Annotated in this window: 65 protein-coding genes (1 of these 65 running past the window's edge); 31 read left to right on the forward strand and 34 right to left on the reverse strand. The window is 59.0% G+C overall.

The genetic code is table 11. The features are described 5' to 3' along the window. Positions 1–220 precede the first annotated feature (220 nt). The 4 genes from EOW68_RS03570 to EOW68_RS03585 all read left to right on the forward strand — a co-directional run bounded on the left by EOW68_RS03570 (position 221) and on the right by EOW68_RS03585 (position 2,961). Positions 221–778, forward strand: coding sequence for a hypothetical protein (locus EOW68_RS03570; RefSeq protein ID WP_128223814.1), 558 nt, complete (start codon positions 221–223; stop codon positions 776–778). After that, a complete protein-coding gene (locus tag EOW68_RS03575; protein WP_128223815.1) occupies positions 775–1,524 on the forward strand; it encodes a hypothetical protein in 750 nt (249 codons plus the stop codon). The genes EOW68_RS03570 and EOW68_RS03575 overlap by 4 nt, the downstream gene beginning before the upstream one ends. Before the next feature lie 152 nt (positions 1,525–1,676). Then, complete coding sequence (locus tag EOW68_RS03580; protein WP_128223816.1) at positions 1,677–2,489, forward strand: HNH endonuclease signature motif containing protein; 813 nt, start codon at positions 1,677–1,679, stop codon at positions 2,487–2,489. Between the two features lie 79 nt (positions 2,490–2,568). After that, complete coding sequence (locus EOW68_RS03585; protein WP_128223817.1) at positions 2,569–2,961, forward strand: hypothetical protein; 393 nt, start codon at positions 2,569–2,571, stop codon at positions 2,959–2,961. A gap of 69 nt (positions 2,962–3,030) precedes the next feature. On the opposite strand, the gene EOW68_RS03590 is transcribed toward EOW68_RS03585, so the two are convergent. Then, a complete protein-coding gene (locus tag EOW68_RS03590; protein ID WP_128223818.1) occupies positions 3,031–3,426 on the reverse strand; it encodes a zinc-ribbon domain-containing protein in 396 nt (131 codons plus the stop codon). Between the two features lie 196 nt (positions 3,427–3,622). Beyond that, a complete protein-coding gene (locus tag EOW68_RS03595; protein WP_128223819.1) occupies positions 3,623–3,817 on the reverse strand; it encodes a DUF7964 domain-containing protein in 195 nt (64 codons plus the stop codon). Positions 3,818–3,982: 165 nt separating this feature from the next. On the opposite strand from EOW68_RS03595, the gene EOW68_RS03600 reads away from it, so the two are divergent. Next, positions 3,983–4,243 carry a glutaredoxin family protein gene (locus EOW68_RS03600; protein ID WP_128223820.1) on the forward strand — a complete coding sequence of 87 codons (261 nt, stop codon included), beginning with the start codon at positions 3,983–3,985 and terminating at the stop codon, positions 4,241–4,243. A 111-nt stretch (positions 4,244–4,354) separates the two neighbouring features. Continuing rightward, on the forward strand, positions 4,355–4,771 hold the full coding sequence (locus EOW68_RS03605) for a universal stress protein (RefSeq protein ID WP_128223821.1): 417 nt from the start codon (positions 4,355–4,357) through the stop codon (positions 4,769–4,771). Positions 4,772–4,864: 93 nt separating this feature from the next. Here EOW68_RS03605 and EOW68_RS03610 read toward each other — a convergent pair whose 3' ends face one another. The 7 genes from EOW68_RS03610 to EOW68_RS03640 all read right to left on the reverse strand — a co-directional run bounded on the left by EOW68_RS03610 (position 4,865) and on the right by EOW68_RS03640 (position 13,596). Further along, complete coding sequence (locus EOW68_RS03610) at positions 4,865–5,641, reverse strand: bacteriorhodopsin (protein WP_128223822.1); 777 nt, start codon at positions 5,639–5,641, stop codon at positions 4,865–4,867. A gap of 767 nt (positions 5,642–6,408) precedes the next feature. After that, positions 6,409–7,263, reverse strand: a complete 855-nt coding sequence (locus EOW68_RS03615; protein WP_128223823.1) for an NAD-dependent epimerase/dehydratase family protein — start codon at positions 7,261–7,263, stop codon at positions 6,409–6,411. Between the two features lie 38 nt (positions 7,264–7,301). Beyond that, positions 7,302–8,372 carry an ABC transporter permease gene (locus tag EOW68_RS03620; protein WP_128223824.1) on the reverse strand — a complete coding sequence of 357 codons (1,071 nt, stop codon included), beginning with the start codon at positions 8,370–8,372 and terminating at the stop codon, positions 7,302–7,304. Further along, complete coding sequence (locus tag EOW68_RS03625; RefSeq protein WP_128223825.1) at positions 8,372–9,562, reverse strand: ABC transporter permease; 1,191 nt, start codon at positions 9,560–9,562, stop codon at positions 8,372–8,374. Before EOW68_RS03625 ends, EOW68_RS03620 begins: the two co-directional genes overlap by 1 nt. Then, complete coding sequence (locus EOW68_RS03630) at positions 9,559–11,109, reverse strand: ABC transporter ATP-binding protein (protein ID WP_128223826.1); 1,551 nt, start codon at positions 11,107–11,109, stop codon at positions 9,559–9,561. Before EOW68_RS03630 ends, EOW68_RS03625 begins: the two co-directional genes overlap by 4 nt. A gap of 78 nt (positions 11,110–11,187) precedes the next feature. After that, positions 11,188–12,240: a BMP family lipoprotein gene (locus EOW68_RS03635; RefSeq protein ID WP_128223827.1), complete on the reverse strand. Its 1,053-nt coding sequence runs from the start codon at positions 12,238–12,240 to the stop codon at positions 11,188–11,190. 111 nt (positions 12,241–12,351) lie between these two features. Further along, positions 12,352–13,596, reverse strand: coding sequence for an adenosylhomocysteinase (locus tag EOW68_RS03640; protein ID WP_128223828.1), 1,245 nt, complete (start codon positions 13,594–13,596; stop codon positions 12,352–12,354). A gap of 112 nt (positions 13,597–13,708) precedes the next feature. On the opposite strand from EOW68_RS03640, the gene EOW68_RS03645 reads away from it, so the two are divergent. Together EOW68_RS03645 and fba are read left to right on the forward strand one after the other, a co-directional pair. Further along, positions 13,709–14,671, forward strand: a complete 963-nt coding sequence (locus EOW68_RS03645; RefSeq protein WP_128223829.1) for a nucleoside hydrolase — start codon at positions 13,709–13,711, stop codon at positions 14,669–14,671. Positions 14,672–14,767: 96 nt separating this feature from the next. After that, positions 14,768–15,760 carry a class II fructose-bisphosphate aldolase gene (gene fba / locus EOW68_RS03650; protein ID WP_128223830.1) on the forward strand — a complete coding sequence of 331 codons (993 nt, stop codon included), beginning with the start codon at positions 14,768–14,770 and terminating at the stop codon, positions 15,758–15,760. Here fba and EOW68_RS03655 read toward each other — a convergent pair. Beyond that, on the reverse strand, positions 15,757–16,602 hold the full coding sequence (locus tag EOW68_RS03655) for a class 1 fructose-bisphosphatase (protein WP_128223831.1): 846 nt from the start codon (positions 16,600–16,602) through the stop codon (positions 15,757–15,759). The genes fba and EOW68_RS03655 overlap by 4 nt on opposite strands. A gap of 155 nt (positions 16,603–16,757) precedes the next feature. On the opposite strand from EOW68_RS03655, the gene EOW68_RS03660 reads away from it, so the two are divergent. Further along, the gene (locus EOW68_RS03660) at positions 16,758–16,937 is read left to right on the forward strand and encodes a DUF8014 family protein (protein ID WP_128223832.1); all 180 of its coding nucleotides are present in this window, start codon (positions 16,758–16,760) and stop codon (positions 16,935–16,937) included. 12 nt (positions 16,938–16,949) lie between these two features. Here EOW68_RS03660 and EOW68_RS03665 read toward each other — a convergent pair whose 3' ends face one another. Both EOW68_RS03665 and EOW68_RS03670 read right to left on the reverse strand, forming a co-directional pair. Next, positions 16,950–18,080 carry a DUF373 family protein gene (locus tag EOW68_RS03665; protein WP_128223833.1) on the reverse strand — a complete coding sequence of 377 codons (1,131 nt, stop codon included), beginning with the start codon at positions 18,078–18,080 and terminating at the stop codon, positions 16,950–16,952. A 63-nt stretch (positions 18,081–18,143) separates the two neighbouring features. Then, positions 18,144–18,362: a hypothetical protein gene (locus tag EOW68_RS03670; RefSeq protein ID WP_128223834.1), complete on the reverse strand. Its 219-nt coding sequence runs from the start codon at positions 18,360–18,362 to the stop codon at positions 18,144–18,146. Between the two features lie 94 nt (positions 18,363–18,456). On the opposite strand from EOW68_RS03670, the gene EOW68_RS03675 reads away from it, so the two are divergent. Together EOW68_RS03675 and EOW68_RS03680 are read left to right on the forward strand one after the other, a co-directional pair. After that, a complete protein-coding gene (locus EOW68_RS03675) occupies positions 18,457–20,022 on the forward strand; it encodes a TraB/GumN family protein (RefSeq protein WP_128223835.1) in 1,566 nt (521 codons plus the stop codon). Between the two features lie 3 nt (positions 20,023–20,025). Next, positions 20,026–20,652, forward strand: coding sequence for a zinc metalloprotease (locus tag EOW68_RS03680; RefSeq protein WP_128223836.1), 627 nt, complete (start codon positions 20,026–20,028; stop codon positions 20,650–20,652). On the opposite strand, the gene EOW68_RS03685 is transcribed toward EOW68_RS03680, so the two are convergent. Continuing rightward, entirely contained in the window at positions 20,649–21,092 is a 444-nt protein-coding gene (locus EOW68_RS03685) for an acyl-CoA thioesterase (protein ID WP_128223837.1), read from the reverse strand. The two genes, EOW68_RS03680 and EOW68_RS03685, sit on opposite strands and share 4 nt — an antisense overlap. Before the next feature lie 152 nt (positions 21,093–21,244). Between EOW68_RS03685 and EOW68_RS03690 the strand changes: the two genes are divergently transcribed. From EOW68_RS03690 to EOW68_RS03705, 4 genes are all read left to right on the forward strand, one after another. Beyond that, positions 21,245–21,487, forward strand: coding sequence for a DUF7533 family protein (locus EOW68_RS03690; protein ID WP_128223838.1), 243 nt, complete (start codon positions 21,245–21,247; stop codon positions 21,485–21,487). 78 nt (positions 21,488–21,565) lie between these two features. Continuing rightward, positions 21,566–22,552 (forward strand): phosphoribosylformylglycinamidine cyclo-ligase, encoded by a 987-nt coding sequence (gene purM, locus EOW68_RS03695; protein ID WP_128223839.1) that lies wholly within the window; start codon positions 21,566–21,568, stop codon positions 22,550–22,552. 61 nt (positions 22,553–22,613) lie between these two features. Further along, on the forward strand, positions 22,614–23,702 hold the full coding sequence (locus EOW68_RS03700) for an FtsZ/tubulin family protein (protein ID WP_128223840.1): 1,089 nt from the start codon (positions 22,614–22,616) through the stop codon (positions 23,700–23,702). An 87-nt stretch (positions 23,703–23,789) separates the two neighbouring features. Beyond that, the gene (locus tag EOW68_RS03705) at positions 23,790–24,710 is read left to right on the forward strand and encodes a metallophosphoesterase family protein (protein ID WP_128223841.1); all 921 of its coding nucleotides are present in this window, start codon (positions 23,790–23,792) and stop codon (positions 24,708–24,710) included. A gap of 13 nt (positions 24,711–24,723) precedes the next feature. Here the strand turns inward: EOW68_RS03705 and EOW68_RS03710 are convergent, their stop codons facing one another. Together EOW68_RS03710 and EOW68_RS03715 are read right to left on the reverse strand one after the other, a co-directional pair. Then, positions 24,724–25,266, reverse strand: coding sequence for a CBS domain-containing protein (locus tag EOW68_RS03710; RefSeq protein WP_128223842.1), 543 nt, complete (start codon positions 25,264–25,266; stop codon positions 24,724–24,726). Between the two features lie 75 nt (positions 25,267–25,341). Continuing rightward, the gene (locus EOW68_RS03715; RefSeq protein ID WP_128223843.1) at positions 25,342–25,704 is read right to left on the reverse strand and encodes a DUF555 domain-containing protein; all 363 of its coding nucleotides are present in this window, start codon (positions 25,702–25,704) and stop codon (positions 25,342–25,344) included. A 275-nt stretch (positions 25,705–25,979) separates the two neighbouring features. On the opposite strand from EOW68_RS03715, the gene EOW68_RS18430 reads away from it, so the two are divergent. Together EOW68_RS18430 and psmB are read left to right on the forward strand one after the other, a co-directional pair. Further along, complete coding sequence (locus EOW68_RS18430) at positions 25,980–26,150, forward strand: hypothetical protein (RefSeq protein ID WP_431358727.1); 171 nt, start codon at positions 25,980–25,982, stop codon at positions 26,148–26,150. Between the two features lie 95 nt (positions 26,151–26,245). Then, positions 26,246–26,965 (forward strand): archaeal proteasome endopeptidase complex subunit beta, encoded by a 720-nt coding sequence (gene psmB / locus EOW68_RS03720; RefSeq protein WP_128223844.1) that lies wholly within the window; start codon positions 26,246–26,248, stop codon positions 26,963–26,965. 7 nt (positions 26,966–26,972) lie between these two features. On the opposite strand, the gene EOW68_RS03725 is transcribed toward psmB, so the two are convergent. Both EOW68_RS03725 and EOW68_RS03730 read right to left on the reverse strand, forming a co-directional pair. After that, positions 26,973–27,176 carry a hypothetical protein gene (locus EOW68_RS03725; protein ID WP_128223845.1) on the reverse strand — a complete coding sequence of 68 codons (204 nt, stop codon included), beginning with the start codon at positions 27,174–27,176 and terminating at the stop codon, positions 26,973–26,975. Next, the gene (locus tag EOW68_RS03730; protein ID WP_128223846.1) at positions 27,166–27,414 is read right to left on the reverse strand and encodes a hypothetical protein; all 249 of its coding nucleotides are present in this window, start codon (positions 27,412–27,414) and stop codon (positions 27,166–27,168) included. Before EOW68_RS03730 ends, EOW68_RS03725 begins: the two co-directional genes overlap by 11 nt. Before the next feature lie 111 nt (positions 27,415–27,525). Here EOW68_RS03730 and EOW68_RS03735 point away from each other — a divergent pair, with 111 nt between their 5' ends. Then, positions 27,526–27,795 (forward strand): ribbon-helix-helix protein, CopG family, encoded by a 270-nt coding sequence (locus EOW68_RS03735; protein ID WP_128223847.1) that lies wholly within the window; start codon positions 27,526–27,528, stop codon positions 27,793–27,795. 12 nt (positions 27,796–27,807) lie between these two features. Here the strand turns inward: EOW68_RS03735 and EOW68_RS03740 are convergent, their stop codons facing one another. Next, a complete protein-coding gene (locus EOW68_RS03740; RefSeq protein ID WP_128223848.1) occupies positions 27,808–28,110 on the reverse strand; it encodes a cupin domain-containing protein in 303 nt (100 codons plus the stop codon). Between the two features lie 164 nt (positions 28,111–28,274). Here EOW68_RS03740 and EOW68_RS03745 point away from each other — a divergent pair, with 164 nt between their 5' ends. Further along, a complete protein-coding gene (locus EOW68_RS03745) occupies positions 28,275–28,748 on the forward strand; it encodes a redoxin domain-containing protein (RefSeq protein WP_128223849.1) in 474 nt (157 codons plus the stop codon). Between the two features lie 60 nt (positions 28,749–28,808). Continuing rightward, the gene (locus EOW68_RS03750) at positions 28,809–30,164 is read left to right on the forward strand and encodes a phosphohexomutase domain-containing protein (RefSeq protein ID WP_128223850.1); all 1,356 of its coding nucleotides are present in this window, start codon (positions 28,809–28,811) and stop codon (positions 30,162–30,164) included. Between the two features lie 57 nt (positions 30,165–30,221). Here the strand turns inward: EOW68_RS03750 and EOW68_RS03755 are convergent, their stop codons facing one another. The 4 genes from EOW68_RS03755 to EOW68_RS03770 form a co-directional block, all read right to left on the reverse strand. Continuing rightward, a complete protein-coding gene (locus EOW68_RS03755) occupies positions 30,222–31,769 on the reverse strand; it encodes an ATP-binding protein (RefSeq protein ID WP_128223851.1) in 1,548 nt (515 codons plus the stop codon). 184 nt (positions 31,770–31,953) lie between these two features. After that, positions 31,954–32,856, reverse strand: coding sequence for an acetamidase/formamidase family protein (locus tag EOW68_RS03760; RefSeq protein ID WP_431358728.1), 903 nt, complete (start codon positions 32,854–32,856; stop codon positions 31,954–31,956). Between the two features lie 420 nt (positions 32,857–33,276). After that, positions 33,277–34,143: an SDR family oxidoreductase gene (locus EOW68_RS03765; RefSeq protein ID WP_128223853.1), complete on the reverse strand. Its 867-nt coding sequence runs from the start codon at positions 34,141–34,143 to the stop codon at positions 33,277–33,279. A 63-nt stretch (positions 34,144–34,206) separates the two neighbouring features. Next, positions 34,207–34,995, reverse strand: coding sequence for an enoyl-CoA hydratase/isomerase family protein (locus tag EOW68_RS03770; RefSeq protein WP_128223854.1), 789 nt, complete (start codon positions 34,993–34,995; stop codon positions 34,207–34,209). Between the two features lie 84 nt (positions 34,996–35,079). Between EOW68_RS03770 and EOW68_RS03775 the strand changes: the two genes are divergently transcribed. The 4 genes from EOW68_RS03775 to EOW68_RS03790 all read left to right on the forward strand — a co-directional run bounded on the left by EOW68_RS03775 (position 35,080) and on the right by EOW68_RS03790 (position 37,903). Further along, positions 35,080–35,766, forward strand: coding sequence for a VOC family protein (locus tag EOW68_RS03775; RefSeq protein WP_128223855.1), 687 nt, complete (start codon positions 35,080–35,082; stop codon positions 35,764–35,766). Positions 35,767–35,816: 50 nt separating this feature from the next. Continuing rightward, positions 35,817–36,755 carry a methenyltetrahydromethanopterin cyclohydrolase gene (mch, locus tag EOW68_RS03780; protein WP_128223856.1) on the forward strand — a complete coding sequence of 313 codons (939 nt, stop codon included), beginning with the start codon at positions 35,817–35,819 and terminating at the stop codon, positions 36,753–36,755. Positions 36,756–36,838: 83 nt separating this feature from the next. Further along, complete coding sequence (locus tag EOW68_RS03785; protein ID WP_128223857.1) at positions 36,839–37,510, forward strand: helix-turn-helix domain-containing protein; 672 nt, start codon at positions 36,839–36,841, stop codon at positions 37,508–37,510. A 60-nt stretch (positions 37,511–37,570) separates the two neighbouring features. After that, positions 37,571–37,903, forward strand: coding sequence for a HalOD1 output domain-containing protein (locus EOW68_RS03790; protein WP_431358729.1), 333 nt, complete (start codon positions 37,571–37,573; stop codon positions 37,901–37,903). Positions 37,904–37,919: 16 nt separating this feature from the next. On the opposite strand, the gene EOW68_RS03795 is transcribed toward EOW68_RS03790, so the two are convergent. Together EOW68_RS03795 and EOW68_RS03800 are read right to left on the reverse strand one after the other, a co-directional pair. After that, on the reverse strand, positions 37,920–39,011 hold the full coding sequence (locus tag EOW68_RS03795) for a DNA topoisomerase IV subunit A (RefSeq protein WP_128223858.1): 1,092 nt from the start codon (positions 39,009–39,011) through the stop codon (positions 37,920–37,922). Then, positions 39,008–41,395: a DNA topoisomerase VI subunit B gene (locus tag EOW68_RS03800; protein ID WP_128223859.1), complete on the reverse strand. Its 2,388-nt coding sequence runs from the start codon at positions 41,393–41,395 to the stop codon at positions 39,008–39,010. The genes EOW68_RS03795 and EOW68_RS03800 overlap by 4 nt, the downstream gene beginning before the upstream one ends. Positions 41,396–41,692: 297 nt before the next feature. Between EOW68_RS03800 and EOW68_RS03805 the strand changes: the two genes are divergently transcribed. The 4 genes from EOW68_RS03805 (at position 41,693) to EOW68_RS03820 (ending at position 47,301) form a co-directional block, all read left to right on the forward strand. After that, entirely contained in the window at positions 41,693–42,346 is a 654-nt protein-coding gene (locus EOW68_RS03805) for a 2-phosphosulfolactate phosphatase (RefSeq protein WP_431358730.1), read from the forward strand. 172 nt (positions 42,347–42,518) lie between these two features. After that, complete coding sequence (gyrB, locus tag EOW68_RS03810) at positions 42,519–44,456, forward strand: DNA topoisomerase (ATP-hydrolyzing) subunit B (protein ID WP_128223861.1); 1,938 nt, start codon at positions 42,519–42,521, stop codon at positions 44,454–44,456. After that, a complete protein-coding gene (gene gyrA, locus EOW68_RS03815; RefSeq protein WP_128223862.1) occupies positions 44,453–46,978 on the forward strand; it encodes a DNA gyrase subunit A in 2,526 nt (841 codons plus the stop codon). Before gyrB ends, gyrA begins: the two co-directional genes overlap by 4 nt. A 65-nt stretch (positions 46,979–47,043) precedes the next feature. Beyond that, on the forward strand, positions 47,044–47,301 hold the full coding sequence (locus EOW68_RS03820; protein WP_128223863.1) for a hypothetical protein: 258 nt from the start codon (positions 47,044–47,046) through the stop codon (positions 47,299–47,301). 10 nt (positions 47,302–47,311) lie between these two features. Here EOW68_RS03820 and EOW68_RS03825 read toward each other — a convergent pair whose 3' ends face one another. The 6 genes from EOW68_RS03825 to EOW68_RS18435 form a co-directional block, all read right to left on the reverse strand. Beyond that, entirely contained in the window at positions 47,312–47,866 is a 555-nt protein-coding gene (locus EOW68_RS03825) for an NUDIX hydrolase (RefSeq protein ID WP_128223864.1), read from the reverse strand. After that, positions 47,863–48,294, reverse strand: a complete 432-nt coding sequence (locus tag EOW68_RS03830; RefSeq protein WP_128223865.1) for a DUF5809 family protein — start codon at positions 48,292–48,294, stop codon at positions 47,863–47,865. Before EOW68_RS03830 ends, EOW68_RS03825 begins: the two co-directional genes overlap by 4 nt. 24 nt (positions 48,295–48,318) lie before the next feature. Next, complete coding sequence (locus EOW68_RS03835) at positions 48,319–48,777, reverse strand: DUF5810 domain-containing protein (protein WP_128223866.1); 459 nt, start codon at positions 48,775–48,777, stop codon at positions 48,319–48,321. A gap of 139 nt (positions 48,778–48,916) precedes the next feature. Continuing rightward, complete coding sequence (locus tag EOW68_RS03840) at positions 48,917–49,702, reverse strand: MOSC domain-containing protein (protein WP_128223867.1); 786 nt, start codon at positions 49,700–49,702, stop codon at positions 48,917–48,919. 3 nt (positions 49,703–49,705) lie between these two features. Next, positions 49,706–50,149: an Hsp20/alpha crystallin family protein gene (locus EOW68_RS03845; protein ID WP_128223868.1), complete on the reverse strand. Its 444-nt coding sequence runs from the start codon at positions 50,147–50,149 to the stop codon at positions 49,706–49,708. Next, a complete protein-coding gene (locus EOW68_RS18435; RefSeq protein WP_431358731.1) occupies positions 50,146–50,304 on the reverse strand; it encodes a DUF7559 family protein in 159 nt (52 codons plus the stop codon). The genes EOW68_RS03845 and EOW68_RS18435 overlap by 4 nt, the downstream gene beginning before the upstream one ends. Before the next feature lie 97 nt (positions 50,305–50,401). Here EOW68_RS18435 and EOW68_RS03850 point away from each other — a divergent pair, with 97 nt between their 5' ends. Beyond that, a complete protein-coding gene (locus EOW68_RS03850; protein WP_128223869.1) occupies positions 50,402–50,641 on the forward strand; it encodes a PRC-barrel domain-containing protein in 240 nt (79 codons plus the stop codon). Positions 50,642–50,646: 5 nt separating this feature from the next. Then, positions 50,647–51,105: an NOB1 family endonuclease gene (locus tag EOW68_RS03855; protein WP_128223870.1), complete on the forward strand. Its 459-nt coding sequence runs from the start codon at positions 50,647–50,649 to the stop codon at positions 51,103–51,105. Positions 51,106–51,150: 45 nt separating this feature from the next. Here the strand turns inward: EOW68_RS03855 and EOW68_RS03860 are convergent, their stop codons facing one another. From EOW68_RS03860 to EOW68_RS03870, 3 genes are all read right to left on the reverse strand, one after another. After that, complete coding sequence (locus EOW68_RS03860; RefSeq protein WP_128223871.1) at positions 51,151–51,300, reverse strand: CopG family transcriptional regulator; 150 nt, start codon at positions 51,298–51,300, stop codon at positions 51,151–51,153. A 104-nt stretch (positions 51,301–51,404) separates the two neighbouring features. After that, positions 51,405–52,178, reverse strand: coding sequence for a CPBP family intramembrane glutamic endopeptidase (locus tag EOW68_RS03865; RefSeq protein WP_128223872.1), 774 nt, complete (start codon positions 52,176–52,178; stop codon positions 51,405–51,407). A 60-nt stretch (positions 52,179–52,238) separates the two neighbouring features. Further along, entirely contained in the window at positions 52,239–53,534 is a 1,296-nt protein-coding gene (locus EOW68_RS03870) for a glucose-6-phosphate isomerase (protein WP_128223873.1), read from the reverse strand. An 87-nt stretch (positions 53,535–53,621) separates the two neighbouring features. Here EOW68_RS03870 and EOW68_RS03875 point away from each other — a divergent pair, with 87 nt between their 5' ends. Continuing rightward, positions 53,622–54,257: a DUF5812 family protein gene (locus tag EOW68_RS03875; RefSeq protein WP_128223874.1), complete on the forward strand. Its 636-nt coding sequence runs from the start codon at positions 53,622–53,624 to the stop codon at positions 54,255–54,257. Here the strand turns inward: EOW68_RS03875 and EOW68_RS03880 are convergent, their stop codons facing one another. After that, positions 54,258–54,260: the end of a DUF7968 family protein gene (locus EOW68_RS03880; protein WP_128223875.1), read on the reverse strand. Its footprint extends 303 nt past the window's final position; only the last 3 of its 306 coding nucleotides appear in the window; its start codon lies beyond the right edge, outside the window; the stop codon is at positions 54,258–54,260.

Genomic DNA, 54,260 nt, shown 5'->3' on the forward strand with positions numbered 1-54,260 from the left:
AGCGGTGAATTGGACTTGTCTCAATCTACGCCGCGGCAGCAACCGAGACTGACCGCCAAATCATACAGAAAGTGACTGTTTCGTGGCGCTCAGGCAGCACTCTCTCGCCTCGTTCGGGAAGTAACGAACTCTCTTTTTGATTTTTGAGTATTAGTATCCCAACTCATAACAGCCAGGGAAACATGTAAATCAGATTCCGATAAATCAAGATACACAATAAATGAGTTATAACATCGGCCCCTACGATATTATGCGGCTTCAGAGTCAGCTTTCGGATTTCTTTGATCCATATGTTAATAAAGTAAATATAAATAACAGTTTACTTACGCAGATTGAAAAGACAGGTGAAGCAATTGATAGATTCTTCAGGGATGGAGTTATCGATTATACATATCCTGTGATGAATGTAGTGATCATTGGTAAAGCAATTAATTCAATCGAAGATTTGACAGTTGTCAAACCTGATGGCAGTCAGTGGGAGAAATCCATTGAAGAGATATATGCGAAGAAATTATTAACAGAAGAGAATCCGTGGAAAACGATTTACGAGATCGAAGTTGCCCAATCTTGTTACTCTGCGGGCCTGAATACGAAGTTGGTACACGAAGGCCAGGAAGCCGGACCTGATGTTCTGGTCTATTGTGGTGATAAGCGTGTAGATATCGAATGTAAAAGAAGGGACACATACGATACTAAGAAGAATTATGATTATAAACCGATTCGAGAAGAGATACTTTCTAATTTAGATATAGGAGACGATAGTTTTTTATTGAATTGACCGCAGATGGTCCATTAGAAGAACAAGCTGTTGAGTCCGTTATTGACCTTGCCGTCCAAGTTATCGAAAATAGAGAACCTGAAGCAACATGCGAAATCAATAAGATTGAATACAAAGTCAAATTAAAAGATTATTATCAGGGTCAAAAAATACTAGATATTTCTAAACAAGATATCGAAAGATGGTTCAATAATGAAATATTTAGCCCCGACGCTATCCAGGCGCTTTTATCAGCTTTCGATGAGGAGAAAATCAGTCCGGGATCACAGGTGGAAACTTCTATTAAATTTATAGAAGAAGGAGAAGTAATGACAAAGGGCGGAGCAGTTTTTGATTTCAACTTCCCCACTATAGATGAAAAGTATTACGATAGAATTATCAACACAACATTACGGTCCGGCCGCGAAGACTTGAAGGGACGATCGCCTTCAGTTCTCTTCCTCCATTTACCTGCGTACGAAACTGAAGATATGAGAAGATATTGTGTGCAAGAAGGCCAGTATGATCCTACTCCACAAATTCAGAGATTAGAGCAAAGGATTGAAGGCGAATTGAATCATTCGACGTCCGTCAATGCTGTCGTATTGAATATGACCTATTTTGCAACAAGAGAAAATTATTGTCAGATTGAACGTGCCTACAAGGTGTCTGAAAATCAATCACCCGATCGTCAACTACCGCAGGATTTTCGAAAATATCTTTCTGGAGACCTATTCAATTCAGAGCACATACGGGAGTTGAAATGATATACTAATTAATGTAGATATTCGGTCACCCAGATGCCGGAATTATTTTCATAGATTTTGCTAATCTCCAGATTATACCATTTAATTCTCCCCGAAGTAATTGTTATCCGGAGGAATAGTATAACCCACGTGACTGTGAATGTATCAGTAGTATGCCTGAATCGTTATTCAAGATCGGGGAAACCTATCACCGAGTGAACGATATTCACGAAAAGTACGGAGGCAACAGATACAGTGGGATCGCGCCCTGCTCGGACTATCCCTATGTTTTCATCTTTTTTGGAGAATCTGGTGAGTGGCATGGATATGATGATGAACTCACAGACAGTGGCATATTCTATTACACGGGTGAAGGTCGAGATGGCGATATGACCATGGATGGGAGAAACGCAGCGATTAGAAACCACAAGCAGAATCGTGACGAACTACACGTCTTCGAGAGCGAGGATGGAGCATGGCAAGTGACCTACGTTGGTGAGTACGAATACAGAGACCATCACCATCCCAGGTTGCCCGACAGAAACGATAAGATGCGAGATGCAATTCGCTTCGAGCTGGTGCCGGTTGGTGGACTTGAGATGGATGTCGGAACGAGAGATCTCGACGAGATCTCGACTGAAGAACTTCGCGAGAAAGCCGAGGACAGTGTAACGGGCGGGTCAAAAACAACGACAGAATCGACTTCGAGAACAACGTATCCTCGTTCAGAAGTCGTGAAACAGTATGCACTCCGGGTAGCAGATGGTGTTTGCCAGGGCTGTGGAGATGACGCACCGTTTTTAGATGAAGATGGAGATCCATTTCTAGAGGTGCATCACCTGCACCGACGGAGTGACGGCGGCGCAGATCACCCTAATAATGTAATTGCTTTGTGCCCGAACTGCCACCGCCGAGTCCACCACGGAAAAAATGGGGAAAAGTTCAATGAGGAACTCATTCAAAAATCTGAAGAGTGGTTAAGATAATATTATTGATGATTATAGTTTATAGTATGATAGATTCATCTACTCTCAGATTTATATAGAGCCATATTTTATTGTAATCATGGTCTCCGAACTGCTAAATTACATATCAACACAATTACCATCTATTTTTACTGGGCTCACGATGTCTATTTTTGGCATAGGTATTTACAAAATGGGTGATGGGTGGGTGTTCGCTTTTGGAAAGTTCCGAGGTAAATATACTGCTCTTGCTCTACTACTCTGTTCCTTGACAGCAGTGTCGTTGTTAACTCCATTTATTAACTCGATATGGGCATCGATTCTGCCAGATTTAGCTGAGTTCCAGATTGTTGGAGGACTCCTCGTATTCGGGATGATTGCTGTTAATGAAATCACAGGGTGGAATCATTTTGAACTAAAGTCGGGGATCGCGTATGCTGTTGGTATGTTACTAATATTTAGACCAGATCTCCCCTATATTTTGTTTCAGTAGATACGTCCGCTTCTCCACCAACTCCCGGTCATCTACAAGAATTTAATTAAACCACTTGTGGTAGTACAGTCATTGAATCCCACGAATATCCTCTGTTTCCGATGGCGTGTCTAAGTCTGTTTCTTCTGGCTCGGCCTGCATTGCTTCTGTGTATTCCTCGTAAGTTTCTTTATATTCTTGTTCCGTGATTTCTCCTGACCTGTATTGTTTTGTTGTCTCAACCATTCCTTTGGCTTCCGATATTTGCTCAGTCTCGATCTCCACAGCTGCACCACAAATGTCACACGCCAACCAATAGTCAGCCCTACCAATCGGGAGGATAGGTATCCAAAAAAGAGTTGCCCATCGCCGGGTTTTCATTAGATACCAGAGATTTTGATTTTGACAGTGGTCACAATATCCGGGTGAATTTATTCCGATGGTTTTCTGACGCTTAGGCCACCCGAAAATAATGAATCCAACCATAAAATAAGTACATGAACTGATATTGTATATAACTTGGTACAAGTATACTAACAAATTGTGTCCGCTTCTACACCAACTCCCGGACACTCGCGCTCGAAATTACCCTTCTTTTCGCCGCGACCGGGCCGAGTACCCCCACGATTCAGTGATTCATTTCCGGGTTACGAGTAGACCAGCCTGTATGAATCTCGAAAAACTAGTGTTCGTGCTTGTGCCAGCCGTTCTCCGGGGTGAAATGGAGCATATACTCGGAGCTGTCCATCTCGATAACGAGCGTCTCTATTCGTCCAGATTCGCCGGTATGAACGTGGTCGAAGGTATCGCTATTCTGTAACTCTTCGAACTCGTCGGCTGTAAGCGGTCGGTCGGGAAGAACATCGCTCAGGCTCATGGTTCACATCCTTGCGTGATCGGATTTAATTTTTCCTGTAGCTGATGCCGTCCGGGAATCCACCAACCCACTCGCGGCGATCACCTGCGTTGCAGACCGAAACCCTTCACGGAAGTGATAGCAGACACGAGAATCCATATTACGCTGGCGTGTCTACTGGAGCACATGGCACTCACACTGTACCAGCTGGATGGCTGTCCGTACTGCGAACGCGTTGCCGACAGACTCGACGAACTCGACGTCGAATACGAGAGTGAATGGGTCGAAGCGCTGCACTCCAAGCGCGACGAGGTCAAACGAGTGAGCGGCCAGCGCGGCGTACCGGTCCTGATCGACGAGACCCACGGCGTGACGATGGTGGAGTCCGAGCGGATTCTGGAGTATATCGACAAGACAGTTGCGAAGGCGGACTCGGCAAACGCATAGCTGCAGCGAACTGGTAGCCGAGCAGTGAAAATACACCCTCGCGTCAGAGAAAGAGCGCTCCCCCGGATCGATGTGATGGGTATTTATCCACTCGCCGGACACAGTGCAACCATGGCAATCCTCGTTGCGTACGACGGTTCGGAGCCCGCCCAGAAAGCAGTCGATCACGCTATTGCCGACCACGCGGACAAGGATATCATACTGCTCCGTGTCGTCGAGATCGCCGGCGGTGCGACCAGTGCAGGGTTCAATCTCATCAAAGAGAAACTCAAACAATCACGCGGAGAGGGGCCTGTCGAGATCCCCTCGCGAATCAAAGACAAGCTAGACGACGCCGATATCGAATTCGAGGTAGAGACGGCGTACGGAGAGCCAGCGAAGCAGATCGTCGAGTTCGCCGAAGAGAACGACGTCGAACAGATTCTCATCGGGAACCACGGCCGGTCCGGTGTCTCGCGGGTACTGCTCGGTAGCGTCGCCGAAAAGGTCGTCCGCCGGGCCTCGATGCCAGTCACTGTCGTCAGATAGAGCACTGTCGGTGGCGACCGCCGTTGCTACCCGTCGAATCCACAAAAAAGGCTACAACCGAATCCCGACTGTACTGGGATCAGTGTCGACCGCTTAGTCCGCAGCAGCAGTCCGGTCTGCCGTGCCAGCAGACACGTCGTCGAGGACCTTCCTGCTCGACAGAAGCAGGATACCGAAGCCGACCTTCGCCGTCAGATCGAGCACCATGAACCCTGCCGTCTCGATGTTGAGCGAAATCGCGCCGATGCCTTCGGTGCCGACGAGCCACCAGACTGGGTAGGCCAGCCAGATGGCGACGATGAGGTTGCGAAGCTGGGAGAACTTCGCGCCGACGTCGCTGCTGAACGACTCAGCCTGTTCGGATAGCGCCCCGAACAGGAAGTACAGCAACACGAGGAGCAGGGCCGTGCTGACGCCCCACCAGACGAGTCGAGCCGCTTCAGTACCGAGAAGGGCGATCGCCTCTGTCGACTCCGGACCCGGCAGATCACCGGTGAGCGTCGCGATCGCGCCCGTCCCGATCATCAGGACATCCAGGCCGACCAGAGCAGCGATCTGGTTACGGTTCGCCCCCGCAAGCAATGCGAGGTCGATCAACAGAAGCGGTGTCGTGAACAACCAGTCAGTGTACCGCGCCCAGTAGATGTCCAGTGTCTCGCCAGCCACTGTTATTTCGACTAACCCGAACCCGAGCGCCATCGCCAGGTAGTTCACGAACGCGATCGATGTGATAAATATCGTCACGATGTAAAACTCCTGGCGCTTCCTGTCTTTTACACCCCATCCCCGGCCGACGAAGTACAACGTCCCGAGGAGCATTCCTATTGTCCCGATCCACAGCCATATCTGCTCGCTGCCAGGTTGTGCCATGATACAGAATGACAGTTAGGAAAGAATGATGATAAATTACTGAACTTACCTGTAAGGGACTTATTTTCGCCTACTATAATTCGTAATTACGCGATTCACGACCTGAATGGCGAGACAATATCAAGGCTCGCAGAACGTATACGACTACTTATAAACAAATTGGATCAGTTCATTATTCTGGTGAATCGAATAGTGGCAGCCCCGCCCGTATCCAGGCAAACACCTGACTAGTAGGACATATCCACGAGAGAGACGATAGCGTACTACGCCAGACAGTTCAACTGGATTTCAGTACCGACGGCGGTCTTACGAAAATTTCGAGATGAAGGCCTCGCGCTTCAGCGTGGGGATGAAACCGACAAGTGAAAACTAGTCGACGAGGTTGCACAGCGTTCTGGTGTTTTATGTTCAATCAAAATGTAAGCCTGGCTAGACCGAGGCGCTCCAGCCGCCCGAGGAAACGGATAACATCGGGATTCGGGCCACGCTACGTCTGAACGAATCCCTTTCAGGCCGCCGTCGGTGGATTCCCACCCACGGTACCTCTGAATCCCATGCCGGGATAGGAGTACGGGCGGCTTGGTCTCGTCCTCATACTGTCGGCTGTACAAAACTGACAAATTGCGCCACCCCGGGGTGAGCCGAGCAGCGCGAGGCGATCCTCGTGAGCACTCGTTCTCACGGTGGTCGACTATCTTGACGAATGTATCGTCACCGGTATGAAACCCCCAGCGTGGGAAGCTTCGCCCTTTCGGCCGGAGAGGAGGTCAAGATTCCGCGGCTGTTTTCCAGGAATGTGCTGGGACCCAGTCGAGCATCTGTTCTGCCTTGGCCGTCGAGTACGCCGACGCCTCTCCCTCCACTGTGCAGTCTTCGGGGACGTCGCCGAACTGTTCGCGGATCAGGGCTTCGAGTGGTTCGCCGAGTGCGTTATCGGGCCCGACGCAGTTGAACGCTTCGTGGCCATCGAAATCGGCGGCCAGCGCCGCCTCGACGAGGTCGACGACGTCGCGGACGTCGACGTACGACCAGTAGTTGCCCGCGCCTGCATCCGGATTCTCGACGTACTCCGGATCACGACAGGGATACTCACCGGGCAGTTGTATCCAGGAGGGACGGAGTGAGGCGACAGAAATGTCGTCGCTGCGTGTCACCGTTTTTGCGATCTCCTCGGTGACGACTTTCGAGAGGCCGTAGGGATCCTCGGGTCGCAGCGCGTGCTCCTCGGTGATCGGCAACTCGTCGGGGACTGGTGTCTGCTCGGCGAAAAAGAAGCCGTACGCCCCATCGGAAGAGGCCTGAACCACATCTGCACCGATCCGGCCAGCAGCGGTGAGGACGTTGTACGCGACGAGCGTGTTGTTGCGGTAGAGTTCGACACCTGCGTGATTCCCAGCCACTGGAATCGCGGCCCAGTGGATCACCGCGTCGGGGTCGGTCGCAGTGAAGATATCGAACACTGCGCCGGCGTCGGTCAGATCGACTGCCAGATACTCCACGCCGTCGGTTCCACCGTCTTTCGGCCGCGCTCGATCCAGACAGGTAACCTCGTGACGCTCGGCCAGTCGGTCGACGATCCACTCGCCGGAGGCCCCACGGCCACCGGTGACAATAACGTCCATACGGATACAGGGAGAGCGGGGATCAAAGAAGTTGGCAGTTACTCCTCTTCGTCGTAGTGTTCACCCAGCGCCGCCGGAATCCGGGTCCGGCCGACGAACATCAACACCAGAATGACGACGATGAAGGGAAGCACCTGGAACAGTTGCTGTGGAACGTCGAGCGCGGCGATCTGCTGGAGGCGAAACTGGAGTGCGTCGAAACTCGCAAACAACAGAGCGCCCCCAACGGACGCGATCGGGTTGTAGTTCCCGAACAGGTAGGCGACGATACCGAGGAAGCCACGACCGCCGATACTCGTTTCACCGGCTCCGACGAATCGCCCGAGCTGGCCGAGCGTGAACCCCGCACCGCCGATCCCACAGAACACACCCGAGATCAAGATGCCCTTGTAACGCGTTCGACTCACGCTCACACCGGCAGTGTCCAGTGCTCTCGGATTGTCACCGCAAGCTCTGATGTACCGTCCCAACTGCGTCGACCGGAGCACGTACCAGCAAAGTGGTGCCGAGACGAGCATCAGGTACACCATCGGGGAGGCATCGAACAGTACGGGACCGAGGACTGGGATCTCGGAGAGAAGTGGGATCTCCCATGTCCCGAAGGTGCCGACAGAGGGGCTGTTGACACTCTCGAAGAGGATCAGCGAGACGAAGGGTGCGAGTCCGAGCGAGATGAGCCAGATCGCGAGCCCGGCGATCACCTGATTCGACTCGAAGCGGATGACGAACACTGCGAAGACGAACGCTGCACCCACGCTGACGAGGATCCCGGCAAAAAAGCCAGTCCACAGCGCCATCTGCGGAGAGACGCCAGCATCGGACAGCCTGACGACAGCGACGACGCTACTCAACGCCGAGAGGATTAGAAAGCCTTCGATACCGATGTTGATGACGCCCGTTTTTTCGGCGAAGATCCCGCCCATCGCTGCGAACGCCACCGGGACAGCAACCCGGAGAACGGCACTCGCATAGCCTGTATCCAGCAGTGCGTCGAGTATTTGCTCGCTCACGGAGCCTGGTGGCGCGACCGCCCGGGCGACGATCAGGGCGAGTATCAGACCGACGAATCCTCCGATCCATTTCCCGGCAGTACGGAGTACCTCGCCCATTAGTTACTCCCCTCGGTCTCGATGTCGATAACACCGCGTCTGTTCAGTCGTTTGCCCATCATGCGAAATAGTTCCGGCGTTGCGACCAGCAGGATGATCAACCCACGCAGGACTCCGACGAGTTCGCTCGGAATCCCGAGCTGGAACTGGATCGCCTGCCCGCCGCTCTGGAGCGCCCCGAAGAGCAGTCCCGACGGAAACAGCCCGAGTGGGTTGTTGCCCGCGAGAATCGAGACGGCGATCCCGTCGAAGCCAAGCGGTGGCGGCCCGGTCTGCCACCGACCGAGCACCATCAGCACGTACAGTGCGCCGCCGATCCCGGCCACGGCCCCCGCTGTCGTCATCGAAAATAGCGTCGTAAACCGCTCGTCGACGCCACCGAAGATGGCTGCCTTCTGCTGAGACCCCATCGCACGGAGTTCGTAGCCGACCGTCGTGCGCGTGAGGAGCCAGTAGGCAGCAGCGACGATCCCCAGCGCAAAGACGAAGACGGGCAAGGAAAAATCCGCGCTGTTCGCGAAAAACTGTGGGTTCAGTTCTGCGGCCTCGGGAATCGCCTCCGTCTGTGTCCCCTGGATCGATTCGTCGACGAAGTAGCGGTCGACGAGCACGAACGCGACTGCTGTGGCGATAAAGTTGAACAGCAATGTTGTGACGACCTCGTTCATCTCGAAGCGAACCTTCAGATAGCCGGGGAGAAAGCCGTACAGTCCCCCGACAGCCGCCCCGGCGAGGAGTCCAGTCGGAACGAGAACGATCCGCCCGACTGCTCCGCCGGGAACGACAGTTGCAACCCAGATGACGCCCACGGCTGCTCCCAGCGAGCCGAGGACAAACTGTCCCTGCGCACCGATGTTGAACAGTCCGGCTTTGTACGGAATCGCGAAGCTCAGCGCAGTGAACAGAAGCAGCGTCGTCCACCGGAGTGTCCGCGATATCTCGAAGTTGCCACCGAACGAGCCATCGAACATCACCAGCCAGACCTCGAGTGGGTTGTAACAGAACTCCACACCCATGATGTACAGCGCAGGTGAGCCACAACTGGCGACGGAGCCCGCCGCCAGAATGACGAGAACCCCGACGCCGATAGCGAAGATGACAGCCGCGATACTGACGAGAATCCGTTGCCCCGTCGAGAGCCGAACGATGGTCCCCAACAGTCCCTCGAACCGTTCTTTGAGTGGACTCATTGTGGTCCCACCGCCCGCTCTGTCTCGATCTGCTCGCCGGCCATCAACAGCCCGAGCTGTTCTTTGGACACCGATTCGGGATCGACGACGTCGGCGAAGGCCCCGTCGTGGAGGACGCCGATGCGGTCCGAAAGACTGGTCACCTCGTCCAGCGAGGCCGAGACCAGCAGGATGGCAACACCCCGATCCCGCATCTCGAGTAACTGGTCGTGAATAAACTCCATGCTCCCGACGTCGACACCGCGGGTCGGGTGGGCCGCGACGACGAGATCCGGCTCCCGCAGGAACTCGCGGCCGACGACGAACTTCTGCTGGTTGCCGCCGGAGAGCGAGCGCGCCAGCGCTTGCGGGTTCGGCGGGCGAACGTCGTAGGTCTCGATTATCTCCTCGGTGTGCTCCCGGACGGCGTCCCAGTCGATCTGTCGGCCGTCGCGGAACTGGTCGTCCCGCTGGCTTCCGAGGACGGCGTTCTGTACCAGATCGAAATCGAGCACCAGCGCTCGTTCCTGGCGCTCGCCTGGGATGTAGGACATGCCGAGCGCCATCCGCTCGCGCCGGGAGAGATCGCCGATCTCTCTCCCATCGATCGAGATATCCCCCGCAGTGTGTTCGCGGAGGCCAGTGATCGCCTCGACGAGTTCGGACTGGCCGTTGCCGTCGACTCCGGCCACACCGAAGATTTCGCCCCGGTGGACGGTCAGATCGACGCCACTGACCTTCTGGATGCCCTGATCGTTCGTCACCGAGAGATCGGAGACAGACAGCTGTGGATCACCGCGGTTGACGGGTTCCTTGTCGACGTTCAGGAGAACGTCACGGCCGACCATCTGTCTCGCGAGTTCGTCCTGTGTCGTCCCGGCCCCGTCGACTGTCCCGACTTTGCGACCGTCCCGGAGCACGGTAATCCTGTCTGCGACGGTCAGTGCCTCGTCGAGTTTGTGCGTGATGAAGATGATCGTCTTTCCCTGGGCTGTCAGCTCCTCGAAGACCTCGAACAGCTGGTCGGCTTCCTGTGGTGTGAGTACGGACGTCGGCTCGTCGAAGATGAAGATATCGGCACCCCGATACAGCGTTTTGACCACCTCGATACGCTGCTGGACACCGACGCTGAGCTCCTCGACAGGAGTGTGGATATCGTCCGCGATCCCGAAGCCGTAGCGGTCACTTAGTTCCCGGATATCTGCTTCGACGGCCCCATCGTCGATGGCGAGTCCACCGTACCGGATCGGTTCCCAGCCGAGCGCGATGTTTTCGAGGACGGTCATCGGATCGACGAGCGTGAAATGCTGGTGGATCATCCCCACACCGCGTTCGATCGCGTCCTGCGGCGTCTCGAAATCGACCGTCTCGCCGTCGATCCTGACTGTCCCCTCGGTCGGTTCGTACAGCCCGTAGAGGATGTTCATAAGCGTCGACTTTCCCGCACCGTTTTCGCCGAGCAGGACGTGGACCGACCCCTGTTCGATTTCGAGGTCGATCTGGTCGTTTGCGAGGACACCACCCGGAAATCGTTTCGTGATCCCGTCCAGGTGCACTGCGACACTCATGAGGGAATCTGTCTACTTGCCTGAGACACGTTGATCATAGTTGGTTCTCTCCGCGTGCTGTACAGCCCACCCGTCTCGTCAAGGTGTGCTGGGAACGTCGATCTCGCCGTCCGCGATCGCCTGTTTCGTCGCTTCGGCCTGGTCTTTGATATCCTGTGGGATCTCCTCACCGATCTCGACACCCCACGGCACCTCGAACCCACCCTGACCGGCGCTGAGTTCGAAGGAGACACCACCCTCGTACTCACCCTCGACGACGCGTTCGACCGCGTTGACGACACTCGTATCGACGCCTTTGATGATGCTTCCGAGGATGATATCGGAGAAATCCGAGGCGGTTTCGGACTGTCTGCTGTCTGCACCGAACGCGAACCGTCCGCGGTCCTGGCAGGCCTGGAACAGCCCCGACCCGCCGGCACCCGCGCCGTGGAGCAACACGTCGGCACCGCTGTCGATCATCGACACTGCGGCCTCCTCGACATCGCCGGGGTTGTCGAAGCCACCGACGTAACTCGTCAGCAGTTCGAACTCCTCGTCGACACTCTGTGCCCCGGCCCTGAACCCGGCCTCGAACTCCTGAACGGCCGGAACTTCGGCACCACCGACGAAACCGATGGTCGTATTCGATGGGTCGGTCGAGCCGCCACCGGCCGAGAACTCCATCGAGGAGAGTGTTGCAGCAGCCTCCCCGGCGATGTACGAACCCTCGTGTGCCGCGTAGACCCAGCTTTCGACGTTGGGTTTGTCCAGCACTGCGTCGAGCAACGCCCAGTTCTGGTCGGAATACTCGTCGGCATTTTCCTGCAGTGGCGAGACGTGTTCGAAGCCCAGACAGATGATGAGGTCGTAATCCGGATCCTCCGAGCGGGCAAACTGGTTCTGGAAATCAGCGAAATCGGCATTGCTCTGGGGTCCTGCGTCGTCGAAGCTGATATCGAACTCCTCTGCTGCCCTGTTGAGCCCCGCGTTCGCCGCATCACTGAACGACTCGTCACCAGTGCCACCCAGTGCATATATCATGGCAATATCATACTCTGCCTCGTCGCCGCCACCGCCACCGGTCGAACAGCCAGCCAGTCCGACCGTCAGTCCGACACCGCCAGCTTTCAGAACGTCACGCCGTGAGGTCATACTCAGACTCTCCAAGTGGAGAATTATATATCTTGCTACTGACGCATATATAACTGTCTGTATGCTGGCACTGCGAGGAAATAATGAAACTTTTCAATCACTAACGGAGGATCAGAAACTGCTATCGGGGTGTTCCCACTCCTCGTAGTAGGCCTGCTGGCTCTCGGTCAGCGACTCCGTCGAGAGTCCGAGCGTCTCGAGTTTCCGGTCCGCGACCGCTCTGTCCAGTCGATCCGGAATGTTGTACAGTCCGGGTTCGAGGTCGGTGCCGTCGGCGAGCATGTCGTAGGCGGCCATGAACATCATCGCGAAGGTGGTGTCCATCACTTCGGCCGGGTGACCCTGACTGTACGGCCCCGTCAGATTGACGAGTCGGCCCTCGGCGAGGAGATTCAGGTGCCGACCGTCGGGCATGTGATACCGGGTCACGCCCTCCTTGGGTGAACTGACGTCGTCGGCCATATCCGAGAGCGCGTCGAGATCGATCTCGACGTCGAAGTGGCCGGAGTTCGCGATCGTCGCGCCGTCGCTCATCTGCTCGAAGTGTTCGGCCCGGATCACCTCGCGGTTGCCCGTCGCCGAGATGAAGAGATCGCCAGTAGCGGCAGCCTCGTCCATATCCATCACGCGGTGGCCGTCCATGTGTGCCTGGAGGGCTTTTCTGGGGTCGACTTCGGTGACGATCGTCTGTCCACCCATCCCGCGTGCCTTGTTGGCGATGCCGCGCCCACAGTAGCCGTAGCCACAGACGACGATATCTTTCCCCGAGATCAGCGAGTTCGTCGTGATGGCGATGTTCGTCAGTGAGGACTCGCCGGTGCCGTGGACGTTGTCGAAGAAGTGTTTCATCGGCGTGTCGTTGACGCCGTAGACCGGGAACTCCAGAATCCCCTCCTCGTCCATCGCTTCGAGTCGTGTGATGCCGGCGGTCGTCTGCTCACCGCCGCCGATCACCGTCTCGGCGAGGTCTGGATGCTGTGCGTGGCATTTGGCGATGAGTTCACAGCCGTCGTCGAGGATGAAATCCGGCTCCTCGTCGAGCAGTTCGTGCTGGGCCTCGTCGAACTCCTCGTCGGTCATCCCCTCCCACGCGTACGCGGTGATCCCGTCGCGGCTGTCGAGTTCGTCGACGACAGCGCCGTGGGTACTCTGTGGCTCACTGGGCGCGAACAGTACCTCCGCGCCGGCGGCGTGGAGTGTCTCGATCGCGACGCCTGATTTCGCTTCGAGGTGTGAAGCGAAGGCAACAGTGTAGCCGTCGAGCGGTGCATCCTCACGGTACTCCTCCTGGAAGGATGCGAGAATCGGTGTGTGGTCACGTGCCCACGTGAGTGGACTCTCTTCGTGTGATGACATAGTTCTCACCAGCAACGCCGTTCGCATAAGTACTGCGTCTGATTCTGTCAGCTGGAAATATACTTGCGACAGTTTGGCCGAGTTTTTGTCCCCCCGGCGCGCAACTCCTGGCATGTCACCAGCCCCCAGGAGAGTCCTGATCGACACAGATACCGCCGGCGACGACGCACAGGCGTTGCTGTTGGCTGCGACGAGCGACCGGATCGACATCGAAGGTGTGACGATCGCTGCCGGCAACGTCGAGTTCGACCGGCAAGTCGAGAACGCCAAGTACACACTGGATCTGGTCGACAACGAGACCACCGTCTACGAGGGTGCGCGCAGCCCACTGCTCAAAGACCACGAGTTCGCCGAACAGATCCACGGTGAGGGCGGCCTCGGCGGCGATCTGTTCCCCGAGACCGGGATCGAGTCTGGAGAGCAGTATGGGGTCGATTATATCGTCGAGACAGTGCGGGCAAATCCTGGGGAGATAACACTCGTCTGTCTCGCCCCACTGACCAACGTCGCACTCGCACTGAAAAAAGAACCCGCGCTGAACGACCTCGTCGACGAGGTGTACGTGATGGGCGGCAACGTCCACTGGCCCGGCAACGATACCGCGACAGCCGAGTTCAACTTCTGGGTCGATCCGGATGCGGCCAAGATCGTCCTCGAACATATGGACGTGACACTGTTCGACTGGGGACTGTCGGTCAGGGACACCGCCTTCGAGTCGGCGTTTTTCTCGATGCTCCGGGCAGAGGACGACTCCGCGCTCGCTGACTTCTATCTGGAATGTACCAAAGTGGGTCGCGCGTATAACAGAGAGCACCGCGGGGGAGAGCGGACCGTCCAGCCGGATTCCTCGGTCGTCGCCGCGCTGATCGAACCCGATCTGGTCGAGGAAACGAGTCACTCCTACGTGACCGTCGACGAGCGGGAGGGGATCACGCGTGGCCACACGGTCGTCGACACCGGCGAGTGGGACCTCGGCGAGCCCCGGACGAGGGTAGTCGAATCGCTCGACAGCGATCTGTTCGAACGGATGATGCGGTCACTGTTGCTCCATGGTACACCGGACGATGTGCTGTAACTGATGGTGCCGTGAGCGCCCGCTCGGCGATCGTGACAGAACACAGATTCCGCGGGGATTTATTACGCACCCGCGAGAGGCCACAGATACGCAAACATGACATTTTACCAGGGTGCGGAACTGGCGGAAGTGTACGACGAAGCGCTCGACGAGGGGTTCGGTCTGATTGCGAGCAACATTGCAGAGCCAAACATTATGATGGGGTTGATGAAAGGCGCCGAGCGGGCTGACTCGGATCTGCTCATCCAGATGAGCAACGGCGCCTGTACGTTCGCCGGCAACGGCGACGCGATCGATGGGCTGCAGGCGATGGGGAACTACATCGAGTTGATCGCCGATCAGTACGACATCGGCGTCTTTCTGAACATGGACCACCAGACCGATCCGGATATCATCCAGCGACAGATCGATCTGGATATCCCGTCGTCGATCATGATCGACGCTTCCCACGAGAGCTTCGAGCAGAACGTCGAACAGAGCCGCCGTGTCGTCGAGATGACCGAATCTACCGACTCGGAGATTCTCGTCGAGGCCGAGCTGGGCAAAATCAAGGGTGTCGAAGACGAGATTGTCTCCGAGGAAGCCTTCTACACCGATCCCGAGCAGGCCGTCGAGTTCGTCGACCGAACGGGCTGTGACCTGCTGGCCATCTCCGTCGGCACACAGCACGGTGTCGCGAAGGGACGAAATCTGGAGATCCGGCCAGACCTCGCGGGCGACATCCGGACGGCGCTGCGGGATCACGGCCTGGATACGCCGCTGGTCTTGCACGGCGCATCCGGCCTCCAGCCCGACCAGCTCCAGAAGATGCTCCAGAACGGGATCTGCAAGGTGAACAAAGATACCCGATACCAGTACGAGTACACGCGGACGGCGTACGATCTCTACCGGGACAACGACGAGGCGATCGTCCCCTCGGAGAGCACGGACGACGACCGTGAGACCTTCTTCAACAACGTCGAGTGGTCGCCGAACAAGGATTACTTCGATCCGCGTGTCGTCGGCCGTGATATCCGGGAGCGAATCGCCGACGTCTACGAGGATCTGGCGAACGTGGCAGGCAGTGCCGGCCGAAGCCAGCTCGACTAGTTGCCGAGACTCGCTTCGATGCGGTCGATTATCTCTTCGTTGCCAAGGAACGTCTGTGTCCTGGCGTGGTAGCCGTCCGGTTCGACATCGAGCAGTGACTGGGTGCCGTCCGTCGAGCCACCGCCTGCGGCCTCGATGATGTAGGCCAGCGGTGCCGATTCGAAGTGGACTCTGAGTTTGCCGTCCGGGTAGCCATCGGTCGCCGGGTAGCCAAAGAGGCCACCGTACTCCATGACCTGCGAGAGATCGGCGATCGTCGCGCCGCCGTATCGGGGCTTCAGCTCACGTTCCAGTTCGTTCGCAAGAGATTCGAGTGCTTCGGAGCGCTGGCCGCGTTTCCCGGCCAGACCCAGGACGACCTGGTCGTCGGGGAGTTCGACCGTCCCCCAGCCCTCGCTGAAGCCGTCACGCAGGAGGAATCGGAGGACACTGTCGCGGTCTTCGCGTGCGACCGTCATCGTGGTGTAGGGGCCGTACAGCACCATGATCGCACCGACCAGCTCCCGTCCCGAGGCCGGCAGTGGGGCATCGTAGATGCCGACGATCGTCCCCACGGGGTTGTTCGAACGGAGGTTGGACGAGCCGTCGAGTGGATCGATCGCGATGGTGTACCCATCACCACAGTCGACTGCAGTCTCGCGTTCCTCGGTGACGTACTCCCCGACTGCGTCCAGATCTGACAGTTTGTCGAAAAAGAGTTTGTCGGCCCAGACGTCCGCGTCGATCTGTTCCTCGCCCGACGGGTTCGTCCCGCCTTCGGCCCCAGCGTGGCTGGCGAGATTTTCGCTGACGTAGTTCGCTGTCGTCTGTACCGCACCGACGATGCTGTCGAGTGAACTCATCGGTCCCACCTCGAACGATTGCAGTATCGAAACTCCATACTCCATATCCATCTGCGGCCGGCATTATACTATTGATCTGCTTCATCTGTGACATGTGAACGGCTCACGATCACTATTCCAGTCAGATACATCAGTTTGCCCCGCCGAACACAGGTATGGAGTGTGCCAAAGACGACTGTAACGACGATGCAACCTTCGAACTCCACATCCCCTGGAAAGCAAACGAGTTCGTCTGTGCTGGACACGCGCGGGTTGCGTCACGGCAGGAAGGCGTCGTCGCTGATCCACTCGATACGGCGGACGAGGACCTTCCGGACGGTGCGGCCAACCAGTGACAGTTCGCTCCGTCAGGTTCCCTCTCCGAACCGACTGCCGTACTCCGCACTGCTAACGAAGGCGGCGACTCGGACGCCGATCAGGCTGATCACGATACTCGCAAGAATGAACACAGCGAGCTGTGTTCCTGGCGCGATCGTAAAGGATTCGACGTTGGTGCTCCCGACAGCGACCGAGGGGAATCGAAGCGGTTCGGCAACCTCCGCAAGCCGCAGGAAGTAGGCCGTGAAACCACGGACAGCGAGCCCGACTGCGACAGCCACGAAGGGCAAGTTGATGTAGGCGGCACCGAGTTCGTCGTTGCGGATGAACTCGTCGAGCAGGCGGCCAGCACTCGCGATTAGCGCACCGCCAGTGAGCCAAGGCACACTCACGTGAACAAACTGCATCGCAGCGATGAGTCTCCCGGTCGAATCCGCGTCGAGCGAGGAGGAACTCAACACGCCGACGAAGATGCCGACCAGCGCCAGTCCGAGCGCGACGACGTACGTGACGAGTGAGATCTGGCCCGCATAGAGCGCTTCCCGGACGCCCTCGGAGAGATCCGCCAGTAACGAGTCGATACTTAGCCCCTTGTACAGGAGGAAGATACCGACGACAGCCGCGATCGCACCGATCGAGACCGCGATACTGTCGAAGAAGGCCAGTAACACCGGAAAGACCAGCAGTGCAACACCGACGGGGACGAGTACGGTCTTCCGGAGTTCCTCGTCGGCGAGAAACTGTTTGAGCAGGTAGTACGTCGACTCGATGTCACGGGCCTGGCGAACCACGACCCGATCGACGGCGTCGACGGGAACCCGACTCTCGACGATCGGAACGAGTCGCTCGTCCTCTGCACTATCGACGACGACGACGGCGGAATCCGGCCCGTACTCCGCGACGAGTTCTTCGACCTGTGCGGCGATCTCCCGGTCACCGCTGACACTCTCTCGTTTCGCTGTCAGCACAGCGACGATTGTGTCGTCGTCGAGATCGCGGGCCAGACGCAGCCCTTCGAGGAGACAGTTGACGCGGCTGTCTTCCGGGTCCTCGATCCCCACCGTCGTGACCAGCCGCTCGACGGCCCCACGGCCGATGATCGGCGGTGACTCGGCGGACAGTGGTGGTCCCCGGTAGAGACAGACGACGAGCGTGCTCACAAACTGACCCAGTAGGCCGGAAAATAAAAACCCACGCTACTGTTTACCGGATTGAAAGGGTAGTCACTTGCTGCGCCCCTCGGCGTTGTGGGCCTCGTCGAACAGCCGCTGGCCGGCATCCGTCTCGATTTCGAGATCGGGAACCCTCGTCGTCGACTGCGACGCTGACCATTCCGCGTCGGAGGTCAGAACGTCACTGCCGTGTGCCGTTTCGATCGGGCTGGTGTGTTCGGGCAAGACGAGATGGCGCGGTTCTACGTTCGACTCCTGCAGTGTCGGCATACATCCGGATACGAGCGACCGGAGAACATTTTATTCGCCGTCGCGCGGAGGTACCTCGAAACGCTTGTAAGCCGTGGCCCGATAGGCGATGACAATGACTGACGACGCCGACGACGTGATCAATCCCGACCCGGCTGCCAGCGACGAGCAGGGGACCGAGGGATCAGTCACCGTCGTCGGCACTGCACACGTCTCCGAACACTCCGTCGAGGAAGTCGAGGAGACGATCGAACGCGAACGACCGGACGTGGTCGCCGTCGAGCTCGACGAGACACGGTACAAACGCCTCAGGGGCGAACAGCCCGACGACATCGACGCGAAAGACCTCATCTCCGGGCGGACGATGTACCAGTTTCTGGCCTACTGGATGCTCTCGTATATCCAGGCCAGACTCGGCGACCGGTTCGACATCGAACCTGGCGCGGATATGCTGGCCGCAGTCGAATCCGCCGAAGAGCACGGCTGCGGTGTCGCACTCGTCGACCGCGACATCCAGACGACCGTCCAGCGGCTCTGGTCGGGGATGCGCTTTCGCGAAAAACTCTCTATCGTCGCCGCACTTCTGGTCGAAACTGTCGGCCCCTGGACCGCCGGTATCACGGTGGGGTTCTTCTTCGGAACGTTCGGCGCAGTTATCGCCGGCGTCCTCGCCGGGCCGTTTTTCGTTCCGGCAGGGATCGGTTCTGCAGTCGGGATTCCGCTCGTCGGTGGACTGATCGGATCTCTCGCTGGAATTCTCGACGGCCTGCTGGTAGCCTCCCTGATCGCGCTCGTAATCGGCCTCCCGATCGGAGCGCTGTTAGCCTCGTCGTCCGGTGATATCGACGAGGAGGAGCTGGATATGGAACGGCTTACCGACGGCGACGTCGTGACGGCGATGATCGAGGAGTTCCGGCGGTTCTCACCCGGTGGCGCAGCAGCGCTGATCGACGAGCGGGACGCCTTCATCGCCTACCGGTTGATCGCGCTCCGGAACGCTGGCCACGACGTCGTCGCAGTCGTGGGTGCGGGCCACCGTGCAGGAATCGAGAACTATCTGGCGAACCCGGACCAGCTCCCACCTGCGGACTCACTCGTCGGTGAGGCCGAGTCCAGCCGACTCGGATCGATTCTGTACAAAGTTCTCGGCTACGCGATGACAGTCGGCTTTTTCGTCTTCTTCATCTTGCTCGCGATGGCCGGTGTGCAGGGAGATCTGTTGCTCAGTCTGTTCGTCGCCTGGTTCCTGATCAACGGCGTCATCGCGGCGGGGCTGGCGAAAGTGGCCGGCGCCCACTGGACAAGCGCTGGCGTGGGTGGCGCCGTGGCGTGGCTGACGAGCGTGAACCCTCTGCTCGCGCCGGGCTGGTTCGCCGGCTACGTCGAACTGCGCTACATCAGCATCAACGTCTCCGATATCAGCAAACTCAACGAGATGCTCTCCGACGAGGAGACGCCGTTGCTCGAACTGGTCACAAAGATGCGCGACGAAGTCCCCACGTTCCGGCTGATTCTCATCGTCGCGATGACCAACATCGGGAGCTTCATCGCTTCGATACTGTTCGTGACGTTTTTGCTCCCGGAGTTCGCCGCCGACATCGGCGGCGTCGGCGGGCTCGGCCGCGAGATGCTTCAGGGAGCGGAAAACAGCGCGCGACTCATCTGGGATATCATCAGCTAACTAATGTTCAGACTCAACGAAATTACGTTCTACCGGGAAGAACTCCGGGATCTGGCACTCGCCTGGCTGGCGCTGGGTATCGCATTCACCTTCTTTCTAACACCGACTGGCTTCGCCCGTGAGTTTATCGCCGGCGCGCTCGATTACAGCGCCTTCGGCCAGACGTTCGTCCTGAGTATGATCACTGTCGGAACCGGATTTCTGTTACACGAACTGGCACACAAGATCGTCGCCATCCGGTTCGGACAGGTCGCCGCGTTCCGGGCCGATTACGGGATGCTCGCCTTCGCCATCGCGCTGGGGCTTGCCGGCTTCCTGTTTGCCGCGCCGGGAGCCGTGTACCACCGCGGCCGGATCACCGTCCGGGAAAACGGTCTCGTCGCCGTCGCCGGACCTGTGACCAACCTCGTGCTCGCGGTGGTGTTTTTCCTCCCCTTCCTGGTCACGACGGGGTTCCCCGCCGAAATCGCCCGGATGGGCGTCCTCGTGAATCTGTTTCTGGCAGCGTTCAACATGGTGCCGTTCGGACCGCTCGACGGGAACACCGTCAAAGAGTGGAGTTTCGGCGTCTTCGCGGTCGTTATCGGAGTTTCCGGGCTGGCACTGGCTGGCTTTTTGCTCCTCTTCTAGACCTCGGGTTCCAGTTCGAGTGCCTCCTCTTTGAGCCGTCGACACCGATCGGAGTCGACCCGCAAATCCGGGACCTCCGTCGGACTGCCCGACTCGTCGACAGCGACGAAGACGAAGTAGGAGTCGGTCGTCTGCTCCCGTTCCCCGGTGCGTGGAGATTCTCGGAACGCCCGAAGCCGTACCCTGACACTTGTCTTCCCGGATCTGTACGCGTAGGATTCGATGATACAGGTATCTCCCTGCGGGACCGGGCGCACGAAGTTCAGACTGCTTATTTTGGCGGTCACACAGGTCTCGCCGGCGTGACGCATCGCCGACATCGCACCGACCTCGTCCATCCACTTCACGATGTTACCCCCGTGGGCTGACTCGTAGTTGTTGGTGTGTGTCGGCTGGACGCGCTGGCGGTTCTCGATGTAGGTGTCGTCTATCGATGCCATACCGGGTTATGCGGGTGAGGCGACAAAGGTGCTGGTGATGTGCGGGTAATCCCGACTGTCTCGGGGTCGGCAACACAGACGACTGGATACTCATCGTCGCGACGGTCTACGTGCCGGGATGTTTTTGTCTGCGGCGCGACTACAGAGACCAGATGCCCGACGGGATTCTCGATACTATCGGACTGGCCGCGACGCTCGTCTTTGCGCTCCCGCTCGGACTCGCGGGGATCGCGTTCGTGGGACGGGGTAATCTCGCGATCGGGCTGGGCCTGATCGCCGTCGGGATCGCGATGGTGCTGTTCAAGGAGTATCTCACGACGCCGGGCGATATTCCGGGGGTGATCGCCACCAGCCTGACCAGTAAACTGGTGGGCGATCCCGACGACGAGGAGTGACCGGTAGCTGGCCGTTCCGAGGACAGCTATCCGCGCTGACCCGACGGGCTTTTTGCCGTCGCCACCGCCGACCCGAGTATGAGCGAAGAGTCCGACAACGAGGGACTGACGTACGCAGAGACGGGCGTCGATATCGACGCCAGCGAGGCCGCAACGGCAGCACTCATCGACGCCGCCGGCGAGTTCGAGGGCGATTACGCGGGGCTGGTCGACATCGGCGACCAGTATCTCGCGCTCGCGACCGACGGCGTCGGCACGAAACTGCTCGTCGCCGAAGCCATCGAGGACTACTCCACGATCGGCATCGACTGTCTGGCGATGAACGTCAACGATCTCGTCGCTCAGGGCGTCAAACCGGTCGCGTTCGTCGACTATCTCGCTGTCGAGGAACCCGACGACGCGATGGCAGAACAGATCGGTGACGGACTGCGCGCGGGTGCCAAAGAGTCGAACGTCGCGCTGGTCGGCGGCGAGACGGCAGTGCTCCCGGACGTCATCAAAGGGTTCGACATCGCGGGCGCGTGTGCCGGGCTCGCACCGAAAGATGCGATCTTCCCCGGCGAGGCAGACCCCGGGGACCTGCTCGTCGGCTGGGCCTCCAGTGGCGTCCACTCGAACGGGCTGACACTCGCCCGGGAGGCAGTCACCCGGAACCACGAGTACACCGATCCGTTCCCGCCGAATCCGGAGCGATCCATCGCCGAGGAACTGCTCGAACCGACGCGGCTGTACACCGATCTGCTCGGTCCGCTGCAAGAGGCGGGTGTCCACGGTGTGGCACATATTACCGGCGGTGGCTGGACGAATCTCACACGCCTCGGTGACCACCACTACGAGATTACGGACCCCTTCGAGGCCCAGCCAGTCTTCGAGTTTATCCAGGCGGAAGGCAACGTGAGCGACGAGGAGATGCATCGGACGTTCAACATGGGGACTGGATTCGTCGCGGCCGCGTCGCCGGAGTCCGCCGAACAACTCGCCGAAGAGGCGGACGGGCGAGTAATCGGTGAGGTAGCCGAGAGTGAGGACGGGGCTGTCGAGGTTCGCGGGCTGGAACTGTCCTGACTGCGAGAGTTGCTACTGTCTGACGAGGCGCTTATATGAGAGGCTCGTCAACAGAGTCGGTATGAACGTTGCGGCGATCGGCGTCGGCGGTGCGGGAGGGCGACTGTTGAACCAGCTTGTGCGTCGCAACGGCATCGGTTCCGGGTCACCGATCAGCTCTGCCTTCGCAGTCGACACGGATCAAGAGAGTCTCGCCAGCCTCGGAGCAGTTCCGGCCGAAAACCGCCACGCGATCGGACAGTTCGAGACCGACGGCGAGGGAACCGACGGCGACCGCGAACTCGGGCAATCCATCGTGGAAAACCAGCGCCTGGAACTGCGCCGGACCGTCGAGGACGGGATCAGGACGACAGTGGATGCAATCGTCCTCCTGGCTGGACTAGGTGGTGGGACCGGATCGGCCGTCACACCTTCGATCGCAGCAGATCTCGACGAGGTGTTCGAGCAGCCTGTCTACACCGTCTCGGTACTCCCGACAGTGGCCGAGACAGATCTGCAGGTACGGACGAACACGGCCAGCGCACTGGCGGACCTCGACGAGGCTGTCGCTGGTCAGATCACGATGGACAACGAGGCCTGGCTCTGGGGCAGCAGAACGCTCGAATCCCACGGCGAGGCCATCAATCGGGAGTTCGCCAGCCGCCTCGCCGAGCTGTTGACGATCGGTCAGGGTGGCGGCACCTCGGAAGTTGGCCAGCAGGTCGTCGACGCGAGTGACGTGATGGGGACGATCGGTGGCGGCGGTGTGGCGACGATCGGATACGCCAGTACGCCGCTGTCGAAGTGGCGGGAAGGGGGATCGTCAGTTCTCGGCTCACTCAAACGGCGACTTGCCGGGGAGCAGACGGACCCACACAGACAGGAGCAGGCGATAGCGCGGACACTCGAATGGGCGACGCGTGGAACATTGACCTTCGACTGCCCGGCAAACAGCGCCAGACGTGGGCTGGTGGCCTTTTCCGGCCCACCCGAGTGGCTCAGAGCCGACGCAATCGCGCGGGGACGTGACTGGCTCGCCAACCGAATTGGAACCGCCGAACTCCGCAGTGGTGACGACCCGGTAGCCGGCGGGTCATCGGTCGGCGTCCTGGTCGTTCTTGCCGGGATCACCGGCACAGAACGACTCCGGGAGTTCGATATCGACGAATAGTGTTCCGAACGGGCAGTAAAGCTAAATCAGAGGTACGTATATATGGCTGTAATTGGAACTACTCGATAGAACACTCGAACAACTAGTATGCTATCTGGCCACAATGCACAGCCGGTAGCGTCGCCAGCACGTGACGGCGTAGACGGGCTCGACGGGACACCGACGATCGTATCGATCAGCGATATCCACGGACTGCTCCCGGAGGCACGACGAGCCTTGCTGACGCTTTCCGATCACCCGGAGTACGACCCGGTCGTGGAATCAGGGCGACTCCGGAAACTGCAGTGGGCCGGTGGTGACGACTACGTCCTCGTGTTCAACGGTGACCTGATCGACCGTGGCGCACACAACGAGGGCGTCGTGGAACTGGTCGAACGGCTCGTCGAGCAGGCCCCACCCGGACACGTCAAGGTAACCTTCGGGAACCACGAGATGGGTGTGCTGACACCGGACGTTTTCAACTGGCACAACTGGTACTCGATGACCCGCAGTGACCGACAGCGCCAGTCCTTTATCGAAGCTGTCGCCGACGGCCACGTCGTCGCAGCCTACGAGGGGTACAACGTCACGTACGCACACGCAGGACGGAGAGAGTGCTACGACGTCCCGGAAATTAACGACGAACTGGTCGCCGGAGCGGAGCTGATCGCAGAAAGTATCGGGACTGACACGGATGCTGACGTCCAGCAAGAACTCCTGACGGCGTATCCGCGCGTGTTCGGGCTGGATGGTGAAACCGGGCGCGGCCCCGAGGCCGGGATCGCCTGGCTCGATTTCGAATACATGTCATCGGATGCGCCCAGACAGATCGTCGGTCACACACGGCAGGACAACCCGATCCGCCGGGGGAACGTCATCTGCCAGAACGTGCTCAGGAACTCCCGCCAGCGAGAGGGGGGCGAGGCAGTCCTGGTCGAGACACCGGAAACCATCGCCGCGCTTGGACGCGGCGCTGACGGCTCGGTTCAGGAACACGTCTTTTCACTTCCAGCAGAGAAATCAGCATAACCGCTCCGAGGAGTCAGGAGATGTGACGGGCGATATCCGCTTCCGTAATGATGCCGACCGTCTGGCCGTCCTCGACGACGAGGACGGCGTCGTTGTGATCGAGGTGTGCGTCGATCGCGTCGATGGTCGCGTCGGGTTCGACCGTCGTGATCGACTCGTGCATGACTTCGGCGACCGGAAGCTCACCGACGTTGTCCTCGGATCGTTGCCGGATCACCGACGTGCTGATCAGCCCCTGCGGGATCCCATCGCGGATGACCGGCAACTGTGAGTAGCTCTTCTGGTCCATCAGTTCGGTCGTCTCGTGGACGCTCGCGTCGGGTTCGACACTCACGACCGGAGAGTGCATCAGATCCGACGCGCGCAACAGCCCACCCTCGGCCTCCTGGAGGGCGTTGACGATCCGGCGAAGCGTCGAGAGTCTGGGGTCGACGTCGCCGCCCTCGATGCGCGCGATAAGTGGCTGGGAGACGTCAGCGTGCTCGGCGAGGTCGCTCTGGGTGAGCCCCAGCTCGTTTCGCCGCTCGCGTAAATCCTCTGGTGTCGGCAGATCCATACACTGCAATAACTCGAAGTAATACAAAAAACCTCCGGCGGCGGTGGGGTAGTCGTCCGTGGCCGGCAGCGACAGTCAGGAGCTCTCTTGTCTGTCGTCCTCGAACTCGATGGTATCGACGATCTTGAGCGGGACGTCACGGAGTGCGCCGCCGATATCACTCTTCGCGATCCGCTGTGCGTGCTCGACGCTCTCGGCGTTGAACACCTTCATTTCGAGGACGAGTCCCACGAGCGACGTATCCGCCGCGATGAACGCGGAGTCGAACGGTTCGCCACAGGCCGGGCAGTCGGTGAATCCGACCTCGACCTCGACGTAGTCCATCCCCTCTTCGTTGAGCCGTTTCCCCGCCTCACTGACCGCGACACCGATGGCGTCGTCCACGTTGTCGACGTCGTGTACCAACCATGCGGCTTCCAACACAACACGATAGTTCATACGTACATACAACCACTCACCCTACTCGTCTTTTTTGATTTCCATCCGAGTGGTCGCCGAACAGACAGGCGCACGTAACCCAAACCATCCTCATAAGTTATGGGCATCTGGAGGCTGGCTTTTCCCTCGATTACACGGAGTGATAGAGAAGTGGGACATACTGGCATTTTAAATCATTAAAGATCTGGAAAATCGCAAGACTGCAGTCGAATCTCTTGTCGAACAGTGGGGTGAAGACTTATATAGATAGAGTGGCCAGAAACGGATGAAATACGATGGAACGGATCACCCGTACCACGCTGCTGGTCATGTACCAGCTAAGCCTGATCGCCGGAATCGCACTGTTGCCGATCGCACTGCTGACGGAACGACTCGGGGTTCGACTTCCGATCGACCAGGCCATCATGGGGCTCAAGGAGAGCTACGAGCAGCGAAAATCGGCCTGACAGAAACCAGATAGTCGTGTTGGACAGAACTGCTGTCGCGAACGTGAGGTTTTGAACAGGTACTTTCTTACGTAACGACCCGGTAGCGGTAGATAATGGAACCATCATTCGGCTCCCAGTTTTCGATCGGACAGCACGCCGGACGGCTGGAGACGGGCCCGTACGAACCCGAACTAGGGTCGCTCCCGAACGGCGACAGCGACGAGGAGACAGTAAACAAGACGGGGACGACGACCATCGGGATCGCGACAGAGAACGGGGTCGTCATCGCGACGGACATGCGCGCCAGCCTGGGTGGCCGGTTCGTCTCGAACAAGAACGTCCAGAAAGTCGAACAGATTCACCCGACTGCGGCGCTGACACTCGTCGGCTCTGTCGGCGGCGCCCAGTCCTTTATCCGGACACTCCGCGCCGAAGTCAATCTGTACGAGGCACGCCGGGGGAACGATATGAGTATGCAGGCGCTGTCGACGCTCGCTGGCAACTTCGCTCGCGGGGGGCCGTTTCTGGCGATCAACCCGATTCTCGGCGGCGTCGACGAAGAGGGGAGCCACGTCTACAGCATCGATCCAGCGGGCGGTGTGATGGAAGACGACTACACGGTCACAGGCTCCGGACTGACCGTCGCCTACGGGACACTCGAAGATAGATACGAGCCGGATCTCTCGATCGATGAGGCTCGAAGTGTGGCAGCTGCCGGCGTCGAAGCCGCCGCAGAGCGTGATACCGGCTCCGGTAACGGCGTCTACATCGCCGAAGTGACCGAGGAAGGCGTCGACATCGACGACTACGACCTCGGCGAAATCGAGATCTGATCGCGGGCTATTCCGTGTAACTCTCCGCCCCAGATATCAGAAATCCGGTCATCGCAGTGAGGATTGCGATACTGCCGACGGCAAAGACGGCGATCTGAAATATCTGGCCACTGAGAGTCTGTGCTGCCGTCAGAACGAACAGCCCAGTCACGAAGACGATCAACACCAGCAACCGAATGAATCGGGCGAGGTCGAAGCCGTTACTCGCCACGGGATCTCACCACGTGAATGATGCCCTTGTAGTCAGGATTACCGAGCGAGTGGATCGACTGACAGATCCACATCCCCGCCGTGAAGTTCAGCAGTGCAACGAAAGAGAGGCGTCCGACCTCTCCGTCGACGAAAAATGCCGAAATAACCGCACCAATCAGTCCGAGCGCCATTATCACGTGAGTAATCAACGACCGATTGCCAAATGGCTGCAACTGCCGAACGACTCCTGAGACCATGGAATATTACAGGGTCGTAGACATTTAATTAAGGACATCATACCCTTGGTCAGACGGGAGTCAGCCAGCGGGCTGACGAAGATTGATACGGCTCGAACGGTGACGGGGTGTATGGAAGAGCTTACGTTCCGTCTCCCGGCCGAGACGAAGGCATCACTGCAGGCCGAGGCGACGGATCGAGGCGTCACACTGGGTGAGCATCTCCGGGACATTATCGAGACCTACCGGGGGCAGACACACCAGAACCGCCCGTCGGTCGACATCGAGTACGCCCACTCTGTCGACAGACCGATAGCGACGACCGACACCAGCCACGACGGTCGTTCTGACAGCGAAGAAATCGGCTCTTTTAGCTACGGTTCGCGGTCGATATTCTCCTGAACCCAGCTCGGCCTATTCGGCGCGCTCTGCCAGCACGATCAGTGCCTCGCTGTCTTCGACTGCACGGGGAGACACCTCGGTTCTGCCGTCGAATCGAACGATATCACCGGCCTCGAAACTGAACATCTCGTCGTCGAGTGTCAGATTCAGCTGGCCGCTTCGGACGTAGATAACGATCTGTTTCTCCGGGTGCGTATGTGGATCGACCTGTTCGCCGGCATCGAGCTGGAGTCGGATGACTGCGGGGTCGCCAGCCTCGAACGGGCGGGCGTGTGGCGTTGCCGTCAACTCGTCGAGTGAGTTCGTTTCGACCATCTTACTCTGTGGGCTCCTGCAGTGGTTCGTTTGTCGAGGACATTGCACTCGAAGTAGCTCTGTCCCGCCAGGGGGATGAGAGTTGCACCGAATATATTCGACTGTCACTCACCGTCGGTTCGAAGTCTGATCCTTTTTATTCGTGGCGGCCCAGTGATAATACGATGGTATCAGAAAACGATTCCGCACCGACTTTTACCGCGAAATTCGGAACGAGTGATCACGAACCGTTTGATCTCGAAGAGGAACTCGGCGACGGTCCTGTCGTCCTTGCCTTCTTCCCGGGCGCCTTCACACCACCATGTAGCAACGAGATGATCGCGCTGCAGGATCACCTCGGCGATTTCGAGGCTGCCGGCGCGAAACTGTTCGGCATCAGCGCAGACTCCCCGTTCTCACAGGGTGCCTTCCGCGAGGAACACGGCATCGAGTTCGACCTGGTCAGCGACATGGACGGCGATACGATCCGAGCGTACGATCTTGAAATGGAGATCCCAGATCTCGGCCTCTACGGCATCGCAAACCGCGCAGTGTTCGTCCTCGACGAAGATGGCACAGTCACGTACAAGTGGGTCGCGGACGATCCGACCAACGAACCCGACTACGACGAACTGCTCCACGCCGTCGAGAGCGCATAGACGGAACCTCCCGTCGATTTTTTGCGGTGGGCTAAAATACCGCGGGCCGGTAGCAGACGCATGGAGTTGTTCGGGACCGCAGGGATACGCGGACCAGTTACGAATATCACGCCAGAGCTCGCGATGGCCGTGGGACGAGCGGTGGCCAGGCGGCTACAGGACGGCGAGACGGAGTCGGTGGTTATCGCGCGCGACGGGCGCGAAACGGGGGAGACACTCGCCAGTGCGATCGAAGCCGGGGTGACCAGCGGCGGGCTGACCGTCCACCGCGCTGGGCAGCTCCCGACGCCGGGACTTGCCTACGCCTCACAGGGGCGTCACGGGATCATGCTCACTGCGAGTCACAACCCCCCGACGGACAACGGGATCAAACTGTTCGCCGACGGCAGCGAGTACGATTCGGCGGCCGAAGCGGAAATCGAAGCACTCGTCGAAGACCACCAATCGGCGACGAAGTGGGACCACTGGGGAACCACCGAGGACCTCTCGGTGCTCGATTCGTATCTGGACGCTGTGACAGAGTACGCGAGCGGCTACGGCGCAAATCTGGACGGGATCGAGGTCGCCGTCGACTGCGGGACTGGGATGGCGAGTATCGCGACGCCAGAGGTACTGGAGAATCTCGGTGCGGAGACGCGGGCTTTGAACGCGAACGTCGACGGCCATTTCACCGCCCGCGAGAGCAAACCGACGGCCGAGACACTGACCACGCTCCGATCGTTCGTCGCAGGGGGAGCAGTGCTGGGGATCGGTCACGACGGCGACGCCGACCGGATCGTCATCGTCGACAGCGAGGGTGAGGTCGTCCACGAGGACACCGTACTCGCGATTTTCGCAGAACACTACGTCCGGGAAAGTGAGGCTGGTGATCCGGTCGTTCTGACGACACCGAACGCATCTGGACGGATCGACGAACGGGTCGAGGTCGCAGGCGGCCGTGTCGAACGAACCAGTCTCGGGACCCTCCACGAGGGAATCGCGGCTGTCAGAGACGACGGAAGCGCGGAGACAGAACTCGTCTTCGCAGCCGAACCCTGGAAACACATTCACCCGGCGTTCGGCGAGTGGATCGACGGCATCGCGTCCGCAGCGGTCTTTTCGCGGCTCGTCGCCAGCGAGGGACTCGATACGCTTCGGGAGCCAGTCTCCGAACGGCCCTATCGGAAGGAGAGTGTCCCGTGTCCGGACGAGCAGAAAGCGGCCGCGATGGCCCGACTCCAGACGACACTTCCGGAGACGTTTCCGGAGGCGAGCGTCGACACCGAGTACGGCATCCGTCTGGATCTGGCCGGCGGTGCCTGGACACTGGTCCGACCGAGCGGCACCGAGCCGTACATCCGGATCTACGCCGAGAGCGAAGACGTGGAGCAACTGGTCGAGACGGTCCGCAACGCTGTCGAAAACGCGATCGAGTGAGCAACCGTTTGGTTTACTCGTATTCGATCCGACAAGTGGATCGAAGGGCTGTGACCGTCAGGGCTCCACCTCTTTCGGCAGCGAAATCTCGATACAGGTCCCTGTTGTGGCCCCCTTCGCCCGAATGTCGCCACCTACGCTTTCGACGACCCAGTGGACGAGCCACAGCCCCAGCCCGCTGCCGTGGATCAGCGGTGATTCCTCGCCAGAGAGGAGGATGGCCCGTTCCTGCTCGGGAAGGCCTGGGCCATCGTCCGAGATCTGTATCGTGACCGCATCTGCCCGCTCCGCGACTGTGAGTGTGACCGTCGGTGCCTCTCCACCGTGTTTTGCGGCGTTGTCTGCAAGCTCCCACACCGCTGTTTCGAGACGTGGGGCAGTCTCCGTCACCACCTGCGGTGGGGCCTCGGTCGAGACAGATGCCCCGGGATATCGTTGTTCGATCTGTGAGCCGGCACGCTGGACGATGGGAACGATATCTTTCGACGACATCGTCGGTGGACTCTGAATCGTTTCCTCTAGTTCACGAGCAGTTTCACTAAGAGCGATCAGTCGTTCACTCGTTTCGACGATTCGGGTAGCGAACTCTTCGTTTTCCCCCTTGACCCGCCGCTGCAACGTCTCCGCAAACCCCTGCACGACAGTAATGTCGTTTCGCAGATTGTGTCGAAGTACCCGGTTTAACACCTTGATCAGCCGCTGGCGACGGAACCGATCGGTTGCATCCCGGACGGTTCCCTGTGCCGCCACGATCTGGTCGGGTGTCCGTCGGTCGGCGTCGTCGTCGTAGATCGGTACGACCCGAACGTCGATGAACACCCGTGAGCCATGTTTGTGTTTCAGTGGCAGATACTGTTGTTCGATCGTCTCTCCGTTCAAGACCTGTTCGAACAGATCGACTGCCAGTGCTGTCGTCTCGTCGTCCGGAACCAGATCGGTAAACGACTCGTCGAGAAACAGTTCCCGTTCGTATCCGAGGAGTTCTTCGAACGACGGTGAGAGGAAGGTGAACCGACCGCTGGTATCGATCCGGAACACCAGATCGAAGCTCGATTCGACGATCGCGTTGTATATCTCACGCTGTTCGTCAAGTTTCGATTCGCGGTTTTCGAGTTCCCGCTCGTACTCGCGTTGCTGGACAGCCTGCCCGATGAGGCCCGCAAGGAGTTCGACAAAGTATTCCTCCGGATCGCTGAAGGCTTTCTCCCGACTGCTATAATCGGCGAAACAGACCGTGCCGTAGGTTTCGTCGTCGACGACAACTCTGGCACCGATGTACGCCCCGAGACGGAAATTGTCGATCGCACGCTGGGAGATTACCGACGCATCTCTGACATCCTGTACCGAGAGTGCGTTGTCGATTTCGACTGTCCGATAACAGTAGGCCTCTTCGAGTGGACAGCGCTTGCCGGGTTGAATCCGGGGGCTGTCACCAACAGCCTGGACGATCTCCTGTGTCCCTCCGTCGATCCGTGTAAAAAAGGCGACCGGCAGATCGAGATAGTCGGACCCGAGAGTGAGTGCCCGCTCGATCGTCTCGGAGAACTCTGTCTCGGGTCGAGAAAAGATATCGTACAGTTGCTCTCGATACCTCCGATCTCTCATTACAGGCTACTAATGTGGGCGGCGTTTATTTTAGTGCTGCCTCCTGAAAGTGAGACTACTATTCGCGGCTAAACTCCGGATCGATCATCTGAGCGGACATCGGTACTATTTCGACTTGCTCTCGTTCTGATATATAGTTCACCGGAATCAAGGAAATGACGCAAAAACAGTTGAAGTAGGAGACTCAGAATTGCTCGTCGAGTGCTGCTGGGTCGATCTCGCCACCGTCATCCCCGAAGAGTGATTTTGGAATCATCGCGTGAATCCCTTCGTTTCCATCGACAACCTGCGAGATATTGAAATCAATAGCCATGCTCCCCAGCCGGTAGGCATCAGCAGGGCTGAGGCCTTTTTGTCCTACCAGAAACGAAATTGTCTCTCTGACCGCGTGTTTCATCGCATCGTCTAAGTCCTGATTGATACCCATCGTGATGTAGTGGCTGTCGGTTTCGGCGACGGGCCAATCGAGTCGTCCGTCCGTCTTGTGGAGCGTAAAATTGAACGTCCCAGTCATCGACGTCTCTGCAGCTGTGACACATATCTCGCCGTTACCCTGAGCGGCGTGGCCATCACCCGCCCAAAACAGTGCACCTTCCGTGTTCACTGGGAAATAAATCGAGGTTCCGACACCGAGCTGGCGCAGATCCATGTTCCCACCGAAGTAATCCGGCGGACCGGTACTTACTCGGCCCGTCGAGGCCGGCGGACTGACTGCCATTATCCCGAAGAAGGGATCAAGTGGAAATTCAATATCCTCGTTGAAGTGGGCTGTTTCGGTCTCCAGATCGAACGGCACTGCATGTGTTTCAGACCACGGGAACTCCTCCGGTAGGGCCCCCGCATTCGGAGCAAACAAGTTGATTCCGTATGGTGCTCTGAGTTCGATATCACTGACGTGAACTTCGAGTATATCGCCCGGCTCTGCATCGTTTACGTAGATTGGGCCAGTGACAACGTGTGGACCGGGGCCAGTGTAGGGCACTTCTTCTTTGACAGTCAGTTCGTCCTCAAGTATATCCTCTTCTGCGATCCCCTCACTCAGGAGGAATTCTTCGTGGTTGTCGCGAGGGATCGTCACTGTTTCCATCGTCACAGTATCTCCAGACTCTATTTCGAGGACAGGTTCGCGCGATGGATCGAATCCTCCCCAATCTACTGTCTCTGGGGTTGATTCTACCGTATGGCTCTCTCCGGATTCTTGCTGAGTACTACTGGATAGGAAGGCGGCACTCGGACCACTGACAGCTGTGGCGGCACCTACGATACCCGTCGCTTTCAAAACCGACCGACGTCCCACTGATGGTTCCGAATCTGATTCGGCTGATTGTGTAGCATCTATTGTATTTTCTTCCATTTAGATTGACACCAAGCGAGCATTCCAATGTCATCTATTTATAAATTATCCACTAGTACACCGTGAGATCACCAAAGTGATAAAACATTTGAAGGTATAATATTTTATTATTATACCATATTTTGTAAAATTATTAAATAACCGTTAGTGGAGTTACTCCGACCGACTGAACTCCGGATCGATCATCTGAGCGGACATCGGAACCGGATCACCCTCTGTCAGGTTGTATTTCGAGAACTCCTCGACGCCGGCCTCAGCCAGCAGTTCCTCGTCGTACACCGCGTTCCCGGTAAACTCGGCAGGATCGCGGCGCAGGATTTCGAGGACAGTATCGGAGACGATCTCTGGTGTTCGCCAGTCGTCTTCGGTCCCCATTCCGAAGTATCTGGTCGCGCGAGTGTCGATCGCGGTGACGGGCCAGAAGGCGTTACAGCCGACGTCGAAATTGCTGAGTTCGCCGGCCAGCGACATCGTCATAAAAGTCATTCCGAGTTTCGACCAGGTGTAGGGGCCGCTGCCCGGCGAGCGGTCGGTCTTGATCGGCGGTGCGTTCGTCAGCACCCAGGCATCGGCTTCGATCTCCTTGAGATGGTCGGCAAAGTAGTGGCAGACGAGATAGGTCCCGCGAGCGTTGACGTCGTTGAGCAGATCGAACCGGTTCGGCGGCAGATCTTCGATCTTTTCGGGCTGGATCGCACTCGCGTTGTTGATGACGATGTTCACCTCGCCGAAGTGATCGATCGCTTCCTCGACGGCCGACTCGACGTTTTCTTCTTCCCGGACGTTCAGCTGGATTGGAAGCGCATCGACGCCGAGTTCCTCGGCCTCGCGGGCAGTCTGCTCGATGGTCCCTTCCAGATCTTTCTCCTCGCCGTAGTCGTCGTTTTCGCTGGTCTTCCCGGTCGAGACGATGTTACAGCCCTGTTCGGCGAGTGCGAGCGCGATTGCCTTGCCAATCCCCCGCGTGGTGCCAGTAATGAACGCTGTACTGCCAGAGAGATCGGGCCTGTCCAGACTCATGTCAGCCCGATTCGGTTGCCTCCCTGATAAGCGTGAGTAAACCCCAAACGCAATCGCTGCCGTTTATTCTCCGTCGAACTCGGGTGTCTCCTTGTTGATGAACGCGTTCACGCCGGTCTCGAAATCCTCGCTCTCGAAGGCGGCCCGCAGTCCGTCGGTCTCGGCGTCGATCGCCTCGTCGAAGGAACGGTTGATCCCGCTCTGAAGGAGTTGTTTCGACTGTTTCAGGGCGACAGTCGGCCCCGTGGTGATCGTTTCGACGATCTCTCGGCATCGCTGTTCGAACTCGTCGTCCGGAAAGACACGACTCACGAGATCGAGTTCCTCCGCGCGTTCGGCGTCGATCAACTCCCCCGTGTAGACGAGATCCATCGCCTTCTTCTCGCCGACAGCACGGGGTAACAGGAAGGAGGTGCCCGAATCGACCGAGAGCCCGATCCGGCGGAAGCCGAAACTCAGCTGTGCGCGCTCGCTGGCGAGGACGACGTCACAGGCCAGCGCGAGCGATGCACCGGCCCCGAAGGCTGGGCCGTCGACTTTCGCGACGGTCGGAATCGAACACTCGTAGAGACGCTGTACGGAGCGGTTGATCGGCAGCGCGACTTCCTGGAGCAGTTCCGCCATCTCGCGGTCGTCAGAGAGCGCTTCGAGCATCGATTTGATGTCGCCGCCGGCACAGAAGTTGGCCTCCGAGCCCTGGACGACGAGACAGCGCGCGTCACTGCTTTCGGCTTCCTCGACTGCCTCGGTTATTTCTGTAGCCATCTCGAGGGTGAGAGCGTTACGCAGTGCGGGGTTCGTCAGTGTGATTGTCGCCGTCTCGTCGACCAGATCGTACTGGATCGTCTCCATATCCCAGCCTGCGCCCACTGCTACCTAAAACTGTGTGGGAATCGACCGGAAAACAGTCATCTGGACAGAGCCTGTAGCTGTGGTATGGTCGATACACTCCAGTGGCTCGCACTCGAAGTGAAGTATCTCGACCGCGCACAGTCATTTTACGAGGCGTTTCTGGAACTCGACGTCGTCCGCGAGACCGAGAGCGAGACGATCCTCGATACTGGCGGGACGGAGCTGATTCTTCGGACACCCAGTGGCGTCCCCCGTGGCGGACTCCACACGCACTACGCCTGCTTGATCCCCCGCGAGGAGTACGATAGCTGGTACAGCCGGCTGGACGACCGGTTCGATCTCGTCGAGGAAACCTTCGGCGACAGCAAATCACTGTATTTCTACGATACGGAGGGCAACTGTGTCGAACTCGGGCAGTCAGACGTGGCCGGTCCGGGCGTCGACGGGATTTTCGAGGTCGTCTTCGAGGTCGAGGACCTCGCCAGCGCGGCGTCGTTTTACGAACGGCTGGGATTCGAGACCGTCGACACTGGGCAGGACCGAAAACGCGTCAGGATGAGTTCGGGATCGTTCGATATCGAACTCTGGGAGCCACATCTCGGACTCGCCGACGCGCGTGGTGGCGTCCACGTCGACGTCGGAATCGGGACTACCGATCCCGCGGCGACAGCCCAGCGTGTCAGCGACGATGCACTGGCGACGGAGGCCATCGATGCAGGCTATCGCATCCGCGATCCGGACGGACACTATATCAGCCTCCTCGAACTGTAACTCGTGCTGGAAGCCAGCGGCTTATTAGGGGTCGCGGCGAACGGATTGCCATGGACAGTCTCAACCGGATGGCGACGGAGTTGATCGACGAGGCGATCGATTTCGCCGACGAGCTAGCGATCGAGGTACATACGCTTTCGGAGGACACCGCAGTGCTGGATTTCGGTGTCGAGAACCCCGGTGCGCTGGAGGCCGGTCTCCTGCTCACCGAGATCCAGACGGCCGGGATGGCGACGGTCCAGACACGGATGGACACAGTCGCCGGAGCACCACTTTCCCACGTCGAACTGTCGACCGACCAGCCCGCGCTCGCGTTGCTCTGTGCTGGCAAGGCCGGCTGGGAGCTGTCAGTCGATGGCTTCGAAGGACTTGGCAGCGGCCCGGCCCGCGCACTGGTCGCCGAAGAGGGGATTTTCGAGCAGATCCAGTACCACGAGGAGTCCGATTTTGCAGTGCTAGCGCTGGAATCGGAGACACTCCCCGGCGACGAAGTCGCATCGGAGGTCGCCCAGCGCGCCAACGTTCCCGAAAGCGGCGTTTTTCTGCCGAGCTACGCCTCGGCGAGTATCACCGGCAGCGTCGTCGGTGCGTCCCGTGCTGCGGAACTCGCAGTCTACCGGCTGTTCGAACTCGGCTACGATCCGATGGACGTCCTCACGGTCTCCGGGTCGGCCCCCGTCGCACCGGTCGCAGACGGCGAGCTGGCCGCGATGGCCGCGACCAACGACGCGGTCGCCTACGGCGGAGAGGTCCACCTCACCGTCGAAGAGCCCTTCGACCGCTTCGACGAGATTGCGTCGACAGCAACGGAACAGCACGGACGGCCCTTCGGGGAGATTTTCGAGGCAGTCGACTACGACTACAGCGAACTCGACCGAAGTCTGTTCGCGCCGGCATCGGTGACGATCGACGTTGTCGGTGGCGATACCCACGTCGTCGGCGAAACTGACGAAGATCTCCTTGCCGAAAGTTACGACTATTCTGCCTGACAGAGCGTTCGAGCCCGAAATTTTCTCGCCAACTACCGGTGGATTAAATACCCCACACGACAACCACAGAACAGGTAACTGTCATGTCGTGGATTGCAGAGTTTACGTTGCCAGCAGCGGATTTCCCTCTCGGAAAGGTGTTCGAAGACTGGCCCTGGCTCACGCTCGAACTCGACCGTGTCGTTCCGACCGGAGATACCGTAATGCCGTACTTCTGGGTCCATCTCAACGACAACAGTCCGAGCTTTTCCGAGATAGAAGCACTGTTCGCCGATCTTCCGGAGCTGCGGTCGGGAGAACTGATGGACGAAGTCGATGGCAAGGGGCTGTTCCGTGCATTGTGGGAACCAGAGTATATGGGTGTGATGAGTGCAATACCGAGAGCGGATCTGACTGTCGTCTCGGCGACCGGTTCGACGGACGGCTGGCTGTTCGAACTCCGTGCCGAGAGTGGTGACCAGTTCTCGGAGTTCCAGCAACTCTGCGAGGCCGACGGCATCAGTGTCGAACTCGCTCGTCTCTCCCGGCTCTCCGAAGAACAGTCCGGCTCGGAGTACGGACTCACAGACGAACAGAAGGAGGCGTTACTCGTCGCATACCGGGGCCGATACTATCACGATAGTCGACAGACGGATATGGAATCACTGGCCAGGCAACTCGATATCTCACGCCAGGCCTTTTCGGATCGACTCAAACGCGGCTACCGGAATCTCATCGAGAACACGATTATTCAGGGCGAAAAACGAGTGGAATAATAAAAGGGTTACATACGTAAGAGTGAACCATACCACTGTGGATAATAACATTAGATTATAATGAAAACAGACGAACATACTACAACGACGACGGCAGCGACGATGTACAATGTTTCTTCGAACCAGTCCACGACAGAGGCCATTATCGAGGCAGTGGCGGAGTATTCAGAGACAGCTCCGATCCCCGAGTTTACACCAACGGGGGCCTCGACTGAAGCCCTCGAACCGCTGTATCACGCCATCGATCCGGATGCACTCGAAGCATTGATCGAGCGCTCTACGCCAGAGGCGGGCCAGACGATCGAAGTCTCTTTCGATTACATGGGCTACGAGATTACTGTCTCTAACGAGGAGAATATCTGGATCAAACGGCCGGAAATCACCATCTCGTAACCAGAATCGGACGCGTTTACAGTACGTCCATCTCGTCGAGTCGTTCGGGAAGATAGGTGTCGGTGACGAAATCGAGGCCACGCGACGCCAGTGACTGCTGTTCGGATTTCTTCTCGATATCGAGCTGGAGTTCGATCTGTTCTTCCCAGAAATCGGTCTGGAACCGCGGATCTTCGAGTTCTGACTCCAGTGCGTTGATATCCGAGTCACTCAGCGGATCGGTCGGCAGATCGTACTCGACGATATCCTGCGGTCGGATACCCACGAACTCCGCCTCCGGTGTGGCGAGATACTTCGAGAGGTGGGCACTCTTGATCGAACCGTAGGCGACGGAGCCGTAGATTCGGTAACTCCACGGGTCACCGTCAGTGAAGACCACGACCGGGAGATCGAGTTCGTCGTGCAGGCGTTTGGTGATCCGCCGTGTCGCCCGGGCTGGCTGTCCCTTGAGGTGGACGACGATCGTGTTGTACTCCTCGTCGAAGCCGTTCTCGACGAGTCGGTCACGCATACCACCGGTCTCCACACAGAGGACGAAATCCGCGTCGTTGTCGAGAAAGTCGATCGTATCCGGGTTGTTCGGGATCTGGTAGCCACCTTCGCCGACGTCTTTCTGGCAGTGGATCTCCCGTTCACCGCGCCGGGTCTGCTCGCGCAGTTCGAGCGGTCCCATGATCGTCGCACCCGACTCCTCCGGGCGCATGTGGAAATCCTCGCGAGTCGCGCCGGAGACGATCTCCAGATCCTCGATCAGCGAGTTCGACTCGTCCTGACTGGCAAACTGCGCCTCGTCGAGATCCCACGACTCCGAGAGGTAGTACAGCTCTCGCAGCGTGGAGGAGCGACCCTGCTCGATCTGCTGGACGAGGAAGTCGATCGCGTAGGATGCTTTCAGGAGTTTCTCCGCACCACTGACCGTCTTTGCAGTGCGGGTACTCGTCCGGTCGCCGTACACCCAGACGTTCTTGTCCTCGTCGTACTTGATGTTGGATTTGGTCCGTGTCGGTAGCTGCATCCGGGGGACATCCCCCTCGTCGAACTGGTCGTAAAACTGTGCGGCAAGCGCCATCAGCTGTTCCCGTGCGTCGGGTGTATCCTTGGTACTCATTGGTCTGTATCCACAGTCAGTTTCTCCGATTCGACACCGTCGACGGAGATCTCACACTCCGCCGATTCGGGGAGGTCGTAAGATAGTGTCTCTGTCTCGCCGCTCTCTACTGTCGGCTCCCACTTGATGAACCACTCGCCGTCCATCTCGATGACCTGTGCGTCGCCGTTGGTCTCTGGCTCCGCAGAGACGATCTCTGTGATCTCCAGATCGGCGTTCCTGTCGTCGTTGTTTTCGACGATTACCTCGACCGAGCCGTTTTCGCGCTCCCGTTCGACGAGCACGTCGTTCATGATCCGCGCGAGCGTGTTGTCGATGTTCAGCTCCTCCTCACCAGTGACGGCGGTGAGTTTCTCTGCCATCTCAGGCAGGATCGTCGCGAGTTTGTCCTGTTTCTGTTTGCGCTGTTGCATCGACCGACGCTTCTTGAGGTAGCTTTTGAGTTCGCGGGCTGCCTCCCGAACGGCGAGTTCGATCTCGTGTTCGATCTCGGGGACGTTCGCCACGGCGTCTTTGGATTCGCTCGTGAAGGGCACGTTCGTCGAGGCGATGTGGACCATGATCACGGCCGGCCCGTTCGGCAGGCCGCTGCCACCAGGCTGATCGAGGTTGTAGTTTCGCCAGCCGATATCCTTGAGCACGTCCGTCGTCGCACACGCACCGCGCTGGTAGACCAGCGGCACGCGGTTCGCAAAACGCATCACATCCACTTTGCCGCCGTCTTCGAGTTCGCCACCGTAGGCGATGCCAGCCTCGACGATGAACGGGTCTCCGCCGTGGACCGAGGCGTCCCGAGTCGAGGCCGCATAGAAGTCTGCGTCGTACTCCTTCCGAAGGCCGGCCTCGACCAGTTCGTCGGTGATCGGGGCCAGACAGTCCGTCGGCGGGGAGATAATGTCAGTCTCCCGCATCGCTTCGAGGAGGTTCGACGCCGCGTCGCGGTCGTCTCCAATCCCGCTGATGTGTGGGGGCTCGTCCGGAACCCGAACTGCGGCCTCCCAGAGCGCGGTCACGATGTTCTCCCGCGCCGTGTCACCGAAGGTCGCGTCGTCGCGGTCCTCGGTCATGTCAGCAGCACGGTCGACGAGTTTTTCGAGATCCTCGTGGGTAACCCGGTGTGGGTCGCCCGGTTCGAACTTGTCGGCCAGGCGTTCGGCGATGGCCTGCAAAACTGCGTCGTCTTTCCGTGTCGACGTCGCGTCGTCGACGAGTGTGTACAGATCTGACTCTCGTTCGGCAGTGATCGCGTCCCACGCTGCGTCTCGGGCCTTCTCCCGGACAGTTCCGCCGAAGGTGGTCCCGTACTCGACCTGGACGTCGTCGCCGACGTCCTCGACGATTTCCTCGACCTGGTGGTGTGCGATCCGGTCGTGCTCGGCAATCCGGTCAGCGATCGTTTCGGCGAACTCCGTGGTTGCCTCCGCACCCTTGTTCGAGACCGCTTCGGTGACCGCCGCTTCGATATCGGCCTCCTCGTGAGCTTCTGGGGGGTGCCAGGACATGCCGCGGCCGAACTCCCTGTCGCGGAACTGGTCGATCACCGAGTCGGCGGTCTTCTGGCCGACGCGGGTGAACTCCTCCTGGAGGAAGCCGGAGAGAGAGTACGAATCCGTCGCCTCGGCCATCTTTATCAGCGTTCCGAGCTCCACCCCGTGAGGGTGGGGTCGGATCTCCTTGGTTTCGGCCGGGAGCTGGTCGGTCGCACGCTCGTATTTGAAGTGATTCTTCGGCTCGCGGAGTTCGAATCTGGCGTGTGGGTTGACAACCGCCGTGTGCTGCATGTAGTCGTGGAGCTGCTGGCGGGCACGCATGTTCGCCTCCATCTCCAGTTCGATGCGTGTACCGTGGGTCCGATCCCAGCTGGTCGTCTCCTCGACGCTGATCTCCGGATCGTTCGTATCTGTGTCGATGATCAACTCGAAATACTCGGCCTCGTCGCTCCCCTGTGTCCGCGAAGTGATCTTTGCGGGTTTACCGGAGGTGAGCTGTGAGTAGAGAACGGCCGCAGAGATTCCGATACCCTGCTGTCCGCGTGCCTGCTCTCGTTTGTGGAAACGGGAGCCGTACAGTAACTTTCCGAACACTTTCGGGATCTGCTCTTTCGTGATCCCGGGGCCGTTGTCCTCGATAATCAGCGTGTAGTAATCTCTGTTCTCCTGGATTTCGACGTAGATATCCGGCAGAATACCAGCTTCCTCACAGGCGTCGAGCGAGTTGTCGACACCCTCCTTGACTGCCGTCACCAGCCCTCGGGCTCCGGAGTCGAACCCGAGCATGTGCTTGTTTTTCTCGAAGAACTCGGCAATAGAGATGGATCGCTGGCTCTCCGCCAGTTCCTCGGCGACCCCCTCCCCGCCGCCGAGACGCGACTGATACGATGTCATCGTCACAGTATACTTTTCGCACGTTTATATGTCGTACGCAACCAGACTGGAAGTGAAAGTAGTCACGGACGGCGGTTCTGTGTAGATTCGCCGTGCCGTCACTGAGATACCCACGAATGAAATCTGGGAGGAGAGAAAAACGGGACTCTCTCGGAGCGGCCGCGGATTTTTCCCACCCGATCACCGACAGTATCGGAAATGGGTGATACTGCCGGCTGTACAAAACTGAAGAATTGCGCCACCCAGGGGTGGCACATATCTTTACGAATTTACAGCCGGCAGTATGAGATACACAGTGTGGATCGACTCGAAGACGTACCCACACCAGTTCCAGAGGCGACCTTCGTCGTCGTCGATGTAATAATCTGTTCGACAGCGATCATCCACCTGCTGGAGGCAGGTGCCACCTACGTCAAACCGTTTGCCGAGACTGACCGCGCCCAGGCGTTCAGAGCGGAGACAGAGGACGCAGTCATCGTGGGCGAAGAAAACGACGGCACAACATCCGAGAAATTCGATCTCCCTCCGGTCCCGTCGATCATCCGTGAGCGCGATCTCGCCGGACGGCCGGTCGGTATCAGAACCTCTAACGGCACCCGCGCGATCGACCGGATCGGCGTCGATAGCAACATCTTGATCGGCAGTACGATAAACGCCGGCGCTGTCGCGGATCGACTGCTCGAAACCGACCGGGATATCTGGCTCGTCGCCGCCGGTCGAGACGGCTCCCCGGTTGGGGAGGATCTTGCTGCGATCGAACTCGTTCAACGACAGCATGATGAGAGGCGAAAGTCCCTCGACAACGACGGACTGTGTGAATACTTCGACTCGTCACCATCGACTCCCTGGCTCCGGGAGAACGGGACGAGAGCGGACTACGAGCAACTCGTATCACCCGAGACGACCGAGACAGTACCTCGCATTCGAAACGGTGTCTTCGTCACAGACTAGCCAGAGCACTACGACTGGCGCGCTCCTGCCAGAGTGAATTATATTCACTCGGAGACGGGGGCGACGGGTTTAGAAGTAATCAAAATGACATATCTGCTGCAGTCAACAAGTCACGCGCTCGCGCGTGCGTGGCGTTTAAGTAACGGGGGGTGCTACTAACTTGTACGATTTTATGTCCGAGGATAGAGAGTACGGAGCAGGACAGATACAGGTACTCGAGGGGTTAGAGGCAGTCCGGAAGCGTCCGGCGATGTATATCGGATCGACCGACACGCGCGGCCTCCATCATCTGGTGTACGAGGTCGTCGACAACTCGATCGACGAGGCCCTGGCAGGGCACTGTGACAGCATCGACGTGACGATCCACGAGGACGACTCGATTTCTGTCTCCGACGACGGCCGGGGGATCCCGGTCGATACGCACGAAGACCACGACAGACCCGCGGTCGAGGTCATCATGACTGTGCTACACGCGGGTGGCAAGTTCGACAACAAATCCTACCAGGTTTCGGGTGGGCTCCACGGCGTCGGTGTCTCTGTCGTGAACGCCCTCTCCAAGTGGCTCGAAGTCGAGATCAAACGCGACGGTGCTGTCTGGCACCAGCGATTCGACCACGGCGAACCGGACGGAACGCTCGAACGCGTTCGCGATATGGAACCGGACGAGGAGACAGGGACACAGATCCGGTTCTGGCCCGACGACGAGATCTTCGAGACCTCGGATTTTGTCTTCTCGACGCTACAGTCCCGACTCCGCGAGCTGGCCTTTCTCAACTCCGGCGTCGAGATTTCTCTGCACGACGAACGCGACGGAAACACGGAAAACTACTGCTACGAAGGCGGGATCAAGGAGTTCGTGGAGTTTCTGAACGAGACGAAAACCCGACTCCACGAAGAAGTTATTTACTTCGACGAGGCGGAGCCGATGGGCGACAGCGCGGACGACGGCACCGTGCAGGTCGAAGTCGCCATGCAGGCGACAGACGAGTTACAGGGCTCGTTGCACGCCTTCGCGAACAACATCAACACACGCGAGGGTGGCACCCACATGACCGGGTTCAAGACGGCCCTGACCCGTGTCGTCAACGATTATGCGACCGACAACGGGCTGTTGAAAGATCTCGACGACACACTCAGGGGAGAGGATATCCGGGAAGGACTGACGGCAGTGCTCTCGATCAAGCACCCGGACCCGCAGTTCGAGGGACAGACGAAGACGAAACTCGGCAACAGCGAGGTCCGTGGCATCGTCGAATCGGCGGTCCACGAGCATCTCGGAACCTACTTCGAAGAAAATCCCGACACGGCCGAGACGATCGTCTCGAAAGCTGTCGAGGCGGCCAAGGCCCGGAAAGCAGCCAAGAAGGCCGAAGAGCTGACACGCCGGAAGAGCGCGCTCGATTCGACAGCGCTGCCGGGGAAACTCTCCGATTGCCAGACGCGCGATCCGAGCGAGGCAGAACTGTTCGTCGTGGAGGGCGACTCGGCCGGAGGGAGTGCCAAGCAGGGCCGCAATCCCGAGTTCCAGGCAATCCTGCCGATCAAGGGGAAGATTCTCAACGTGGAGAAACACCGGCTGGACCGGATTCTCGAAAACAACGAGATCCGGAACCTGATCACCGCGCTGGGGACCTCGGTCGGTGACGAGTTCGACATCGACGAGTTGCGGTACAACAACATCCTGATCATGACCGACGCAGACGTGGATGGGGCCCACATCAGGACCCTGCTGTTGACGTTTTTCTACCGACATATGCGCCCGCTCATCGAGCGGGGTCACGTGTACGCGACCCAACCACCACTGTACCGGGTCCGGTACCGTGGCGAGACCTACGATGCGATGACGGAGGCAGATCGCGAGCAGATCGTCGAAGAGAAGTGTGACGGTACTCCGGATCAGGTCCAGCGGTTCAAGGGGCTCGGGGAGATGAACCCCGACCAGCTCTGGGAGACGACGATGAACCCGGAGACGCGCCATCTCAAACAGATCACCGTCGAGGACGCCGCCGCGGCGGACAAGATGTTCTCCGTGCTGATGGGTGATGCAGTCGAGCCACGGAAAGAGTTCATCAAAGATCACGCACCCGAAGCAGAGTGGGTAGACATATGAGCTCGGATCTCCCCGACCAGCCCGGCAACGTCGAGGCACCGGCAGCGAACGTCGAGCACGTTCGCATCGAGGACGAGATGGAGCAGAGCTACATCGACTACGCGATGAGCGTCATCGCGGGTCGTGCGCTCCCCGACGTCCGTGACGGACTCAAACCCGTCCACCGGCGAATCCTCTACGCGATGCAGGAGATGGGTATCACCTCGGGCACCAGCCACCGCAAATCCTCGTCGATCGTCGGCGAGACGATGGGTAATTACCACCCACACGGTGACTCGGCGATCTACGACACGCTCGTGCGGATGGCCCAGGAGTTCTCGCTTCGATACCCCCTGGTCGACGGCCAGGGGAACTTCGGCTCGATGGATGGCGATCCGGCCGCTGCGATGCGGTACACCGAGGCCCGGATGTCCCCCATCGCCGAGGAACTACTCGAAGATATCGACAAGGATACTGTCGACTTCCAGTCGAACTACGACGACCGGCTGATGGAACCGGAGGTCCTTCCTGCAAAACTGCCGAATCTCCTGTTGAACGGCTCCTCGGGGATCGCAGTCGGTATGTCGACGAACATCCCGCCACACAACCTCGGCGAGATCGTCGACGCGACGATCCATCTGATCGACAACCCGCAGTGCGAGACCGATGATCTGATGGAATACGTCAAGGGTCCCGATTTCCCGACCGGCGCGAACATCGTCGGGAAAGACTCGATCTACGCGGCCTACGACACCGGTCGGGGACGCCTCCGGATGCGCGCGGAGTACGAGATCCAGCGCAACGAATCCGGCTCTGACCGGATCGTCATCTCCGAGTTGCCCTTCCAGGAGAACAAGGCACGAATCGTCGAACGGATCGCCGACGACGTCAACGAGGGTACCATCGAGGGCGTCTCGGATCTGCGTGACGAATCGGATCGCAACGGCGTCCGTGTCGTCATCGATCTCAAACGCGGCGCGAACGCAGACGTCGTCGAGAACCAACTGCTGGAACACCACCTCGAATCGACCTTCGGCGTGATCAACCTCGCGCTGGTCGACGGTCAGCCACAGGTGCTCTCGCTGAAACAGACCCTCGATCACTACATCGACCACCGACGAGAGGTCGTTCGCCGACGCTCGGAGCACGATCTCGAAGAGGCCAAGGATCGGGCACACATCCTCGAAGGCCGGCTGAAGGCCGTCGACAACGCCGAGGCGATCGTGAACCTGATCACCGAGTCTGCGGACCGCGAGCAGGCCCAGCAGGCACTCGAAGGCAAGCTCGATCTCGACGAACTCGACGAGGCAGAGCCGGAGTACCGTGACGTGCAGGCAACCTTCGACTTCTCCGCGGAGCAGGCCGAACACATCCTCCGGATGCAGATCGGCTCGCTGACGTCCATGGAGGCCGGTGAGATCGAAGACGAGTACGAGGATGTCCAGGAACGCATCGATTACCTCGAATCCGTTCTCGCCTCCGAAGAGAAGCTTCTGGGCGTCATCAAAGACGAGCTCCGGGAGCTCAAAGAGGAGTACGACGACGACCGCCGGACCTCGATCCTGGAAGACGAAGGCCAGGTCACCCACGAGGATCTCATTCCCGAGGAGGACTGTCTGGTCGTCATCACGGAGCAGGACTACATCAAGCGGATGCCCGCCGCCGGGTTCGACCCCCAGCGTCGTGGCGGGAAGGGGATCATCGGCTCCGATCCCAAGGAGGGTGATCGTGTCTCGAAGGTCTTCCGGGCGAACACCCACGATTACCTGCTCTGTTTCACCAATCAGGGCCAGGTCTACCGACTGAAGACCTACGAGATCCCCGAGATGTCACGGACTGCCCGCGGGAAGTCGGCAGTCAACATCATCGATCTCGACGACGGCGAGGAGATTACGGCCGTGGTGGACACGGACGAGTTCGAAGAAGACGAGTGCCTCACGATGGTGACCCAGCAGGGCTACGTCAAACGGACCTGCGTCGCCGAGTTCGACAACATCCTCTCGACGGGGATCATCGCAGCCAGCGTCGAAGACGGCGACGAACTGGTCGACGTCGAAGTGACCGACCGCACTGGTGATCTCGTCATCGCCACAGAACAGGGGATGACGATCCGCTTCGACGAGGAGGAAGTCCGAGAGATGGGCCGAAACGCCCGGGGTGTCCGAGGAATCGCCCTCGAAGGCGAGGACCGGGTCGCAGGGATGGTCTCGACGACCGACGACGACGAGCGAGATCTGTTGACAGTCACCTGCAACGGCTACGGCAAGCGCACACCACTGACGGAGTATCGCGCACAGTCCCGGTACGGCAAGGGACTGATCGATATCAAGACCGGCGTCCGGAACGGCACCGTCGCGACGGTGAAAGCCGTCGAGGAGACGGACGACATCATCGTCATGAGCGAGAGTGGACAGATCATGCGCTGTCCGGTCGGCGAGATCTCGACAGTCGGGCGGAACACGAAAGGTGTGGTCGTCATGGACGTCGACGATGGCGATCGGGTCGCGAGCGTCGACGTAATTCCAGCCCAGCCCGAGACGTAACGAGGTCGTTTCTCGCTTGGAAACGTGGCTGGCAATTTGATACCGATAGCACTTCACTAGCGTGTATGCCAAACAGTGTCGACGCGCCGCCATTCCACATTCGGATTGCGCGGGTTATCGTCTCGATCGTGGTTCTGGTTCCGGTCACTGTCTTCGTCGGGTACGGGGGGTGTCTCGTCCTGACCGTGCTCGCAAAACTCGGCGGACCAGATCCGACGACAGACGACGGTGACCTGCTCCGCGATCGACTGTTCGACTGGCCGGACCGGAACAGAGAAGTCATGCGGACGGATGGAACGACGCCCCTCCCACTCCGACCGTAACCCTCGAATCTTAGAGCAGTCCGTCAGCCTGCGCGAGCAAGATTCCCTCGATCGACGCGTCGTTTGCCGGGTCTTCGCGGACGCGATCGAGTGCGTCATCGATGGGGACGGTCGTGATCGTGAGAAATTCGTTCGTATCGCGGTTTATTTCGGTCGGCTCCAATCCCTCTGCAAAGACGATTGCCCGCCGGTGTCGGAGCACACCCGTCGCACACCAGAAATCCTCGACGAGGGAGACACCGGCAGGATCGAATCCGGTCTCCTCGCGGAGTTCGCGTGCGCCGGCCGTCGTGAACGATTCGCCATCCTCGACGATTCCGGCCGGGAGTTCGAGACAGTGTTTGCCGATTGCGGGGCGGTACTGCTCGACCATTACGAGTTCCTCACCGGTCGACGCGACGATGACGACCGCGGGCGGGAGGCTGGCCCAGAAGTATTTTTTCTCGGTGCCGTCTGGCTGTTCGACGAGATCGTAGCCGCCGTCGTACCAGCCGGTCTCGTACTCCGTTTCCGATTCGATCACGGGCCAGTCGTGTGCCCGGTAGTCTGTTGGTTCGTCAGTCATCGTGAATCTCCATTTCTCAGCGTATCGACGTAGAGCCGGCCGAAGGCCTGCCGCCGGAGCGTATCGACGGCCGCCTCGGTCTCGTCCTGAAAGGTCGCTGCGACGGCAGTGTCGGCAAACGGCGGCGCGTGCCAGACTACGTTATCGACGTGCTCGCTGCCTATCTCCTCGATTTCGAAGTCAGTACTCTCCTGCCAGGATTCGAACTCCGACTGGCTGCCGATGTGGACTTCGAGCAGGGATGCGAAAATTGCCTCCTGTGCGGATTCGATCACGTCCGGAGTCACCCGGTCGTCGTACTCCGTCGTATCGAAGGCCATCGCCCGCGACACGTCCCGGACGACGCCCTGTGCGGCTGTCGTGAGGTTCTCGTATCGCTCTCTGGCTGCCTGGGCAGTCTCCGGTGCGACCACGCCCTGCCGTTCCATACAGCCGTGTTGCGCCTTCCCCTACTACTCCGTTTCGGAGTTGGTCGCCTCGTCGCTGTCTTCTGTCTCCGATTCTGCCGGCGCATCGTCAGATGTCCGCTGGCGTGTCATCTCCATCGCTTCTCGAATAACGTCCTCCGTGCCCCCGTCCAGGTCGTCAGCCAACATATCCCCACCTTGTGGGAGGTCGGCAGTTCCGTATTCTGTCGCGTCTCCGTGGCCGTGTTCGCCCGCGTGGTCGTGATTCGTATGCTCGTGGCCGGTCGTCGTATCCTCGAACACCTGTGGATAGTCGGCATCTTCGGCCATCTCCTGGACCTGCTCGGCCAGTTCCTCTTCACTCAGGTTCGCCCACTCCGGGACGTGCTCGTCGAGCCACGCCTCGTGGTCACCGCCCCGAGTCAGCGCGGTGATCGCCAGGTGGTTCGCCAGATGGACACCGTCTGCCTGTGGATCGTCACAGACCGGACAACTAAATCCCATAGATCTGCTTCGAGCCAGCGAGTAAAGGGGTTTTACTTCCGGGAATGAGTTGGCTCTTCTTCGTCAGTGGGGAGAAGCAAATCAAGGAAACTGTTTTAGATGACAGTATCTTGTCGCTCAATTATTCAGCCTTCCGAGACTAGTTCGAGTCGTCCACAGAGACGCGGTCACCGACAGAAATCGTCCCGTCACGGAACTGCTCGGGAATCCGGGCGATCAGCATCATCGTAAAGTAGTGATCGAAGGCATCCCCGTCGGCCCACTCCGGGAACGTCTCGCGGCGTTTTTGGATAAATCGAGTACGGAACTCTGCCAGTGACTCGCCAGTATCTGGATCACGCGCTGGAATGGCACACCGTGCGCAGGGTGTGACACCTTCGAACCGGACGCTACCGGCCTCGAACGTCGGAGCACCCTCACCAACGAACCGATCCTCCCAGAACGCCGGGACACCGGATATCTCCACGTTCGCACGGAGCCGCCGGCGCGCGCTCTCGACAGTTAGATCGTCGAACCATCCCGCAACTGTCTCCAGCGTCGCCGTGCTGATGACCGACGGCCCCATGCTGGTCCTGTCGACGAAGCCCTGCTCCGTGTCCCGGCGCAAATCGAGCGGTTCTGTCTCGAAAAAATCCTCGAACCAGGTCGCCGCACGATCACGTTCTGCCTCCTCGGGGAGCGTGAACGCGACAGCTTCGCCGGCGGGAGTTTCCACTGAAAGCGCTCCGGATGCCGGATCGAAATCGGTCGATAGTTCGTGGATACGGGCACTCTGCTTCCCGTTGAACCGCGTCCCGTCCGCGGTGATGAGTGCAAACTCACGGTCACCAGCGAGCGTGCCACCGGGAGTGAGATCGGTCGTTTCGAGATCGATCCCATCGAGCCCCTTCACAGGATAGATGCGGAGCCCCTCGACTGCAGCCATCTGTTACTCGGCGTCTTCGTCTCCGTCGTCAGCCTCGGTCTCGACATCGACCTGCTGCTCGTGGTCGGCCTCGGTGTCGGCTTTCGGGACCGTCACGTGGAGCGTTCCGTCGTCTTTCAGTGTCGCGGTCGCCGCCTCCGGATCGACCGACACGTCGTCGGGGAGGTCGACACGACCATCGAGAGCGAGACCGCGGCCCGGGAACACCATCTTGAACCCGTCCTTGAACTCGCGGAACCGGTCGAGTCTGACCAGGATCGTGCCGTTCTCGTAGGTGACCTGCATATCGCTGCTCAGCGCACCAGGTGCATCGAAGATGGCGAGATACGCGTCCTCGCTTTCGAGCAGATCGACCGGTAGCGGGCGTTTTTCCTGTGTCCGGCTCATCGCACGGCCGACCGTTCCGGCGACAGCCTCACCAACCGTGTCTCCGATCTCCCGGATCATAGCTCGACTTTCGACAGCGAATCAGTCTGGCGACAGTACGGACAGGCGAAATCAGAGAGGCCCACGCTGTCCGGCATGTCGTAGGTGTAGTGCATCTCGAACATGTCGAGTTCGCACTCGTCAGCAGTACAGACGACTTCGACTGTTTCTGGCATGGACGCATCTACGGGCCCGGTCGTAATCAATTCCGTGCCTCACTCCGCCCACGAGCGGATGTAAGAGTTAAATGGGATAGACTCAATACTGGCATATATGGTAGAGATACTCGCCGAGAACCTCTCCGGAAAAGCCGTCATGGGCTCGGATGGAGCAGAACTCGGCATGTTGTACAACATCACAATGGATTTCGATTCGGGACGACTGGAGAATCTCGTCATCAATCCCGACGAGAACTACGGCGGCGGCGATTTCGACACTGACGCGAAGGGACGGCTCCTCGTGCCCGTCAACCGCGTTCAGGCAGTCAAAGATCACATGATAATCCAGCGGTAACGCGAATGTACATTCTCGACTCCTCAGCTTTCATCCACGAGTATCACACCGACGAGAGCATCGCCTCCATCCCGCTGGTCCGCGAGGAACTCGAAGACGAGAGCGCGTACCGGTTCGACGCGCTCGAGGGCTCCGGGATGCACATGCACATTCCCGACGAAGAGACCATCGAGCGAATCGAGCGGGCTGCCCGCGAGACGGGCGATTTCGAAGAGCTCTCCCGCACTGATATCCGCCTCGTGGCCGCAACCTTCGAACTCGACGGGCGACTCGTGACCGACGACTACGCGATGCAAAACGTCGCAGAGAAACTCGAGGTCGACGTGGAGGTCATCGCGCGTGATGGGATCGAGGAACAGCGAAGCTGGATCTACCAGTGCCAGGGCTGTGGCCGGGAGTTCGACGAGAATCACGACCGCTGTCCGATCTGTGGCAGCGAACTCTCCCGAAAAAATCCCGCGTAACTCGCATCGCTATCCACGTCCCTTGCTTTGCACCGACTCCCAGTGTTAGATCCGGTGTTGCTCGTTGATCTGGGAGAGCCCCAGATCGATCAACTGCCGGAGCACCTCCTCCTCGGTGACGTTGTTCTCCCGAGCCAGTCGCTCGATGTCTCGGGTATGTTCATCGTCACACACGAAGGTGTAGCGGGTCGGCATACCGTATAGTAGGTGATAGTACAGTATTAAATACCCGTCAGACAACAGTCCGACTACGTATCGAACGTATATCAATACTAAATATCAGTATGTCTACTGGAAACTCACAGTGAGCCGACTGTTTCGGTGTACAGGGTCACGTAGACAATGCAGTTCCAGAGCGAATGGACAGCGATCGGGACGAGAATATTTCCGGTCAACTCGTAGACGGCGCCGAGAATCACGCCGGAGAGGAACGCGATGGCGACGTACGCTTCCGCACTCCCCTGGCCCACCAGCGCGACCCAGTGGATCAGTCCGAATATGGCACCAGCGGCCACGATCCCCGGAACGATACCGTACGCTCGACGGAACAAGCCCTGGATGACACCCCGGAACAGGAGTTCTTCGGCAGGAACGTTCAAAAAGAGGACCAACGGGATGTAGTAGAGAAACAGAACTGGGTTTGCCCGGCCGGTCTCGACTGCAGTGTTTTCCGCGAGTTCGATACCGAGTTCGGCGAGGACGAACTCCGCGGTGAGCATCATCCCAACCAGGACGATACTTCCCGCGACGCCGACTGCGAGATCGCGTCTATTCGGGAGCTGAAGACCGACGAGTGATCGTTCGTTCCACAGTTCGAGATAGAGAACGGAGACCAGAATAAAGCCAGCAAAATGCAGGGCTGTCGGGACGATTTCGGTCGTTATTGGTGTGTCTGCACCGAGGGCTTCGAGTCCGGCGTTCCCGAGTCCGACGACCAGCGCACTGGCCAGGAATGCTGCGACCACGAGCAGGAGAGAGTGGACGACACTCTCGAATCGGTCCGATGGATCGCCGAGGCGGAACAGCGGCTGTTCGGTCGGCGTTATCCCCTTACCTGAAGAGTCGGTCGTCATCGATGATGTGTGCTGGTATGGCTCCGGCCTTCAAGACCGCTCCGATTCGATCGATACTGGTCAGTCGATGACCAGACGCTCCTTGGATTCGACTGCTTTGGCCTCCTCGAACTCGCCGCCGCCGAGCAGTCCACGGGCTGCCTTCTTGCCCCACTCGACAGCGGGCTGGATGAACGTCTCGATGCCGTACAGTTCGCCGGCCATGATACAGGCCGCCTCCATGGCAAAGAGGAGTTCGCCGATCCCCTCTTCGTCGAGTTCGTCGAGTTCGATCCGGACGTTCGGCTGTCCCACCTCCGCGAGACTCGCTTCCGTCGCTTCGAACTCCGCGTCGAGCAGTTCACCCAGCCCCGACCCGCCGAGGTAGGCGAGATCCTCGATATCGGTCTCGGGGATCGTCAGATCCGAGCGATCTTTCGCCCGCACGAGGGTGACCATCTTGTCCGGCGGGCCAGCCCGGTAGAGCTGGAGCTGTGAGTGCTGATCGGTCGCGCCGAGCGCGCGCGCTGGCGTCTGACCGAGTCCGTCCTTGCCGAGGCTCTCGGCCCACAGCTGTGCGAACCACTCGGAGAAGAATTCGAGTCCCTCCGCGTAGGGCATCATCGCGTTGATCGACGCACCGCGCTGATCGAGCGCGTACGCGACTGCCCCGTAGGCGTAGCCCGGACAGTCGTACAGCGAGCCCGACAGTGCTTCCTCCCGGGTCTGCGCGCCGGCCAGCACAGCCTCGATATCGTGGCCCTGGATCGCAGGTGCGACGAGTCCAACAGGGGAGAGCGCCGAAAACCGGCCGGGAACACCGTCCGGAACCGGGAGTTTGGGCAGATCGTGCTCCACCGCGAGCGAGTGTAGCGGACCCGACTCCCCTGTCGTCATGATCGTCCGCTCGGTCCAGTCGACCCCGGCTTCGTCCATCGCGTCGCGGACGACGAGGAAGTTCGCGAGCGTCTCGGCGGTCGTGCCAGATTTCGAGACGGCGTTGACGACAGTATCTTCGAGCGGAATGTCGTCGAGCGTCTCACGGATATGCTCGGGGTCGACGTTGTCGAGGACGTACAGTGGAATGCCGTTCGATCCCAGCGCCTGTGAGATCGTCGCCGCGCCGAGTGCGCTCCCACCGATGCCGACGGTGAGGATCGCCTCGGGATCCTCGAATCCCGACACTGCCTCCTGAATCGCCGTCGCGTCCGTCGACGACGGCAGATTCAGCGACGTGTAGCCCAACTCACCGTCTGCTTTCCCCGCCGAGATGCGTTCGTGGGCCGAGGCGACCCGGTCGTCGAGTCTGTCGAGTGTCTCCTCGCTAACGCCTGGCGATGCCACCTCTGTGAGTGCGTTGCCGATATCCAGCTCCATGGATGTGTGCTCTCGTGGCTACGGCAAGAACCCCGGGGTTTTCGGCAAGTCGAAACCTCGAAAAGCGACTAGCACCTACAGGTGGGTATGAGTCAGGACGAAGATGAGTCGGCCGACACAGCCGAAGAGGACGATCCCGTCGCGAGCATGTACGACCAAGAGAAACCGGGCGAAACGAAAGGCGACGACGAGGAGTCGGGTGGGACACCGGCCGGCTTCGGCGGAGGGTTGATGGGCGATCAGTCCGACGAGCCGGAGACCTCTGCAGGGACCTTTTACGTGAAACACACGGAGGAAAGCGCCGTCACACTCCACGAGATCGATACCTCTCAGATTTTCACGCTGGTCGAGAATCCAGGGCTGGAAACCCACCAGATCATCGAGGCGACGCTGATGGCACAGCCACCGATGCAGGTCTCCTATCTCATCAGGGATCTGGAATCACAGCGGACGATTCCCGTCGAGACGAGCCCCGAGCCACCGACGAGTCGGGTCATAAAACTCGGGACAGAGATGGACGAAGGACAGGCCGCTGCCATCGACCGCGAGGGCGAAGGCGAGATCCACATCTTGCGCGTCGAGCCCGAGCACACCGAACACACTGCCGAAGAAGTCCACGACGACGAGATGACCTACAAGAACGCCGCTCGCTACGGAATCGAGCGCGTCGAGATCCGCACCGACGAAGCGGAAGGGATCGTCAGCATCCGGTATCTGCCCTGATTA

It is taken from the genome of Halovenus amylolytica (assembly GCA_004015825.1).
In the GTDB taxonomy this organism is placed as follows: domain Archaea; phylum Halobacteriota; class Halobacteria; order Halobacteriales; family Haloarculaceae; genus Halovenus; species Halovenus amylolytica.

Bases quoted from the DNA above. Each gene is read 5' to 3' on its own strand.
- EOW68_RS03570 (WP_128223814.1), top strand. From the start codon at position 221: ATGAGTTATAACATCGGCCCCTACGATATTATGCGGCTTCAGAGTCAG.
- EOW68_RS03580 (WP_128223816.1), top strand. From the start codon at position 1,677: ATGCCTGAATCGTTATTCAAGATCGGGGAAACCTATCACCGAGTGAAC.
- EOW68_RS03585 (WP_128223817.1), top strand. From the start codon at position 2,569: ATGGTCTCCGAACTGCTAAATTACATATCAACACAATTACCATCTATT.
- EOW68_RS03590 (WP_128223818.1), bottom strand. From the start codon at position 3,426: ATGGTTGGATTCATTATTTTCGGGTGGCCTAAGCGTCAGAAAACCATC.
- EOW68_RS03595 (WP_128223819.1), bottom strand. From the start codon at position 3,817: ATGAGCCTGAGCGATGTTCTTCCCGACCGACCGCTTACAGCCGACGAG.
- EOW68_RS03600 (WP_128223820.1), top strand. From the start codon at position 3,983: ATGGCACTCACACTGTACCAGCTGGATGGCTGTCCGTACTGCGAACGC.
- EOW68_RS03605 (WP_128223821.1), top strand. From the start codon at position 4,355: ATGGCAATCCTCGTTGCGTACGACGGTTCGGAGCCCGCCCAGAAAGCA.
- EOW68_RS03610 (WP_128223822.1), bottom strand. From the start codon at position 5,641: ATGGCACAACCTGGCAGCGAGCAGATATGGCTGTGGATCGGGACAATA.
- EOW68_RS03615 (WP_128223823.1), bottom strand. From the start codon at position 7,263: ATGGACGTTATTGTCACCGGTGGCCGTGGGGCCTCCGGCGAGTGGATC.
- EOW68_RS03620 (WP_128223824.1), bottom strand. From the start codon at position 8,372: ATGGGCGAGGTACTCCGTACTGCCGGGAAATGGATCGGAGGATTCGTC.
- EOW68_RS03625 (WP_128223825.1), bottom strand. From the start codon at position 9,562: ATGAGTCCACTCAAAGAACGGTTCGAGGGACTGTTGGGGACCATCGTT.
- EOW68_RS03630 (WP_128223826.1), bottom strand. From the start codon at position 11,109: ATGAGTGTCGCAGTGCACCTGGACGGGATCACGAAACGATTTCCGGGT.
- EOW68_RS03635 (WP_128223827.1), bottom strand. From the start codon at position 12,240: ATGACCTCACGGCGTGACGTTCTGAAAGCTGGCGGTGTCGGACTGACG.
- EOW68_RS03640 (WP_128223828.1), bottom strand. From the start codon at position 13,596: ATGTCATCACACGAAGAGAGTCCACTCACGTGGGCACGTGACCACACA.
- EOW68_RS03645 (WP_128223829.1), top strand. From the start codon at position 13,709: ATGTCACCAGCCCCCAGGAGAGTCCTGATCGACACAGATACCGCCGGC.
- fba (WP_128223830.1), top strand. From the start codon at position 14,768: ATGACATTTTACCAGGGTGCGGAACTGGCGGAAGTGTACGACGAAGCG.
- EOW68_RS03655 (WP_128223831.1), bottom strand. From the start codon at position 16,602: ATGAGTTCACTCGACAGCATCGTCGGTGCGGTACAGACGACAGCGAAC.
- EOW68_RS03660 (WP_128223832.1), top strand. From the start codon at position 16,758: ATGGAGTGTGCCAAAGACGACTGTAACGACGATGCAACCTTCGAACTC.
- EOW68_RS03670 (WP_128223834.1), bottom strand. From the start codon at position 18,362: ATGCCGACACTGCAGGAGTCGAACGTAGAACCGCGCCATCTCGTCTTG.
- EOW68_RS03675 (WP_128223835.1), top strand. From the start codon at position 18,457: ATGACTGACGACGCCGACGACGTGATCAATCCCGACCCGGCTGCCAGC.
- EOW68_RS03680 (WP_128223836.1), top strand. From the start codon at position 20,026: ATGTTCAGACTCAACGAAATTACGTTCTACCGGGAAGAACTCCGGGAT.
- EOW68_RS03685 (WP_128223837.1), bottom strand. From the start codon at position 21,092: ATGGCATCGATAGACGACACCTACATCGAGAACCGCCAGCGCGTCCAG.
- EOW68_RS03690 (WP_128223838.1), top strand. From the start codon at position 21,245: ATGCCCGACGGGATTCTCGATACTATCGGACTGGCCGCGACGCTCGTC.
- purM (WP_128223839.1), top strand. From the start codon at position 21,566: ATGAGCGAAGAGTCCGACAACGAGGGACTGACGTACGCAGAGACGGGC.
- EOW68_RS03700 (WP_128223840.1), top strand. From the start codon at position 22,614: ATGAACGTTGCGGCGATCGGCGTCGGCGGTGCGGGAGGGCGACTGTTG.
- EOW68_RS03705 (WP_128223841.1), top strand. From the start codon at position 23,790: ATGCTATCTGGCCACAATGCACAGCCGGTAGCGTCGCCAGCACGTGAC.
- EOW68_RS03710 (WP_128223842.1), bottom strand. From the start codon at position 25,266: ATGGATCTGCCGACACCAGAGGATTTACGCGAGCGGCGAAACGAGCTG.
- EOW68_RS03715 (WP_128223843.1), bottom strand. From the start codon at position 25,704: ATGAACTATCGTGTTGTGTTGGAAGCCGCATGGTTGGTACACGACGTC.
- EOW68_RS18430 (WP_431358727.1), top strand. From the start codon at position 25,980: ATGGAACGGATCACCCGTACCACGCTGCTGGTCATGTACCAGCTAAGC.
- psmB (WP_128223844.1), top strand. From the start codon at position 26,246: ATGGAACCATCATTCGGCTCCCAGTTTTCGATCGGACAGCACGCCGGA.
- EOW68_RS03730 (WP_128223846.1), bottom strand. From the start codon at position 27,414: ATGGTCTCAGGAGTCGTTCGGCAGTTGCAGCCATTTGGCAATCGGTCG.
- EOW68_RS03735 (WP_128223847.1), top strand. From the start codon at position 27,526: ATGGAAGAGCTTACGTTCCGTCTCCCGGCCGAGACGAAGGCATCACTG.
- EOW68_RS03740 (WP_128223848.1), bottom strand. From the start codon at position 28,110: ATGGTCGAAACGAACTCACTCGACGAGTTGACGGCAACGCCACACGCC.
- EOW68_RS03745 (WP_128223849.1), top strand. From the start codon at position 28,275: ATGGTATCAGAAAACGATTCCGCACCGACTTTTACCGCGAAATTCGGA.
- EOW68_RS03750 (WP_128223850.1), top strand. From the start codon at position 28,809: ATGGAGTTGTTCGGGACCGCAGGGATACGCGGACCAGTTACGAATATC.
- EOW68_RS03755 (WP_128223851.1), bottom strand. From the start codon at position 31,769: ATGAGAGATCGGAGGTATCGAGAGCAACTGTACGATATCTTTTCTCGA.
- EOW68_RS03760 (WP_431358728.1), bottom strand. From the start codon at position 32,856: ATGGAAACAGTGACGATCCCTCGCGACAACCACGAAGAATTCCTCCTG.
- EOW68_RS03765 (WP_128223853.1), bottom strand. From the start codon at position 34,143: ATGAGTCTGGACAGGCCCGATCTCTCTGGCAGTACAGCGTTCATTACT.
- EOW68_RS03770 (WP_128223854.1), bottom strand. From the start codon at position 34,995: ATGGAGACGATCCAGTACGATCTGGTCGACGAGACGGCGACAATCACA.
- EOW68_RS03775 (WP_128223855.1), top strand. From the start codon at position 35,080: ATGGTCGATACACTCCAGTGGCTCGCACTCGAAGTGAAGTATCTCGAC.
- mch (WP_128223856.1), top strand. From the start codon at position 35,817: ATGGACAGTCTCAACCGGATGGCGACGGAGTTGATCGACGAGGCGATC.
- EOW68_RS03785 (WP_128223857.1), top strand. From the start codon at position 36,839: ATGTCGTGGATTGCAGAGTTTACGTTGCCAGCAGCGGATTTCCCTCTC.
- EOW68_RS03790 (WP_431358729.1), top strand. From the start codon at position 37,571: ATGAAAACAGACGAACATACTACAACGACGACGGCAGCGACGATGTAC.
- EOW68_RS03795 (WP_128223858.1), bottom strand. From the start codon at position 39,011: ATGAGTACCAAGGATACACCCGACGCACGGGAACAGCTGATGGCGCTT.
- EOW68_RS03800 (WP_128223859.1), bottom strand. From the start codon at position 41,395: ATGACATCGTATCAGTCGCGTCTCGGCGGCGGGGAGGGGGTCGCCGAG.
- gyrB (WP_128223861.1), top strand. From the start codon at position 42,519: ATGTCCGAGGATAGAGAGTACGGAGCAGGACAGATACAGGTACTCGAG.
- gyrA (WP_128223862.1), top strand. From the start codon at position 44,453: ATGAGCTCGGATCTCCCCGACCAGCCCGGCAACGTCGAGGCACCGGCA.
- EOW68_RS03820 (WP_128223863.1), top strand. From the start codon at position 47,044: ATGCCAAACAGTGTCGACGCGCCGCCATTCCACATTCGGATTGCGCGG.
- EOW68_RS03825 (WP_128223864.1), bottom strand. From the start codon at position 47,866: ATGACTGACGAACCAACAGACTACCGGGCACACGACTGGCCCGTGATC.
- EOW68_RS03830 (WP_128223865.1), bottom strand. From the start codon at position 48,294: ATGGAACGGCAGGGCGTGGTCGCACCGGAGACTGCCCAGGCAGCCAGA.
- EOW68_RS03835 (WP_128223866.1), bottom strand. From the start codon at position 48,777: ATGGGATTTAGTTGTCCGGTCTGTGACGATCCACAGGCAGACGGTGTC.
- EOW68_RS03840 (WP_128223867.1), bottom strand. From the start codon at position 49,702: ATGGCTGCAGTCGAGGGGCTCCGCATCTATCCTGTGAAGGGGCTCGAT.
- EOW68_RS03845 (WP_128223868.1), bottom strand. From the start codon at position 50,149: ATGATCCGGGAGATCGGAGACACGGTTGGTGAGGCTGTCGCCGGAACG.
- EOW68_RS18435 (WP_431358731.1), bottom strand. From the start codon at position 50,304: ATGCCAGAAACAGTCGAAGTCGTCTGTACTGCTGACGAGTGCGAACTC.
- EOW68_RS03850 (WP_128223869.1), top strand. From the start codon at position 50,402: ATGGTAGAGATACTCGCCGAGAACCTCTCCGGAAAAGCCGTCATGGGC.
- EOW68_RS03855 (WP_128223870.1), top strand. From the start codon at position 50,647: ATGTACATTCTCGACTCCTCAGCTTTCATCCACGAGTATCACACCGAC.
- EOW68_RS03860 (WP_128223871.1), bottom strand. From the start codon at position 51,300: ATGCCGACCCGCTACACCTTCGTGTGTGACGATGAACATACCCGAGAC.
- EOW68_RS03865 (WP_128223872.1), bottom strand. From the start codon at position 52,178: ATGACGACCGACTCTTCAGGTAAGGGGATAACGCCGACCGAACAGCCG.
- EOW68_RS03870 (WP_128223873.1), bottom strand. From the start codon at position 53,534: ATGGAGCTGGATATCGGCAACGCACTCACAGAGGTGGCATCGCCAGGC.
- EOW68_RS03875 (WP_128223874.1), top strand. From the start codon at position 53,622: ATGAGTCAGGACGAAGATGAGTCGGCCGACACAGCCGAAGAGGACGAT.